This window comes from Neoaquamicrobium sediminum, from assembly GCF_013240295.1.
GTDB classification, from domain to species: Bacteria; Pseudomonadota; Alphaproteobacteria; order Rhizobiales; family Rhizobiaceae; genus Aerobium; species Aerobium sediminum.
The window spans coordinates 169,376-225,032 of sequence record NZ_JABETK010000006.1 but is presented as its reverse complement, the minus strand read 5'-3'; the positions used below and the strand labels follow the sequence as shown (position 1 = coordinate 225,032).

Below are 55,657 nucleotides of genomic sequence, written 5' to 3'. Positions count from 1 at the left end.
CATCCAGCTCGGGCGCGACCTCGATCGTCACCTGTCGGACGGGATCGGCAAGTTCGGTGGCCAGCGACCGCAGCACGAACGACGGACGGACCACCTTGCGCTTCTCGGACTGATCGAGGGCTTCGACCGCCGACATATCGAGTAATTGCCGCACCAGCCGCCCGGTGCGGTCGACGCCGACGACGATCTGGCGCAATGCCTGGTCGCGGATGGTGCGGTCGTCGCTGGCGAGCGCCACCTGGGCCTGGGTCTTGAGACCGGCCAGTGGCGTGCGCAGCTCATGCGCCGCGAACGCGGTGAAGTTTCGCTCGCGCTCGCGCAGGCCGGCGACACGCGCGAACAGCCCGTTCAGCGATTGCAGCACCGGCACGATCTCCTTCGCGGTCTCGACATCCTCGATCGGACTCAGATCGGCAGCGTGGCGCGCTTCGAGATCGCCGGCGATCTTGCGTAGCGGTTCGAGGCCGCGCCGCACGCTGAGCCAAATCAACAGGGCAAGGACGGGCAGGATGAGCAGGGCCGGAAGGAGAAGGCCCCGGATGACGTCGTTCACCAGATGATCGCGCATGCTGAGATTGTCGCCGACGAGGATGCGGACGCCGAGGTCCGGATTGGTGATCGCATAGACGCGCCACCGCTCGCCGTTGATCACCGTGTCGGAAATCCCGTCCGCCTGCTCCGACATCTTTTCATCAGGCGCGGCATCCGAGCGACTGAGAAGCGTGCCTTGCAGGGACCAGATCTGGCATGAGATCTGGCGTTCGTAGGCACTATGTTCACGCAGCGGCACGTCGGTCGTGACGGGCCGCTCGGGATTTGCCTCGATCTCCTGTCGCGACACCAGCGAAGCGACCATCCGGCCGGCTTCCATCAGGCGTGCGTCGAGGACCCGTTCGACCTCGGCGCGTGTCGATAGGAATATCCAGAGCACGGCCGAGAGCCAGACGAGGCCCGTGGTCAGGATGAGGATCAGGAACAGGCGTTTCGAGATCGACGGCATCACGCTTCCTCCCCAAGGCGGTAGCCGAGGCCGCGCACGGTCCGGATCGTCCCCGAGCCCAGCTTGTTTCGGAGATTGTGGATGTGGACTTCGACGGCGTTGCTCTCGACCTCCTCCTGCCAGCCATAGAGCTTCTCTTCGATCTGGCTGCGCGAGAGAATTTGCCCAGGGTGGACCATAAGAGCATGGAGGACAGCAAATTCCCGCCTTGAAAGCCGGACGGGCTCTCCGTCCAGTTCCACATTCTGGTTCGCCGGATCAAGGCGCAGTCCGCGCCATTCCAGCAGCGATTGTGGCCGGCCGGAGGCGCGGCGCACCAGCGCCCGCAAGCGCGCAGCCACCTCATCGAGATCGAAGGGTTTGCCCAGGTAATCGTCCGCGCCGGCGTCCAGCCCGGCAATCCGGTCGGGAACCTGATCCCGTGCCGTCAAAAGCAGCACCGGCGTCGTGTCGCGGCGCTCGCGCAGGGCCTTCAGCACGTCGAGGCCGGAGCCGTCCGGCAACATGAGATCGAGGACCAGCGCGTCGAACTCATGGTTCTTGAGCACGGCGTCGGCGTCCTCGCAGCTTTCCACCGCGTCGGCGTTGAATCCACCGATCCCCAGCCCGACTTTCAGGCCGTCGCGCAGGACGGCATCATCCTCGACAATTAGCACACGCATCGACATCACCCGCAGTTTCCAGCCGACATTCTAGGCGAGGCTTAAGGCAGCCTTAAGAATCGCAATGAATGCGCACCCTCGATCAACTGCATCACCGGGGTTCCTTGTTTAAACTGCATCTTACACGCGCAGCGCTTCTCGCGCTCGCTTCAACCGTCGCGCTCTCAGCCTGCTCGACTACACCGCGCGAAGACGCTGCCGTCGCTGCGGCGCTCGCCTACACCCAATCGGAATCCAAACCTGTCGGAGGGAACCCGGCGGAAATGTACGCCGCCAGAAACGATGGCGGTTTCACGATCCCGGCCGTGGATGCAAAGCGAATGAAGCCGGAGCACGTGCGTAAGGTGGTCAACTACCGGACGAGCGAAAAGCCCGGAACCATCGTGGTCGACCAGACCGCGCGCTATCTTTATTTCGTACTGTCGGGCGGCAAGGCGATACGCTACGCCGTGGGAGTTGGGCCTGTGGCGCGCGCGTTTCCCGGCGGTGAGGCCGAGATCGCCTGGAAGGCCAAATGGCCCCGCTGGACGCCGACGCAGAACATGATCGAACGCAACCCGAAGCAGTATGCGCGCAATGCCGGCGGTGTCGACGGGGGCCCCCACAATCCGATGGGCGCACGCGCGCTCTACATGCACCAGAACGGCGTCGACACCTACTACCGCGTCCACGGCACTAACGATCCAACTTCGATCGGCAAGGCCGTCTCCGCTGGCTGCATCCGCCTCCTGAATCAAGACATCATCGACCTTCACGACCGCGTGAGGCCCGGCGCAAAGATCGTGGTCCACTGACGCGACGCCGCACGCCTCACCCTTTTCGGAAACTCAATCCCATGACTGACCAGAGTCTCGCCCGCCGCAACATCGCCGTCCTGACTGCCGCCCAAGCGCTTGGCGCGGCCAGCCCGCCGATCATCGTTTCGCTCGGCGGGCTGGTCGGGCAGCAGCTTTCTCGCGACCCGGCGCTGGTGACGCTGCCGGTCAGCCTGTTCAATCTCGGCCTCGCGCTCGGCACGCTTCCTGCTGCCTTCGTGATGCGGCGCTATGGCCGGCGCTCGGGCTATCTGTTCGGCGCGAGCTTCGGGATCACGGCGGGACTTGTCGCCGCGCTCGGCATCGTGTCCGCCTCGTTTCTCCTCTTCTGCATCGGCACGTTCACGGCGGGATTCTACTCCGCCTATGTGCAGAGTTATCGTTTCGCTGCGGCAGACGGGGCGGAGGGCGCGCTGAAGGCCAAGGCGATATCCTGGGTGATGATCGGCGGGCTCGCGGCCGCAGTTATAGGTCCGCAACTCGTGATCTGGACGCGCGATGCGTTTCCAAGCACACCCTTCGCCGGCAGTTTCCTGTCGCAGGCGGTGCTGGCTACGCTGGCGATCCCGGTTCTGATGCTCTTGCGCACGGAGCGTCCTGTTGCCGGCGGTCCACGACCGGACACCGGGCGTCCGCTTGCGCAAATCCTGATGTCGCCGCGCTATATGCTGGCAGTGGCCGCCGGCGTTGTCTCCTACGGCCTTATGACCTTCGTGATGACGGCGGCCCCGATAGCCATGGTCGGCCATGGACACTCCGTCGATGATGCAGCGCTCGGTATTCAGTGGCATGTCCTGGCCATGTTCGGTCCCAGCTTCGTCACGGGCTATTTGATGGCGCGGTTCGGCAAGGAGCGTGTGACCGCGGTCGGTCTCTTGCTCATTGCTGTATCAGGGGCGGTCGCGTTGAGCGGTCTTCAGATTTTCCACTTCTGGTTGTCGCTCATGCTTCTTGGCGTCGGCTGGAACTTCGGCTTCATCGGTGCAACGGCGATGATTACCGACTGTCACACGCCGGAAGAACGCGGAAAGGCGCAGGGTGCAAACGACTTCCTCGTCTTCGGGACAGTGGCCGCAGCGTCCTTCTTCTCGGGGTCGCTGCTACACGCTTCTGGTTGGCAGACGATCAATTGGCTGATCTTTCCGGCCGTAGCCCTCATCCTTGTGCCGTTGGTGTGGAAGGCGGCGCGCAGAGCGCCGGCAATAGCGTCCTGACCTGAAGGGGATGCGGCGTCGGCTTTCGCTATCGCAGCGGCCGAAATACCGGCAGTTCGTGCCGACGGCGGGCGTCGAAGATCAGCGAGGTTTCGATCCTGGTGACGCCGGGCCGGTTGGTCAGCCGGTCGAGCGCGAGATCCTTCAGGTGCGCAGTGTCCCTGACGACGACATGGACCACCACGTCATAGCGGCCGCTGACCAGATAGGCGGAGCGTACTTCCGGCACGTTTACGAGATCGTCCATGAATGTGTCGACCGCGCCGCGCTTGTGCTTCGCCAGCTCGATCATGAACAGCGCTTCCAGCCCTACGCCCATCGCCTTCGGATCGACCTCGACATGGGCTCCGAGAAGGACGCCGTTCTCCCGCATCCGCCTGATGCGTTCATGCGTGGTTGAGGGCGCCAGGCTGATCTCGGCGGCGATCTCCTTCACCGAGAGCCGAGCATTGTTCTGCAAAAGCCGAAGAATGGCGACATCCGTTCGATCAAGGTCGGCGTGGGCATCCGTATGCCGGAAATCATTCGTTCGATCGTCGCTCATGGCGATGATAATACAGAAACAATTCAAATCAGCCAGTCATTCGACGGGACAAGGGAGCGAACGCATGACTATTCGCAACGCGCCGGAGGGTTTTGCGACCCGAGCCATCCATTTCGGCTATGATCCGCTCGACTATCATGGCGCGCTGAACCCGCCTGTGTTCCTGACCTCGACCTACGCCTTCGACCGCACCGATACCGGCTCGAACCGCTTTACCGGCGACGAGCATGGCTATATCTACGGCCGCGTCGGCAACCCGACGACGAGTATCCTCGAAACGCGCCTCGCCGCCCTCGAGGGAGGGGAAGCGGCGCTCGCCACCTCGTCCGGCATGGGCGCGATCACCTCGGTGATCTGGTCGCTGGTCAAGGCGGGCGACGATGTTCTGGCCGACAAGACGCTCTACGGCTGCACCTTCTCGCTGCTTCTCCATCATCTCGCGCGGTTCGGCGTGACGACGCATTTCGTTGACATGACCGATCCGGCCAACGTCGCGGCCGCGATCGGGCCGAAGACGCGGCTTGTCGTCACCGAAACGCCCTCCAACCCGAACATGCGTATCGTCGACATCGCCGCGATCGCTGAGATCAGCCGCCAGCATGATGCACTGTTCGTCGTCGACAACACCTATTGCACGCCCTATCTGCAACGCCCGCTGACGCTGGGCGCCGACATCGTTGTCCACTCGGCGACCAAATATCTCGGTGGCCATGGCGATCTGCTTGCCGGCGCCGTGGTGTCGCGCAAGGAGTTGGTCGACCAGTTCCGCTTCGTCGGTATCAAGGAGATGAACGGGGCTTGCATCTCGGCCTTCGACGCTTTCCTGATCCTGCGCGGTCTGAAGACGCTGACGCTGCGCATGGACCGGCATTGCGAGACCGCGCTGAAGCTCGCCCATGACCTGCAAGCGCACCCGCGGGTCGATCGCGTCTTCTATCCCGGCCTCGCCGACAATCCGCAGCATGAATTGGCCGCGCGGCAGATGAAGGCTTTCGGCGGCATGATCGCCATGGAGCTGAAGGGCGGGCTCGCAGCAGGCAAGGCGTTCATGGACGCGGCGTCGCTGATCACACGCGCGGTCAGCCTCGGCGACGCCGAGACGCTGGTGCAACACCCGGCGAGCATGACGCATGCGACCTACGCGCCAGAGGAGCGCGCGGCCCACGGCTTCACCGATGGCCTGATCCGCCTGTCGGTCGGGCTGGAAGATTACGACGACCTGCGCGGCGACATCCTCCAGGCGCTGGATCGCGCCGGGCAATAGTCTCGGGGGTCGGCCGCTGGCCCGGCCATGGAACGGGCCTTAAGGTGGAATCGGCATTTCCATCGAGATTCGCGGGGTATGTGGGGAATTGGGACTAACGACGTGGCTTGCGCTGGCGGCATTTGCCAGCGTCGCATCCTATTTGCAGACCGTGACGGGGTTCGCCTTCGGACTCGTGTTCATGAGCGCCGTGGCGATAAGCAATGTCATCGGCATCGAGGATGGCGCTACGATCGTCAGCATCCTCATCATCGTGAACGCCGGCGTCCTCCTCGCGAAGGAATGGCGTTACGTTGCCAGGGGTCCATTCCTGCAGATCGTGCCCATTTCGGTTGCGGCGACCGTGATAGGGACGATGCTGCTGGCGGTCTTCCTGGCGAAGTCCGTCGTCTGGCTGAAATTTATTCTCGGCGTCGTCATCGTCGCGTCGAGCCTGCAACTGCTTTGGCTCCGGCGGGAACCGGGTGGTCATCGTCCAGCCTGGGCCTTTCCCCTTAGCGGTGTGGCCGGTGGATTGATGGGCGGACTGTTTGCGATTCCGGGACCGCCCATCGTCTATGTCTTGCACCGCTACATGTCCTCGCATCGCGAGATCCGCGCGACACTGGTTGCGATCTTCGCCACCATCACCGGCGCTCGCCTTGGCCTGGCCAGCGTCCTGACGGCGCCGGCGGGCAGCATTCTGGTTACGGCCGGCGCGCTGGTGCCTGTGACCGTGGTGGCGACGGCGATCGCGCACCGTTGGCCGCCGCCGCTTTCGGCCGAAATGCTGAAGGCTATTACCGTGTGCCTGCTCGTGTTGACCGGCATCGTTCTCGCCTGGCCCGCGCTTTCCGACATGGCCGAGAGGGTGGTGAGTTTGTCGAGGTGAGCATGCCGAGATAGTGCTCGCCCCGTCGTTTCCTGAACGGCGACAGCGCGCTGACGGCCAGCATCTAGGGCGTAATCCGGCCGGCGATTTCCAGAAAGCCCTTGAGATAGTCGGTTTCGAGATCGTCTTGGCGCAGGCCGACATTGATGCTCTTGTGCAAGCCGGCCTTGCCGACGCGGAGGGTGGCGACGGGCATCCCGGCCGCGACCTCCCGTATGAGCCAGTCCGGCAGCACGGCGACGCCACGGCCGGCGACGACGAACTGAAGCATCAGCTCGATGTTCTCGACGGCGACGCGGTTCCTCGGCCGGCATGCGGCGGGGATCAGGAACCGTGTGTATATGTCCAGCCGCTCGACCGTGACCGGAACCGTAAGCAGGTCCTCGCCGAGGAGATCGGAAGGCTCGATGTGGCCCCGGCCGGCAAGGAGATGGTCACGGCGAACCACAAGCATGAGTTCGTAGCCGAACACCGGCTGGAATTGCAGGTCGGCCGAGTTTACCGGATCTGGCGTGACGAGAACGTCGATCTCGTGGGCTTGCAGTGCGGCCACACCGTCGAAGCGAAAGGCCGAGCGCAGCTCAATGTCGACATCGGGCCACTCGGCCAGAAACGGCCTCGTCGCCCGCATGAGCCATTGTTCGCAAGGATGGCACTCCATCCCGATGCGCATCGTGCCCTTGCGTCCGCGCGCGATGTCGGCAAGCACCCGCTCGGCATGGTCGAACTCGGGAACCATCCGCTCTGCCAGGTCGAGAAGATATTTGCCGGCCTGGGTCAGTTCGAGGCTGCGCCCCTTCTTGCGCCAGATGCGAACCTTGTGGCGGGCTTCAAGTTTTGCGATCGCGTGGCTGATCGCGGATTGGCTAAGGTTCAGCCGATCCGATGCGGCGGTGACACTGCCGGCGCGGTTGACCTCGCGGAGAATGGCAAGATGCTGGCGATCGAGCATTATGCAAATCCTGCATTGATCTGTGAACTATTGCCATTTTTATTCATGGTGCGTCTCTGGTATCGGAAGATCAACTGACGACATCCGCAAGAGGCTCGACATGAACATTGCCGCATCCGCTTCCCGTTTCGACGAGGTGGTCGATCGCCGCGCGTCCAATTCCATGAAGTGGCGCGGGGTGCAGACGATGCTCGCTCTCCAGGAGGCGGCGGCCGACCCGTTGCCGATGTGGGTGGCCGACATGGACTTCCGCGCGCCGCAGCCGGTGATCGACGCGCTGGTCGAGGCGTCGCGGGAAGGAGTCTTCGGCTACCCGAACGGGGCCGCCGAAAGCTATGTCGCATCGGTCATCGACTGGCAGCGGCGGCGGTTCGGCTGGGAGGTTGCCCCGGAGTGGGTAGTGCAGACGTCCGGCATCATCACCTCGATCAAGACCATTGTGCAGGCTTTCTCCGCGCCGGGCGACAGCGTGCTGATCCAGCCTCCGGTCTATGCGCATTTCCGTGATGACGTGCTGCTGAACGGACGCTTTCCGGTCGATGCGCCGCTGGTGCGGACGGAAGACGGCTACCGTTATGACGAAAAGACCTTCGAGGCGGCGATCCGCCCGAACACGAAAATCTTCATCCTGAGCCACCCACACAACCCGACCGGGAATGTCTGGAGCGAAGCGGAGCTGCGCAGCATGGGCGAGATCTGCGCCCGCCACAGCATTCTCGTCGTGGCCGACGAGATCCATCAGGACCTCATCATGAATCCGGCTGCAAAGCACATTCCCTTCGCCAGCCTCGGTGAAGCGTTCGCGCAGAACAGCATCACCTGCACGGCGCCGTCGAAGACCTTCAACCTGCCGGGCCTGCAAAGCGCCAACCTGTTCATCCCGAATTCGCGGCTGCGCGCGGAGTTTCTACGCCAATACGACCGGAATATGTTCCCGCTGGTGAACGTCATGGGCATGGTCGCGGCTGAGGCCGCCTACAGGCATGGCGAGCCGTGGCTTGAGGAGTTGCTGGTCTATGTCCAGGCAAATCACACACATTTCGCCGACGCCATCAATAGCCTGAACCACGGCCTGCGCGTGTTGCCGGCGGATTCGCTCTATCTGGCATGGATGGACTGCCGCGACCTTGGCATGGACGCCGAGGCGCTGAACACATTCATGCTGACCAAGGCCCGCGTCTGGTTCGACAAGGGGCAGAAGTTCGGCGCGGAGGGACATGGATATATGCGTGTCAATCTCGGCTGCCCGCGCGCGACCGTCGACGAGGCCATCACGCGGCTGACGCATGCCGTCGCGTCGAGAACGGCGGCCTAAGTTCTTGTCGTGTCACCGGACGTCGCGGTCTTAAGCCTGACTTAAGCTCAGCAAGGAAGTGGGAGAGCCTTCAAGACCGACACGAACGCCTCGAATGGTTCGATCAATATGAAGAAGCTCCTCCTTGCCCTTGCATGTGCAACGGCGCTTTCGGCCTGCAACGACAGTGGCGACGCAACGTCGTCGGATGCGGTCGCCAATGACGAAGCGATCCTGCAATCGCTCAAGAACCAGGGCCTCTCTATTCATAGTCCGATGGAGGTTCCGGGCGGATTGAAAGCATACGCCGCCAGCATGGGAACGCAGGCGCTGGCGGTCTATATCATGCCCGACGCGAACTACGCTCTGGTCGGCACGCTGATCGACGCCAAGGGCACCTCGGTCGCCGATGCTGAGTTGCAGCGGCTGGTCAGCGCGCCGATGGATCAGCAATCCTGGGCCAGCCTTGAGAAGTCGGCCTGGGTCCAGGACGGAGATGCGAACGCGCAGCGTGTGGTTTACGTGTTTACCGATGCCAACTGCCCGTTCTGCCATGAGCTGTGGCGTTCGGCGCGGCCATGGGTTGAGGCCGGCAAGGTGCAGCTTCGGCACGTTATGGTCGGGGTCATCCGCGAGGATTCACCCGCCAAGGCCGCTGCCATCCTTGAATCGGCCGACCCGCAAGCAGCCTTGACGCAAAACGAGATGAACCATGCGGCGGGAGGGATTGAGCCTGCCGCCTCGATCTCGGCTGAGACGAGCGCCAAGCTCACCGCCAATGTCGAACTGATGCGGCGTTTGGGTTTCGGCGGAACGCCGGGGCTCGTCGCACAAAACAGCGACGGCAAGCTGACCTACAAAAGCGGCGTGCCGAGGGGGATGACCTAAGCTCGTTGTTTGGGTCTCTTCAGGCACAAGAGTAAGCGCGCTTGCGGCTCGTTCGACAGAAACTCGCTCGAAAGCCAAACGCGACACGACAACCATGAAAGACGGGCAGTTCCTGAACGGCCACGCCGTTGAAGAAGAATGAGCCGTTTCATACCGTAGCGAGGGCGTTGAGCATCGCCCATTCGCGCTGGCATGGGTTAGAATGTTAGTGAAGACTGAGACATTCCATTCCTCCGGATAGGGCGGGCAATTTGCCCGTCTACAAGGAATGCAGCCTCACCTGCCGCCAACGGCTAAGGGCTTTCATCGGCGCGTTGCGCGAGCCGGGTTACGACATCGAGCAGGATGTTGGCGCCCGCAAGCAGATCAGCATCCAGCGTGTGCTCGCGCGGATTGTGGCTTATGCCGCCAATGCTCGGCACGAAAATCATCGCGGCGGGCGCGATCCTGGCGATCATCTGCGCGTCGTGACCGGCTCCGGACGTCATGCGCTGCGAAGTAAGTCCGCGATCCCGCGCCGCGCTCTCAACGAGTTCCACGATCGTCCTGTCAAACTGAACAGGTTCGAAGCGGGCAAGACGTTCGATCTGTACAGTCACTCGTTCTTCCGCCGCGACCCTTTCGAGGAAGGTGGAGAGTGCCTCCTCCTCATCTTTCAACCGCTCTTCGAAGGGGTCGCGAAGGTCGACGGTGAAGATGGCGCGAGAGGGGATGACGTTGATTGCATTTGGCTCGAAGCTGATGCAGCCTACCGTAGCTACAGTCGGCGTGTTCGAGGCCTTTGCTCGCTCGCGCAGGAAGGTGATCACCCGTGCTGCGGCGTGACCGGCGTCCTGCCGCATCGATATGGGCGTCGTGCCGGCATGATTGGCGTCGCCGCCAATGGTCACTCTCTGCCAGGAAATACCTTGCAAATTCTCGACCGCGCCGATAGGAACACGCTCCCGCTCCAGAACTGGTCCCTGCTCTATATGCAGTTCAATATAGGCATGCGGCGTCAGGAAGCCCGGGGCGTAAGGGCCTGCATAGCCGATCCGTTGCAATTCGTCGCCGATTATCGTGCCATCTGTGCCGACCGTGGCGAGAGCCGCCTCAGCGTCAAGCCCGCCTGCATAGACCAGCGATCCCATCATGTCGGGGGCATAGCGAACGCCCTCCTCATTGGTGAAGGCTGCGACGACGATGGGTCGAGAGGGCTGAAAACCCTCCTCCTTCAGCGTCTCGATCACTTCAAGCCCGGAAAGCACACCATAGCACCCATCGTAGATACCGGCATTGATCACGGTATCGATATGAGAGCCGAGCATGAGCGGTTGCCGGTCCGCAACAGCCTCGGGAGCCCATATCCCGAAGACATTGCCGATCCGGTCGATGGCCACCTGAAGCCCTGCTTGCTTGAGCCATGCGACGAACTGGTCACGGCCGAGCCTGTCAGTGTCGGAAGCCGCCAGACGCACGAGCCGCCCCTCGTCATCAAGGCCGATGGAACCGAGGGTACGTAGACGTCCGAGCAGGCGCGCGGCGTTAATCGTCTGTTTGCTCATATCTCGGCCTCCGGCCAATTCTTTGCCGCGACTGCCGTCGGTGATGCGCCAACGATCTGTTCGTACTTGTATGGATCGGTCGCCCCTTCCGTATTGATCAGGAAGATGCGCGAATCCGCCCCTATGCCCAGCGCCGATTTCAGAACGGGCTCGGAAATTGCCCTTATCAACCCCGCCAGACCAACGCCGCCGCTTTCGCCAGCGACGATAGCCGGATCATCGCCAACCGGATTGGCAAGCTGCCTCATGACGGAGACCGCGTCATCCTCATCGACGGTCATGAAGGCGTCGGCGGCACGCGACAGGATGCGCCAGGCAACCAGCGAAGGCTCGTAACACTCGAGCATCGCCATTACCGTTGGTTCGCCCTGGGGAACTGTCACTGGATGTCCGGCGCGGGCCGTCTCGAAGATGCAAGCGGCGCGCGCCGGATCGACGACTGTGAAGATAGGACGGTGTTCGCCAAGCTCGATAGCGAGGTGACCGGCCACAGCCGCTGCAATTCCGCCGACGCCTGACTGGACGAACACGTGCGTCGGCGGCTCCGGCATTTGCCGCAACGCTTCGCGAACGAGAGCAATATAGCCCTGCATGACCAGGCCCGGGACGCGCTCGTATCCCGGCCAGGACGTGTCCGAAACGATCGTCCAGCCGTTCTCTTCGGCGACCCTTGAAGCCTCGCGGACGGAATCGTCATAGGAGCCCGCCACACGGATCATCCGCGCTCCGAACCGGGCAATGGCTGCGATGCGCTCCTCGCTGACGCCCTCGTGAACGAAGACGGCAGCTCCGGCGCCGACCAGTTCCGCGCCTTGTGCGACAGAACGACCGTGATTGCCATCCGTCGCGCAAGCTACCGTCATGGTTTGCGCGACCTGCCGGATCTCGGGCGAATGAAGTTCGCTGATATCGACAATACGGCCGCGCTTCCTTTCCGCCTCTTCGAGAAGCAGCCGGATTACCGCATAGGCGCCGCCCAGCGCCTTGAAGCTCCCGAGCCCGAGACGATGGCCTTCGTCCTTAATATGGATGGCGCCCACGCCAATCTGCGCCGCCAGTCGAGGCAGCGATACGAGCGGCGTCTCAGCGTGATTTTGGCGGAACGTAAGAAAGCGCTCGACCTCACCGGCGGCCGCCATGCCAAGTGTCTCGGCATCGACCGGATCGAGTGGTTTCCTGTAGTCGGAATGCTGACTGAGCAGAAACATGATGGCCTCGTTCTCCAGATAGTTGAATAATATTGCCATCGCGATGAAATTGGCGCTGAATTCTCGTCCATCATTTGCAAGTTTGTTTCACCGGAGGCAGGGATTGCGCAAGCCGGTTCGGGCTCAGCAACTGGACGCGTTCGATCGGAAGATCCTGGCCATCCTTCAGCGGGACAATAATACGTCGCAACGGACGATCGGCGAGAGGGTCAACCTTTCCGCGCCCGCCGTCCAGCGCCGGATCAAGCGCATGACGGAAGACGGCGTGATCCAGGCCAATGTGGCGGTCGTTGATCCCACAGCCGTCGGCCAGTCCGTCACCATCTTCGCGGAGGTGGAGGTCATCAGTGAAACGGCAGAGCAGATCGAGGCGGCGAAGCGGGCTTTTGCGTCCGCACCTGAAGTTCAGCAATGCTACTATGTTACCGGGGAAGCCGATTTCATCCTCGTCATCGTAGTGCCAGCGATGACTGACTACGAGGCTCTGACGCGACGGCTTTTCTTCGGCAACAATAACGTCAGGCGCTTCAGGACTTTCGTCGCCATGGATCGCGTGAAGGTCGGACTGAGCGTCACGACCGAAAGCTGAGTCAAGGCGCGCAGACATAGCGTCGACGGAATTCGGTCAGAGTGAGAAGCCCTCGGCAAAGCTTCGCCCGGCGCCGCAACGACAGGCTTGATTTAAAGAGACATTTGGTCTAATAAATATCCATGTCCGAATCCGCAACCGTTGTGCGCAAGCGCGGCCGTCCTCGCAAGGATCCCTCTTTGCCTGGATCGGCGCGTAGCCAGCTTTTGCGCACTGGCGTCGCGATCCTGACGGAGAAGGGCTTCAGTGCCGTCGGGATCGAGGAAATGCTGTCGGCGGCCTCGGTGCCAAAGGGCTCCTTCTACCACTACTTCGACAGCAAGGACGATTTCGGCCTCGCGCTGATCGACGCCTATGCGGACTATTTCGCGCGCAAGCTCGACCGCTGGCTCGAGGCATCGGAGCGGCCGCCGTTGCAGCGGCTCGAGGATTTCGTGGCGGACGCCCGCGAGGGCATGGCGCGCCATCATTTCCGGCGCGGCTGCCTTGTCGGCAATCTCGGTCAGGAGATGGGCGTGCTGCCCGAACGGTTCCGGCAGCGGATTGCGGCCGTGTTCGCGGATTGGGAGGCGCGGACGGAAAAGTGCCTACGCGCGGCGCAAGCGGCCGGGCAGATTCCCCGAGAGGCCGATTGCGAGCAACTGGCCTCATTCTTCTGGATCGGCTGGGAAGGCGCGGTCCTGCGCGCCAAGCTCGAACGGAACGCGGATGCGCTCGATGCCTTCTCGGACGGCTTTTTCAAACTGCTCGGGACACGGCCCGACACAATCGACGGGTGATCTTATGTTCAAGGCGATCATGATCTCCAAGGACGAGGCGGGGCAGCATGTCGCGCTGACCGACATCGGTAAGGATCGACTGCCCGAGGGCGATGTGAACGTGCGCGTCCAGTGCTCGACGCTGAACTACAAGGATGCGCTGGCGATCACCGGCAAGGCGCCGGTGGTCCGCAAGTTCCCGATGGTGCCGGGCATCGACCTTGCCGGGGTCGTCGAGCAGTCCGATCATCCCGAGTTCCGCGCAGGCGATCAGGTCGTGCTGAACGGCTGGGGTGTGGGCGAGGTCCATTGGGGCGGTCTTGCCGAATATGCCCGGCTCAAGGGCGACTGGCTGATCCCGCTCGATCCCGCCTTCAGTCCGGAACAGGCGATGAGCATCGGCACGGCCGGCTATACGTCCATGTTGTGTGTGATGGCGCTCGAAAAGCACGGCGTCACGCCGGAGAGTGGCGAGGTTCTCGTGACCGGAGCGGCGGGCGGCGTCGGCAGCGTGGCCGTCGCAATCCTTGCGAAGCTCGGCTACACCGTCGTCGCCATGACCGGGCGACCCGCCGAGGCCGATTACCTGAAATCGCTCGGCGCATCGCGCATCGTCGATCGTGGTGATTACAGCGCGCCGGGCAAGCCGCTCGCCAAAGAGCAGTGGGCGGGAGCCATCGACGTGGCGGGCGGACAGGTGCTCGCCAATGTCTGCGCCGCCATGACATACCGGGGCGTCGTCGCGGCCTGCGGGCTGGCCGGCGGCATGGGCTTTCCGGCCACCGTCGCTCCTTTCATTCTGCGCGGGGTCACGCTGGCGGGCATCGACAGCGTGATGTGCCCGAAGCCCGAACGGATCGAGGCGTGGCGGCGGCTGGCCAGCGACCTCGACCCCGCATTGCTCTCATCCATGACGCAGCGCGTTGCGCTCGACGACGTCGTTACCGCCGCCGAACAGCTGATCGCCGGAGCGGTTCGCGGCCGCATCATCGTTCCGATCTCCGCCAACTGACCATCCTCACAGGAGCTTCCGTATGACCACCGCTCAACCGCCCGTCAGCCGTTTTCCCGTTCCGGCGCTTGCCGAGATGCCCGACGATATCCGCGAGCGCGTCGAGGCCGTTCAGGAAAAATCCGGCTTCGTCCCGAACGTCTTCCTCGTTCTCGCGCACCGTCCCGACGAGTTCCGGGCCTTCTTCGCCTATCACGACGCGCTGATGGACAAGCCCGGCAATCTCATCTCACCAAGGCCGAGCGCGAGATGATCGTGGTCGCCACCAGCAATCTCAACCAGTGCCAGTATTGCGTCGTGGCGCACGGAGCGATCCTGCGCATCCGGGCGAAGAACAAGCTGATCGCCGATCAGGTGGCTGTCAACTATCGCAAGGCCGACATCAGCGACAGCCAGAAGGCCATGATCGACTTCGCGGTCAAGGTATCGAGCGAAGCCTACAAAGTCGGCGACAGCGATCTTCAAACTTTGAACTCACACGGCTTCACAGAAGAGGACGCCTGGGACATTGCCGCGATCTCGGCCTTCTTCGGCCTGTCGAACCGGCTCGCCAATGTCACCAGCATGCGACCCAACGACGAATTCTACGCACTTGGGCGTTGAGTGAACTGGAGACAAAAGACAATGATCGAGAACTGGAAAGAGCTTCTGGGCAATGGCCGCTCGGCGGGGGCTGCCCTTGCGAAGGCAAATCCCAAGATGGTTGCCGGGTTCCAGGCGCTCGCCGCGGGTCAAAACGGCAACGGGGCACTTGACGCGAAGACCCGGGAATTGATTGCGCTGGCGGTTGCCGTCACGACACGGTGCGAAAGCTGTATAGCAGCCCATGCCAGTGCCGCCCGCGCAGCCGGCGTGTCCGAGGCCGAACTGGCCGATGCTCTCGGTACTGCCATCGCCCTCAATGCCGGTGCATCTTATGCTTTTTCGTTCCGAGCGCTTGAGGCCTTCAACCAGTTTGAGCCGAAGCCGTAATCAGGCAATCACGGCGGTAAAACACCCGGCCAGTAAGCAGGCGATATGAAAAATTGGGCCTCGCCGCTTGAATCGGCTCGGGACCCCGGGTTGACTGCACGAGCATTCAAGCTAGGAAGAAAATCTTTGTCGCCATGAAGTCGCCGACCCATCTCAACGCATTGCGCGCCTTCGAGGCCAGTGCCCGTCACGGCAGCTTCTCAGGCGCGGCCGGGGAGCTGAACGTGACCGCCGCCGCCGTGGGCCAGCTCGTGCGAGGACTTGAGGAATGGTTGGGGGCTCCGCTGTTTCATCGCAGCCAGTCCGGTCAGGCGCGTCTGGTGCCGACGGATGTGGCGGAGCGCGCCTTGCCAGAGATTCGCGCCGGCTTCGATCGCCTGACGCTTGGCGTGGAACGTCTCAAGGAGGCCAGGGCGAGCGGCGTTCTGACCGTGACCGTCAGCCCCGCCTTCGCCGCCAAATGGCTGCTGCCACGCATCGAGCGATTCCAGGCGACATGCCCCTACATCGACGTGCGGCTCGATACCAGCCTGAAACTCGTCGACTATGCGGCCCAGGGCATCGATGTCGGCGTTCGCTACGGTGGCGGCAACTGGCCGGGCCTTACCGCCGAAAAGCTGATGGACGAAGAGGTCTTCCCGGTGTGCTCCCCGGCGCTGCATGCCGCCCTTCAAGTCGCCGCGCCCGCCGATCTGACCCGGTACACACTCATCCATGATATGTCCGTTGAACCCGGCGCGGGTTTTACGACCTGGGATATGTGGCTGAGAAAGGCCGGCGCCGACGTCACGACGCAACGCGGCATGCGCATCAATAACTCGGCGGCCGTGCTTCAGGCGGCGATCGACGGCCAGGGTATCGCGCTGGCGCGCAGCATCATGGCGCGTGACGATGTTGCCGCAGGCCGGCTGGTCAGGCTTTTCCCGGAGATTCGCGTGCCGTCGGCGCTCTCATACTACGTGGTCTATCGGTCGGAGTGCTCGTCGCTTTCCCGATCCGAAGCCTTTCGGAACTGGCTGTTTGAGGAAGCAGCGCAGGTCTGAAACGGCGGCGACAAAGGTTTTCTTTGTCGCCGGTGAAGAACTTCCCATTTGTGGAACGGGTCAGGGGCGGCCAATGTCCCGCACAGGAGCCGTTGTCCTTCGCATGATCCGCATTGGATCGTCAGGGGCTTGCCCGAAGCCCTCGTAGCGGCAGGCATCCCCTCCCAGGGGCGGCGCGCACCCCAGTCAAAAATTGCAAGGGATGATTTCCATGGCCTACCTGCAAATCACGCTCCAGATCACGCCTGAGAACCGTGCCGATGCCGCGGGTATCTACACGAAATACAAGGCGCCGTTCCTTGACCAGATCACCGGGGCGAAGTCGAAGGAATTGCTGATCCGCGACGAAGACGTTCAGGTCCTGCATGGCTTCGACAGCGTTGCGAGCGCCAAAGCCTATCTGGAAAGCTCGCTGTTCAACGATGATGTCGTCACGGGGTTGAAGCCGCTTCTCGCCGCCAATCCGGAAATCCGCATTTACGACGTTGCGTAAGCGTCGCTGACCCGTCCGGGGGACGTGTTCGGGAGGATTCGGCGTGCCGATCCTCCCGCCGTCTATTGGTACATTTGGGTTCCATGCGCCGGCTTTCGGACTGCCGGGGAGACAGGTTTCGGGAGCTATCGCGAGAATGGGAGAGCCAGGGATGACGCAGACATACCGAGCGATGCAGGTGACGGCGCCGGGCGTCCTCGACCTCGTTGAACGCGAGACGCCCAAGCCTGGGAATGGCGAGGTGTTGATCGCGGTCGAAGCGTGCGGCATCTGCGGGGCTGACGCCAGCGACATCGAGAACGCCGACCCCGCGTTGCAGCCGCCGCGCGTTCCCGGGCATGAGGTGGTCGGCCGCATCGTCGCCATCGGGGAGAACGTGCCCGCGATCTGGGGGATCGGGCAGCGGGTGGGCGTCGGCCGCAAGGGCGGACATTGCCTCGAATGTCCGCAATGCCGCGCCGGCCGTTTCCACCTGTGCCCCAATCAGCCTATCGTCGGGGCGAGCTGCGACGGCGGTTACGCCGAGATGATGATCGCCCGCGCGACCGGGCTGGTCTCGATCCCCGAGGAATTGTCGTCGGAAGAGGCCGCGCCGATCCTCTGCGCGGGCATCGCCACCTTCAACGCGCTGAAGAAGTCGGGAGCCGAGGCGGGCGATACCGTCGCCGTTCTCGGCATTGGCGGGCTCGGCCATATGGCCGTGCAATATGCACGCAAGATGGGGTTCCGCGTTATAGCCATCGGTCGCGGGCAGGACATTGCCGCCGATGCGCTCGCCCTTGGGGCGCATCACTACATCGACACGCAGCACGAGGATGCAGCCGAGGCGCTGAAGGCGCTCGGCGGCGCGAAGGCGATCCTGTCGACGCCGGTTCATACCGCGCCGGTCGCCGCCCTGATGCCGGGCCTCGCCCCTGAGGGCCGCATGGTTCTTCTCGGCGTCGGCAAGGACCCGCTGCCGGTGGCGACGGGGCCGTTGATCGGCGGCGAGCGCGGGGTGATCGGCTCGATCACGGGCTCGCCTTACGAGAATGAGCGCACGCTGGACTTCAGCGTGCTGACCGATGTGCGCCCGAGGATCGAGACGATGCCGCTGGAGCGGGCGGTGGATGCCTACCAGCGGATGCGATCCGGCGACGTCAAGTTCCGGATGGTCCTGACCATGAAAGGAAGAACCGATGCGTATCAATCATGACCTGTCGAAGCCCGTCATCGTCCATGCGGCGAAGCTCGATTGGGTGAAGAGCCCGGCCGCCGGCGTGGATCGGCGGATGCTTTACCGTGAAGGGGATGAAGTCGCGCGCGCCACCTCGATCGTGCGTTACGCGCCGGGCAGCGCCTTTCCGCGCCATGTCCATAGCGGCGGAGAGGAAATCCTCGTGCTGGAAGGGACGTTTCAGGACGAGCACGGCGACTATCCGGCCGGCAGCTATTTCCGCAATCCGCCCGGCACCTCGCACGAGCCGGCTGCGGCCGAGGGCTGCACGATCTTCGTGCGTCTCTGGCAATTCCGCGACGGTGACCAGACCCAGATCGTGCGCCAGCCCGGCGAAGGCGCGCCGGCCTCCTTGCGCGACGGTGCGATCGCCGCGCGCACTCTGTTCGATGACGGCGCCGAACGGGTGGCGATCGAGGACTGGCGCTCAGATGCGACGGTAACGGTCGAGAACCAGCGCGGCCTGGAGTTCATCCTGCTGTCGGGTCGTGCGAGCGTCAAAGGCGGAGCTGGCGGCGCAGAGCTGGGGCCGGCTTCCGGCAGGGCAGACGCTCACGGCAAAGGTCGGGCCGGGGGCGCGCTGATCTGGTTCAAGGACGCGCCGCTCCAGCACATCGACATCCTGCAGATGCCCGAATGATCGCCGGAGACCTGAAATGACGGACGCACAGGTCGCCATCCTCGGCGCGGGCCTGGCCGGTCTGAACGCCGCGCGCCTGTTACATCGTTCCGGCACCGTCTTCATGCTGTTCGAGGCCCGGGATCGGCCGGGCGGCCGCATCCTGACCGCTGGCGAGACCGGAAACCCCGACGAGGACGGATTCGACCTCGGCCCGTCATGGTTCTGGCCGGGCATGCAGCCGGCGATCTTGTCGCCGAACTCGACCTTCCGGCGTTCGGCCAGCACAGCGAGGGCGACGTGGTGTTCGAGCGCATGTCGCGCGAGGCGCCGCACCGTTTTCCCGGCATGCGCCAGGAACCGCAGTCGATGCGGCTGGCCGGCGGCACCGCCGCCCTGATCCGCGCCCTCATGCGCGATTTGCCGGCCGGGAGCCTTCACTTCGAGGCGCGTGTCGCGAGGATGCGGCTAACAGGAAACGGCGTCGAACTGTCGGTTCACCGCACCGACGGTCGCCGGGAGACCGTGCGTGCGACTCAGGTCATAGCCGCCGCGCCGCCGCGCATCCTTGCGGCGGCGGTGCAGTTCGATCCCGCGCCAGAGCCACAGACCCTACGCCGCTGGCAGGACACCCCGACATGGATGGCGCCACACGCCAAGGTGTTCGCGATCTACGACCGGCCGTTCTGGCGCGAAGCCGGATTGTCGGGCACGGCGCAGAGCATGGTCGGCCCGCTGGTCGAGATCCACGACGCCACGACGGCTTCGGGCCGCGCGGCCTTGTTCGGCTTCGTCGGCATCGGTGCGCAGCAGCGGGCGCGCCTCGGCCAGGATGAACTGCTCGCGGCCTGCGTGGAGCAACTCGCCCGCATCTTCGGACCGGAGGCCGCGCATCCGCGCGCGACGCTGTACAAGGATTGGGCGGCCGATCCGCTGACCGCGACGACACATGACTTGTTCTCGGCCGGTCATCCGGACGGTAGTGGCGGAGAATGGACGCCGGGACCTTGGCAGGAGAGGTTGACGCTCGCGGGCAGCGAGACCAGCCCGCGTGAGGCGGGCTATCTGGCCGGCGCGGTCGAGGCATCGCGGCGTGCCGCCGATGTCGTGGCGAAACGGCTGGCGGCCGTTCCCGCCGAGATGTCGCGCGGATAGTGCCAGGGCCGGCGGTAGCTGGCAGCATCAGGTGGGCCAGCCCGACGAGAGATGAATTGCCAGTTTCCAACCACCGTATTGACCACCTCGTCCTTGCCGTCCGCGATCTCGACGCGGCCGCCGATTTCTACAGGCGGCTCGGCTTTCAGGTGGGGCAGCGCAACCGTCATCCTTGGGGAACCGAGAACCTGCTGATCCAGTTCGAGATGTCGTTTCTGGAACTGATCACCGTCGGCGACGATCCCGATGCGATCCCCCGCACGGCCTGGAGCATTTCAGTTTCGGCGCCTTCGTTCGGGACTATCTCGACAAGCGGGAAGGTTGCGCCATGTTCGTGCTCGATAGCGCGGACGCCAAGGCCGACGCCGCTTCGTTCGCGTCAAAGGGCATCGGCCGGTTCGATCCCGTTCTTCTTCGAGCGCAAGGGACGGCGACCGGACGGAAGCGATATAGGCGTTGCCTTCACGCTGGCTTTCGCCATGGGCGGATTCAACCGGTCGTCGCAACACTTTCGATCATATCGTGTTTGAGTAGCCGGTCGAGTGCTTCCGCGGGTGTTCGCCATTCGAGTGTCTTGCGTGGCCTCGTGTTCAGAGCATGTGCAACAGCGTTCAGTGCCTCGATGCCGTGCTGGCTGAGATCGGTGCCCTTCGGAAAGTATTGGCGAATGGCCACAAGCTTCAGGCTGCGAGCAGCCGAGCGCGCGATGTGGCAGCTGGAAGGCGAAGACGCACCATGTGGAACGCCGCAGCATTTCTGAGTCAGCAGTCGGCAAGCAATTCCGGTTCGGTTTCATGTCTAGCCGCCTCAGCCTGACCAGCCACAAGGCTCTTTCCATGAGTGAGCTTCATGTTCACTATGACGACTTTTAACTTGCCTCACAATCGTTCCCAGTGGAGCATCTAACTGCGTGGCGGTGGCTTGCTCGTCAGCATGCCACGCCTGCTGCAACGCAGGCGGGATTGCGATGAAACTAGATGGCTACCTTGCAGTCCGTATCGACGGCCGTGCGCTACAGCACGAAGAATTTCCGGAAGCGCCCGGTCTGATCAGGCTAGATCTGAACGAGGGGCCCTTCCCGCCTGCAAAGGCGGTGGCAGAGGCAATGGGTGAGGCCGCGCGGCGCGCGCACCGATATCCAGAAAATTCTGCGGTGGCGCTGCTTGGCAAGATCGCCGCCAAGCTGCAGGTGCCCGTCGAAAATCTCGTTGTCGCCGGCGGAACCAATGAGTTGATCGCCATCTCCGCAACGCTCTTCCTTGATCAGGACTCGAAGTCGTCGTACCCCGTCCGACTTTTGTCGGCCACGTGAAGACCAGTCGCCTTCAAGGCGCGAAACTTGTTGAAGTCGATGTCAACCCTGATGGCTCGTTAGATATCGATGCGATGCTTCGGAAAGTGACGACGAAGACTAAACTCCTCTACGTAACCTCTCCCCATAATCCTACCGGCCACATCCTTTCCGAGGAACATTTTGTTCGATTGGTGAATGAGCTCCCAGCACATGTGGTGCTTTATTTGGATGAAGCCTATTTCGAATTTGGAATGCGTGCCGGCGCGCCAGATTATCTCGCAATTATTCGAACGCGCCTGCAACCGTGGATCTCCACGCGCACTTTTTCGAAGGCGTATGGGCTGGCGGGAGCGAGGGTGGGGTATGGCATCGCTTCATCTGCCCAGCTCGCAGCCGCATATCGCGCGGCACGTCCGAACTTCACTACTAACGTGATCGGGATGGCAGGGGCGATCGCGGCTCTTGACGAGCCAGGGTTCGTATCGGAATCGCTCTCGGTCATTGAGGTAGAGCGTACGCGTGTTGGTGATGCTCTCGCCCAAAAAGGCTACCGCGTTCTCACGACCGGCGCAAATTTCGTCATGGCCGTCATGCAACCGGCCGAAGCGGATACTCTGGCGCGCCGCCTTGCTGAAGCCGGCATTGTCGTGCGTGTAATCGGAATGCCGAGAGGCGAGGCTGGGCTCCGTGTTACGATCGGTTCCACCGACGACAACGACCAGCTTCTCCTGAAATTATCGCAAGCTTGACCGCCACGTGAGATCCTGAGGAATACCTTTTCTCTCCGGATTACCGTCGGCCAGGCATCGCAGCCGGATCGATCGCGCTTGATCGTTCTCATCATCACGATAATCGCAACGATTAAATGCTACGGCGACAATTATGACGCGTCAGCCAAGGCTTATCCGGCTGCGACGACCATGATCATTGTTCATACTGTGAATGACGAATTCCAATTTGCTTCACGAGACGTCTGAGAAGACTATGGCCAGGCCACTAAGGAATATGCGCGGCCTGAGATCGGAACAGTCTGAACACAAGAATCATAGAAGCGCGTCTGCGGTGTAAATACAATCTAAATATAAGCGCGCATACAAGGTGAGAAAGTATGACTTCCTCGGTAGCAAGAAGAATAGAATCAAGAATGACACTCGACGAAATTGAAGAAATCGTGCGGAGATTGCCGCGAGAGCCGATCGGCTTCTATCCAACGCCATTTCATAAGGCGAAGAATATTTCCCGCAAGTACGGTGTCGATATCTATCTCAAGAGAGAGGACCTCTCCGGTCCTTCAGCCTTCAGCGGCAGCAAGATCAGGTTGGCCGAATTTGTCATCGGAGAGGCGTTGCGTGACGGTGTCACGCATATTCTAACCGTTGGGGCCTACCTCTCAAACTCGGCAGGGCAGTTGGCCACGGCCGCGATCCAAGCGGGGCTTACGCCAATTCTCTTTTTGTATGACTCAATTGGCGAAGGCTACCCGTCCAGCTGGCGAGCCAATCTACTACTCGATAAGATTCTAGGTGTCGAAACTTATCTGTTCCCGCGCGAGCCCGACCAACCACAGGAAAAGATCTGGAAAGATACCCTCTACCCCGCCGTGGAGAAGAAGGCCGCGGAACTCGAGGCGCTGGGACATAAAGTCCTCTTTGCGCCGGCCGGCGCCACTCATCCCTCAAGCTTCCCAGCGCACGTGCTCACTTACAAAGAGATCATGGACCAGAGCCGTGAGCTCAACTTCAAGCCCGACTATATTTATCACACGACCGGGACCGGCAGCGTGCTGCCTGCGTTTGCGGCGGCGCGGATGTTGACTGACGATACCTGCGCGATCAGATCGATTGCCATCAACTCATACCGTCCCGATAACTTCGTAAACACTGACATCATCGCGGAGCGGGTTCGCGAGATTTTTGCGACGGTAGGCCGGGCGCCGCCGCCCAGTGCCAACGAGATCCTCGCCGAGTTTGATATCGATCAGCGCTTCATCGGTCCCGACTACGCGGTCCCATCTGCGGAGGGCATCGCTGCGACCCGGGAACTGGCGTCCCTAGACGGTATCTTTCTTGGGCCGGTTTACACGGCGAAGGGCTTTGCCGGCCTGCTCAGCCATATCCACGAAGGAAGAATTGCGCCCGGAAGCAAAGTTGTCTTCGTACACACGGGCGACACCAACAATCTTTTCGAGGATTCGAGGATTACAGGTCAGCTCGTCGAATAACGGCGTGATCGTCGCAAGAACAACGACGCGAGGTGCTGATATATGGAGCTGTGAGGTAACGTAGGCAGACGAATTGATAGCCGATTTTCTGGTGGTCCGCTCAGCGCGGGAGGAGCCTGTTTGGAAATGAGGAGTTCACCGGCGCAAGCGCGTGGTCCCATACTTGATGTACGGGGATTACATAAGTCTTATCACACGCAAGCCGGTGATACCGTTCTCGCTCTTACAGACACTTCGTTCCAGATCGGTGACGGAGAGTTCGTTGCAGTCGTCGGACCCAGCGGTTGCGGGAAAAGTACGCTCCTAAAGATATTCGCCGGGCTCCTGCCGCGCAGCGGCGGTGACCTATTCCTCCATGGCGAGCCGATAACAGGACCTCGGAGCGATGTCGGTGTCGTCTTCCAGGATTCCGTTCTTCTCCCGTGGCTGACGATTGTTGAAAACGTCATGCTGCCGGTACGCATCCAGAAGCTCGACGTTGCACACTACAAAGAACGGGCCAGCGATCTGCTTGGCCGAATAAGCGGCCTCTCGGGGTTTGAGGAACGATACCCCAATGAGCTGTCCGGCGGCATGAAGCAGCGCGCGGCCATCTGCCGCGGCCTTATCCACGACCCCGCCATTTTGCTGATGGACGAGCCATTTGGCGCCCTCGATGCGATGACGCGGGAGCGCATGAATGCCGAGCTGCAGCGCATCTGGATGGAGAGCAAAAAGACAATCTTCCTGATTACCCACTCGATCGGCGAAGCCGTGTTCCTGGCAGATCGCGTGCTGGTCATGAGCGATCGCCCGGGGCGGATCGTGGAGGATTTGCGGATCGACCTCCCGCGGCCCAGATCGCTGGACGACATGGGGTCGGACAAATTCGGCGTTTACGCGAACCACATCCGCTCGCTGCTCAATGCAAAAGGAGGCGTAGACTGATGCGCGCACGTCGCTGGTCTTGGATCGATCTCTGTACTCCTGCAGCGTTCGTTATCTTCGTCGCAAGTTGGGAGCTTATATGCGATTTCTGGAACGTATCGGCCCTTTTGGTACCGCCACCCTCCCAGATCGCTTTGGCGTTGTGGCAGGAGACGGTGCATGGCGCTCTGCTTTACAACCTTGGTGTGACGCTGTTTGAGACAGCCGTGGGATTTGCCATCGCGGCAGCGCTTGGAATTGGCCTCGGTGCAATTATCGCCGAAGTGGACTGGTTCAAGAGGGCCGTTTACCCATACCTGATTGCCTTCCAGACAGTACCAAAGATTGCGATAGCTCCCCTGCTGGTTCTCTGGTTCGGCTTCGGCATGACGAGCAAAATCGTCATCGCGGTAACCATTGCCGTCTTTCCGATCCTCATTAACACAATCGAGGGCATCTGGGGCACAGACCGCGATCGCATTGACATGGTCCGCGCCATGCGCGGATCGCGCTGGCAGGTTTTCTGGGTCGTCAAGTTTCCAACGGCGCTGCCTTTCATATTCGCCGGATTGAACGTCGGAATTGTCTTTTCGCTGCTTGGCGCGGTCGTCGGCGAATTTATCGGTGCGCAGGCCGGGATCGGCAACCTGCTGATCGTCGCGAACTTCCGAATGGACATCGCAACGGTCTTTGCCGTGCTCGTCACACTGGGCGTCACCGGCTACGCCCTCCACCTCCTCATGGCTTTGATCCAGCGGAAGGTTGTCTTCTGGGGATCGACTGCGCGCGGCCAGGACTACGTCTGAGTGAAGGTCAACAAGTAAATAGGAGAGGGTGGAATGAGCATTAATCGACGACTGTTCTGCGGCGCCATGCTGGCGGCGCCATTTGTTTCCCGCGCTCATGCCCAATCGGGAGGCAAGCGCAAACTGATCTATGCCGCCGGTCAACCGACACCAGGCGTTCACGATGAGTTGTGGCGGTATGCGGTGCCCAATCAGATGGGCTACTTTGCCGAAGAAGGTCTGGATGTCGAAATCCAGTTTACCGCCGGCTCGTCGGCTGTCGTCCAGCTGGTGGTGGGCGGAGGGGCAAATCTGGGCCAGGCAAATACAGCCCCGATATTCGGCGCGATCCAGAAAGGGGCATCGATCCGAATGTACTGTAACTCGTCGCCCCGCTATGCGAGCGGACTTGCCGTTCTGGCAGATGGCCCCATCAAGGAAGCGAAAGACATTTCCGGCAAGCTGATCGGGGTATCGAGCCTCGCGTCAGGACGGTTCCCGGAAGCTGTGGCGATGGTAAAAGCAGCCGGGCTCGTTCCTGACAAGGACGTAGGTTTTGTGGCGGTGGGCGTGGGAGCGCAGGCCAGTACGGCGCTGTCAAGCAACCAGGTGCAAGGCCTCTACCTTTGGAACTCGGCTTACGCGATTATCCAAGGGCAGGGACTGAAGCTCAATATCATCCGCGACGTTTTTCCGAATTACCAGAATCTGCTCGACGGCGGCCTCCTGGTCAGCAACGACCTTCTGGAGAAGAAGCCCGAGACGATTGCGAAGTACAACCGGGCGATCGCCAAAGGGATGGTTTTCGCGGCGGCGAATCCGGAAGCCGCATTGGACCTGTGCTATAAGAACTGGCCCGACGTAGCCGCTCGCAGCGATAAAGCGCGTGCCGTGGATATCGCAATCCTCAAGGCAATCATGCCTGACTACGAATATCGCAATCTACCGGTCCCGAAGTTTGGATATTTCCCGCCGGAGAAGGTGGCGTTCACAACCGATTTCGTCACAAAGGCAGGGCAGATTGCGCCCGGTCTCGATCCGGAAACAACCTACACGAACGGCCCGGTTGATTTGGCCAACGACTTTGATATCGCCGCTGTCGAAGACGCCGCTAAGAACTTCAAGCCCTGAGGGCCAATAACACTCACCAGGGACCCCGGTGAGCTATCCGCGTCGCAAAAGACCGAACTCTCCCGAGGATCATCGGCCGTCACCCTACGGTGGCGGCCTCCTTTTTGGCCAAGCCATAATTCGAGATCAGCGCCTCCTCTCTTGTGGCGCTGATTGACGCATCGCCCGCTGAAGCAGTTGCTGCCAGCGGCTTTGCTCAGCGTCGTGCGCCATTCACGTGACCCATCTAGTTTCAACCGAACGGGCACACATTCGAACCATCCGCTGCCGGGGGATCTCTCCTATAATAAACGGTTATGGCGATGCCTCTAATTGGCATTTGACTACGCAATCCAGACTGCAAATATTATAGCCAAGATCAGGCGTCGCCGAGCGACGAGGACGCCCGATTGAACTGCCGGGGCCGGCGTCAGTTGCGAGGCCGGCTGCTAGAAATCAGGAATGAGGTCGATGATCGTCCGCTACGAACAAACTCCGATCATGCACCGGATTGTTGAGTCCAATGGCATTCTCCATGTTGGCGGCGTGCTCGCCGACGATCTGAACGGCGCGTCAATGGGGGCTCAGACGCGGCAAATTTGCACCAAGCTCGACACGCTTCTCGCCGGGGCAGGGAGCGACAAGAGCAAGCTCATTTCCGCGACCATATTCATCACAGACATGGGCCTGAAGGCAGAGATGAATGAAGCCTGGACCTCTTGGCTTGACCCGCAGGACTTGCCTGCACGCGCGACCATCGGGGTATCCGATCTGGGCAAGGATGTTCTGATCGAAATTGTGGTGACTGCGGCCCGCTAAAGCCGGGACTTCAACCTGGATTTGCCGCGATCAGCGACCGGGCAACGGTATGCCCGGTTCCGCAGGAGAACCATATGAATAAGGACCGCAAAACCGTCGGGGTCGCCGGCGCAGGCATCGTGGGTGTGTGCACCGCGTTGATGCTGCAGCGCGAGGGCTTCAAAGTCACAATCATCGACCCGAATCCACCTGGAGACGGTGCGTCGTTCGGCAATGCCGGATGCTTCAATGCATCCTCGATCGTGCCGATGTCCATGCCTGGAATGATGTCCAGCCTGCCGAAGTGGCTGCTCGATCCGATGGGGCCGCTCTCGATTCGGCTCAGCTACCTGCCGAGAATTGCGCCATGGCTCGTGCAATTCCTTCTCGCCGGGCGGCCGGAAAAGGTGAAAGGACAAGCAAGGGCATTGCGCAGTCTCCTGAAAAGCACGGTGCCGCTGATAAGCTCGCTGGCAGATGAAGCCGGGGCCGGCCACCTGATCCGGCACGAAGGCCACCTCACGGTCTACCGGACGGAGCCGGAATTTGAGAAGGATCGCGGTGGCTGGGAGCTGCGACGTCTCAACGGCGTCAAGACACAGGTCCTGGATGCAGCGGCCCTGCGGGATTTTGATCCGAACCTCTCGCCCCGCATCACCAAGGCCATTCTCGTCGAAGAGAACGGCCACACCGTCAATCCCCGGGAGCTCGTCGTTCACCTGTTCCGCAAGATCATCGCGAACGGAGGAGACTATGTGCCGGCGAGGGTCACCGGTTTCGAAACCGACGGCAATTCCCTAAAAGTATAGAGACCACCAACGGCTCTATCGTCGTCGACGCCGCAGTCGTTGCAACCGGCGCGCACTCGAGATCACTTGCGGCCTCGCTGGGCGATCATGTGCCGCTCGACACCGAACGCGGTTATCACATCGTCATCAAGCATCCGGAAGTGACGCCGCGGATTCCAACCACCGACGCAACGGGCAAATTCATCGCCACGCCAATGGAAATGGGCCTGCGCGTGGCCGGCACGGTCGAGTTCGCCGGCCTCGCAGCCGCGCCGAACTGGAAGCGGGCACATATTCTCTACACCCAGATCCAAAGCCTCCTCCCCGGTCTCGGGCCGTTGGGCTCAGAAGATCGCTACACCAAGTGGATGGGCTTTCGACCAAGTGTCCCCGATTCACTGCCAGTGATCGGGTTCGCGCACCGCACACCTGACGTAGTTTATGCGTTCGGTCATGGCCATCTCGGGATGACGGGCGCGCCAATGACCGCGACCATCGTTTCCGAGCTTCTCTCCGGCAAGAAGACGTCGATCGATATCACGCCTTTTGCACCCGGCCGCTTTTCGGGCAGCGAAGCTCACTCCTACGGTGTGACTGCCCCGTTTGCCTAGTGTCCTTCCCACAAGCCGGTGCCTCACCAATGCGCACTCAACCCTGCGGGGAGCATATGACGATCGTAGAGCGAATTTCGACAAACAGCGCCCCGAGACCGCTTGGGCATTATAGCCAAGCGATACGGGCCGCCGGCTTCATCTATGTCTCGGGTCAGCTTCCTCTTGAACCTGAGAAAATGCACGGACAGGACGGCAACCCGTTCGAAGAACAGGCGCGGATCGCGCTGCACAATCTTCTCGCCGTACTCGACGCCGCCGGTGCAAAGCCATCGCACGTCTTGCGCGTTACAGCCTATATCGTCGGCGCAGAGCACTGGGCTATTTTCAACAAGGCCTACGCGGAGGCATTCGGTGATGCCCGCCCCGCCCGGTCAGTTGTCCCCGTGCCGGCACTTCACGACGGCCACCTCATCGAACTCGATGCCATTGCCCTGGATTCGCCTGACAGCGCCGCAGGCCCCGCCAGAGCTGCCAGCTGATTGACAGAAAGATCACCGTATGAAAATCCCCGAATTTTCGGACGTCGAAGCCGCAGAGGCCCGGATCCGGCCCCACATCCACCGTACCCCGGTCATGTCATCGACGTTCATCAACGAGCTCGCCGGGGCACAGTTATTCTTCAAGTGCGAGAACTTTCAAAAAGCCGGAGCCTTCAAGGCACGCGGCGCGTCGAACGCCGTATTCGGCCTGAGCGATGATGAAGCGGGGCGGGGTGTTGCGACCCACTCATCGGGAAATCACGGTACCTGCCTGTCCTACGCCGCGGGCCGGCGAAGAATCCCCTGTACCGTTGTCATGCCGCATACGGCACCGCAGGCGAAAAAGGACGCAGTGAAAGGCTACGGCGGGCGCGTTGTCGAATGCGAGCCATCTACTTCCTCCCGCGAAGCCGTGTTCGCTGAAGTTGTCGCACAGACGGGTGCGGAGTTTGTGCATCCTTATAACGACCCCCGAGTGATCGCCGGCCAGGCAACCTGCGCCGCCGAGCTGGTTAGCCAGGTAGCAGAGCTTGATGCTATCGTTGCGCCGATCGGTGGTGGCGGCATGGTTTCGGGAAGTTGCCTCGCACTGTCGACGCTCGCGCCGCACGTGAAAATTTACGCGGCCGAACCAGAACAGGCGGATGACGCCTTCCGTAGTTTCAAAGCCGGTCACATCATTGCCGACGATGCGCCTCAGACGGTGGCCGACGGTCTGAAGGTTCCCCTGAAGGACCTTACCTGGCACTTCGTCAAGAATAACGTCACCGACATCCTCACTGCGTCGGAAGACGAGATCGTCGGCGCTATGAAGCTAATCTGGAAGCGCATGAAACTGGTGATGGAGCCGTCAAGCGCCGTGCCGCTGGCCGCCATCCTGAAGAGCCCCGAAGTGTTCGCCGGAAAACGCGTCGGCGTGATCGTCACCGGCGGCAATGTCGATCTCGACAAGCTGCCCTGGAATTAAGGAGAAAGACATGAACGCTATGACCCAGCTAAATCAGCTCGACGTTGGCTTTGACGTGCCGGCCGTTCCAGGCATGGATGAATCCCAGATCCAGACACCTTGTCTGATTCTCGATCTGGATGCTCTGGAGCGCAATATCAAGAAGATGGGCGACTATGCAAAGGCTCACGGCATGCGCCATCGCAGCCACGGCAAGATGCATAAGTCAGTCGACGTGCAGAAGTTGCAGGAGAAGCTCGGCGGATCCGTTGGCGTGTGCTGCCAGAAGGTCAGCGAAGCCGAAGTCTTTGTCCATGGCGGCATCAAGGACGTTCTGGTGTCGAACCAGGTGCGCGATCCCGCCAAGATCGACCGGCTCGCCCGCCTGCCGGCGCTCGGTTCGCGCATCATCGTTTGTGTCGACGACCTTGCCAATATCGCCGAATTGTCCGAGGCAACCCAGAAGCACGGCACCCAGCTCGACATCTTTGTCGAAATCGATTGCGGCGCAGGCCGCTGCGGCGTGACCTCGAGCGAAGCCGTTGTGAAAATCGCTCAGGCCGCCGAGGCAGCGCCCGGTCTGTCATTCGCGGGTATCCAGGCTTACCAGGGCGCGATGCAGCACATCGACAGTTATGCGGCCCGCCGGGAAAAGCTCGACATCGCCATTGCCATCGTCAAGGACGCCGTGGAGGCGTTGGACGCAGCCGGGCTCAAGCCTGGACTGGTTTCCGGCGGTGGGACGGGCTCGTACTATTTCGAGGCCAATTCCGGCGTTTACAACGAACTGCAATGCGGCTCCTACGCTTTCATGGACGCCGACTATGGACGCATTCTCGATCAGGACGGGAAGCGTATTGACAAGGGCGAATGGGAAAATGCCCTGTTCATCCTGACGAGCGTCATGAGCCATGCCAAAGCCGACCGAGCAATCTGCGATGCTGGCCTGAAGGCACAATCCGTTGATAGCGGATTGCCGTTTATCTACGGACGAGACGACGTGAAATACATCAAATGCAGCGACGAGCACGGCGTGATCGAGGATGCGGACGGCGCCCTTAAGATCAACGACAAGCTCCGTCTGGTACCGGGCCATTGCGATCCGACCTGCAATATCCACGACTGGTATGTCGGCGTGCGCAACGGCAAAGTCGAAACAGTATGGCCTGTTTCCGCCCGTGGAAAGGCCTATTGAAGCCGGTACCAAGCGTTCACCGATCTCTCTGACGCGCGGCAGAATCGTGAGAGTTAGAGACGGGCACCGTGCGCTCGGAGAAGGTGGCAGCGAGCATCTTCCCTCTCTTCCGCCGCGCCAGGAGAGAGGCTCGAAAGGGTACAAGCGCGTCAAAGAAAACCAGCAACCGGTGCGAGTACCTGATGATCATTGTGCCTGAGCGCCTTATCGCCGGCCTGGTAAGCGAAACGGATGTCTTCAACGCCGTAGAAAAAGTCTTCGTCGCCATGGCGCGTGGTCAGGCCCGCAATTTCCCTGTTGTTCGGGAGGCTATCGGCTGTGCAGACGCGCTCTACGGCATAAAGGCCGGTTTCGATCAGGCCGGCCTCGCGCTCGGCCTCAAAGCAGGCGGCTACTGGCCCTCGAACATCACCCGAGGCATCACCAATCATCAATCGATAATCTTGCTGTTCGACCCGGAGACCGGCCAAGTCAAAGCGGCGGTGGGGGCAATCTTCTGACGGCATTGCGGACTGCGGCAGCTTCAGCTGTATCGATAAATCACCTGGCGCGGCGTGACGCACGTGTTCTTGGGATCGTCGGCGCGGGCCATCAATCGGTTTTTCAAATGCGCGGCGCCGCACGAGTCCGGACATTCGATAAGGTCATTGCCTGGAACCGGCAAGCAGAGAAGCTCTCAAAGCTGGCCGATGCGGCTGCAGCCTTGGGCCTGCCGTTCGAGGCAGCGGACTTAGCTAGGCTCGGGGCCGAAGCCGATGTGATCATCACCGTGACCTCAAGCTATGCGCCGGTCCTGCTGCGAGACCACGTCCGCCCCGGTACCCATCTTGCGTGCATGGGCACGGATACAAAGGGTAAGCAGGAGGTGGAAGCGCGCCTGTTGCAGGACGCACGCGTCTTCACCGATGAAGTCGCCCAGTCTTGCACGATCGGCGAAGCACAACATGCCATCGCCGAGAAGTTAATCGAACCAGCCAATATTACACCGCTTGGCGCTGTCGTCTCAGGACTGGCAGTGGGCAGGACCTCATCCAATGAGATCACGGTCTTCGATGGAACCGGTGTGGCGCTTCAGGATCTCGCCGTAGCCTCGATTGCGGCAGAGGCCGCGATAGTTCGGGGCTTAGGGCAGGAGGTGTCCATTTAAATTCGCTCTGTTGAGCGAGCGAAACCGGATCGCACCTTACGCTGCCGCCTCCGATCTGGATGATCGGCTCGCCAGAAAGTCACAAAAGCTCCGTCTGAATTCGGAGACAAATTCGTTTGTGATTGACGATGCTTTGATATGCGTCGGGAGCACGATTGTCCAATGTATCGAAATCGGCGGATCGATCGGGCGAACGACAAGAGCCGAAGAGTAACGATCGGCCGTGAACGGATCGACGATCGACACGCCGAACCCGGCCGACACCATACCGCATACAATCATGGAGAGCGGGGTTTCAGCTTTGATCCGCCGCACGATGCCGCGCTCGCGCATGATTGCGTCCACCATCGCGTGCATTACGGATGGCTGAATGAGAGAAATGAAATCCTCGTTCTCGAAATCTTCCGGAACGATTTGCTCACGCTCCACAAGCCGGTGCTCTTTCGGAAGAACAGCGACAAGATGGCTAGGAGGCAATTCCTCGATTGTGACGTTTGTGAGCTGAGTGTTCTCGACGATACCGAGATCGCACTGGCCACTGGCGATCCATTCGAGGATGTAGTGCGAGTTCATGCCGTGCAGGGACAAGTTCAGCGAGGGCCTTTTTGCCAGAAAGTTTGCAGCAAATGCTGGCAGGAAGCCGTTCGCGAGCCCAGGCAAAGCAGCTACCCGCAGCGCGCCGCCGCGCCTCTCTCTCAAGTCGCGCGCCAGTCCGGCAATGCGCTCGAGGCCGACAAATGAGCGATCCACTTCCCTGTAGAGAGCCATTGCATCGCCCGTCGCAATCAGGCGGCCCCGGAACGTTCGAACAGACCAAGCCGGGTTTCGTACTCCAGATCCTTGATCAATCGGCTGACAGCCGGTTGCGTAATCCCAAGCATGTCCGCTGCAGCCGACATCGATCCGTTGATGACAACTGCCCGGAACGCTTCGACCTGCCTGTGTTTCAACATCAAGCGCCTCCTCTCAAGCCCATTTGCCAACGTAAGCGCTTTTCAAGCGGGTTGGATATAACAATCCGTCATGGCCATGGCTCTATAATGCATTTGACCGTCGCGTCGCCATCGCATTTATTATACCCAGGCTGGCGTTTGCACAGCTGATTGCAATTCCACGTGAGCGCAATTCCGGACGGCGAGACAGGTAGACATTTTCATGGCCGAGGTCGACCTCATCCTTGTGAATGGGCAGGTGCTGAGTTCAGGCGCGCTGGTCGAAGCGAATATCCTTGTCAACCACGGCAAGGTCGCAGGAATAGTCGATCCCTCCCACTGTGCTGCGGCTGGCCAGACGGTGGACTGCACGGGCCTGGTCGTTCTGCCCGGCATGGTCGATTGCCACATTCATCTGGGACACGGCACAAGCATTGCCGCGCCGCAAGTGCCGGGCGACGCCGATGCTGAATCCGCCGCAGCAGCTGCCGGGGAATAACAACCTTCATCCCGTTCGTTCTGGACACCCGTGACTACGCGGATGCATTCCCCGAGATACGCGATCTGATTGAAGCCGGTGCCAGAGTTGACTTCGGAATGCACTTCATTGTCGCAAACGAGGTGCACATCAGCCAAATCTCTCGCTACGTGCGCGAACTCGGCGTTCCAACGATCAAGTTCTTTATGACCAGCCGCGGCCGGAAGCGGAGCGGCTGGGCATGGAAAATCAGGATGATGGCCGCCTGTTCCGGGTCATCGAGGAACTCGGCAAAGCGGGTGGCATGCTTTGCCCCCATCCGGAAAATGTCGAGATCGTCTGGGCCCTGCAGGAGCGTGCGAAAGCGCGCGATCCAGACGGGCAAAAGGGACTCGTATCCTGGAACGAAGCGCGCCCGCCATTTGTCGAGGCGGAGGCCGTCAACCGTGTCCTCTATCTGGCGCGGCAGGAAAAGGTCGCCGTGTATCTGGTGCACATATCCTCAAAGGTAGCGCTTGATGCGGCATTGGCTGCGCGCCGGGCGGGCGACCGCATCTTTATCGAAACCTGCGCCCACTATCTGCTTTTTGACGTCGACTCCGGGCTTGACGGTCTCGGGAAAGTCAATCCGCCGCTAAGGACGGCGGACGACCGCGAGGCTCTTTGGAGCGCGATCGAACGAGGCGATATCGACACGGTCACAACCGATCATGTGCACAGGCCGAAGCAGGCCAAGCTCGGCGGGATTTGGGCGGCGGCTCCGGGATTTCCGGGGATGCAAACTGCATTGTGCTCGTTGCTCGACGAGGCAAGGAAGCGCTCGATCCCAATCGAGACGATTTCGCGGCTGGTCAGCGAAAACCCTGCGCGCATTATGGGTCTCCCGCAAAAGGGATCCATTTGCGTCGGAGCCGACGCCGACTTTGCCGTGGTCGACATGCACCGTCCCACGGCGGTTTCCCGTGAGAGCATACAATCAACCGCCGGCTACTCCCTGCTCGAAGGGAAGTCGATAGCCTGTTCGGTCGTCCACACCTTCGTGCGCGGTAAGCCAGTGCTGCAAGATGGAGTACTGGTACCGCAGGCCGTTGGCACAGGACGTTTCGTCCCCCGGCAGCTTACCCACATTCACCCTAAGGACCGGGTATGAACACGAAGACGACGCTGGTCGCCGACAACGTCTCCTTGCGCTATGGCTCCAAAGGCTCCGGCGTAACGGCAATCGAGAACATTTCTCTCGACGTCAACGAGGGCGAATTCGTTACCATCGTTGGCCCATCGGGATGCGGCAAGTCGTCTTTCCTATCCATGGTCGCCGGCTTCGTTCCGGTGAGCGGCGGCCGGATCACGCTGGATGGCAAGCCGCTGAGCGGGCCGGGCTCCGATCGCGGAGTGGTGTTTCAGGAACACGCGCTTTTCCCCTGGATGAGCGTTCGCCAAAACATCGCGTTCGGTCCGCGCGTCAATAAGGTGCCGGCCCGCGAGATCGAGAAGCGTGTCGATGAACTTCTCGAACTGATCGGGCTTACCCGCTTTCGGGATTCATGGCCAAAAGAGCTCTCCGGAGGAATGAAACAGCGCGTCGCTATTGCGCGCGCGCTCGCTAACCGTCCGAAAATGTTGCTGATGGACGAACCCTTTGCTGCGCTCGATGCGCAGACGAGGCGCTTTCTGCAGGACGAGCTGCTGCGCATCTGGCAGACGACGAAGACAACGATCCTTTTCATCACCCACGGTATCGACGAGTCGGTCCTTCTGGCTGACCGTGTCGTCGTCATGACCGCGCGGCCGGGACGGATCAAGACCATTATTCCGGTCCCGCTACCGCGACCGCGCGACGAGAACACGCCGGAATTCACCAGAGTCCGAAAGCAAGTGTCGGATGCTCTGCTGAGTGAACTGAAGATGGTCTAGCCAACAAAACAGGAGGAAGGAACATGTTTTCCAGGAAGTACTTCACGGCGGTGGCGACCGCTGCCTTGACCGCACTGGCGGCTACTGCTGCCTATGCGGACACCATCGAAATCTGGACCAGTCGAGACGCTCAGCAGGGCGGCGTGGCCGTGGTTGCCCAGGAAAAGGGCTTCTTCAAGGACGCAGGCGCCGACGTCAATGTACGCTTCGTCTCGTCAGGCTCCGAAATTCCGGCGGGCATGGCCGGGCAGAGCATCAATGTCGCGATCGCGGGCTGGACGAATCCCATGAGCATGGTCGCGAACGGCCTACCGGTAAAGATTCTGGCACGGACGGCGGATACCTCCGGAGCCTTCCAGATCGTGGCGCGAAAGGCCGATCAGGTTAAGAGCGTCAAGGACCTCGAAGGTAAGAAGATCGGCATGATGCGCATTCCGCTCGTAATGCCGATGCTAACCAAGGCCTGCGCCGCGGCGGGATGCGACTTTGAGAAGCTAACGTTGGTCAACATGCAGCCCGAAGATATCGTCCTCGCTTTCCAGCGCGGCAATGTTGACGCTGTTCTTATCTGGGAACCCTGGGCGACGTACTCGCGTCAGCTGGATGGCGATACGGTCATCTCCGCCTCAGATGAAGTCACTCTCGACGGTCAGAAGAAGAAACTTGAAGGCCTCTACGCCGCAGTCTTCGCCCGTTCGGATTTCATCGAAGGACACCCTAATGAAACGAAGGCGATACTCAAGGGGCTCAACGAGGCCGCGAAATGGATGAAAGCCAATACGGACGAGGCTGCATCTATCATCAGCAAGAAAATCAACATCCCTCAGGACGTTGTGAGCAGCACTCTCGGCAGTATCGAAACGTCCCTGCAGCTAAGCAGTGCCTGGAGCGCCGAATATGACGCGAAGGCCCAGGCTCTCTACGAAGCCAAGGAGCTGAAGCAGTCGACGACGGCCGAGGCATCAATCCTCTCTGGCCCGCTCTCCGAAGTTTGCGCAGAGTGCGTCAAGCAGTAGCCACGCACTGACTACCACGTCGGTAATAGCGACAGGATGATCTGATATGCGTGACATGATTATACGGACATTGTCGTTGCTGGCGTTCTTGGCGACGTGGTGGTTACTGGCCCTGGTCAATGCATCGGTACAGTGGGTGCCGGCGGTTATGATCCCGACACCCCCGCAGGTGCTGGAGGCCGGGTGGGATATTCGCGAGCTTGTTCCCGGGGATATCGCCATAAGCCTGATGCGGGTCTTTGAGGGCTTTCTGATCGCGGCAGTCCTCGGCGTACTTCTTGGATGCCTTTCCGGGTCAAGCCGGTTTGCCGAGAACATTATCGATCCCGTCCTTGAAGTTTTGCGGCCTATCCCTCCGCTAGCCTTTTTGCCGATCTTCATTATCTGGTTTGGCCTCGGTGAGGCATCAAAGGTGCTGATGATCGCCTTCTCTGCCTTCTTCATCATCTATGTGAACACTTATCAGGGCGTTCGGTATGCGGATCCGCTCCTTATGCGAGCCGCATTGTCGCTCGGCGCAAGCAAGCGCCAAGCGTTCTTTGGCATAGGCCTGCCATCCGCCATGCCCGAGATTTTCACCGGCCTGCGGCTCGGCATCGGCATGGCGTTTTTCGTGCTTGTCGCTGCCGAACTCATCGCCGCCGACAGTGGGATGGGCTTTCGTATTCAGGAAGCTCGCTGGCAGTTCCGCGTCGACCGAATGTTCTTCGGCGCCGCGCTGATCGGCATGATCGGCTTCATTCTGTTCGCGGTGCTGAAGTTCGCAGAGTCCAAGCTGCTCGCCTGGAAGCCTCGCCGAGAGGCACACTGACCCCACCGTGCATCATCACGTATCTGAACTGGAGAACGAAGTGTCTAGAACCCTAACTGTGGCCGCTGCGCAAACCGGCCCCGTCCTATCGGATGACATCGGCGCAGAGATTGAGAAGGCGCTAACACTCGTCGAAGAAGCCGGCGCAAAAGGTGTCGACATCATCGGCTTCTGCGAGTTGTTCCTTACGCCGTTTTTCCCGAACAGGCTGGAATCTGACTTCGCGAAATGGTTTCTCGACCTGTCCGACGCACGGCTCAAGCCGTTGCTTGATGCCGCGAAAAAGCACAACATGGCTCTTGTTCTGCCCTTTGGTGAGAAGAACAATGGCCGCTTCTACAACTCAACAGCTGTCATCGACGAACGCGGATCGCTCGTCGGCATCTACCGCAAGATCCATATCCCGGCGATCTTCCCCAGCCAGCTGAAGGGCGGTACAGGCTCCTATGAGAAGTTCTACTTTACGCCCGGTGACGATCTCAATGTCTTTGACGTGAAAGGAGCAAAGATCGGCATCCAGATCTGTTATGACCGGAAATTTCCCGAGGGCTCCCGCGTCCTTGCTGCGAAAGGCGCGGAAATCCTCTTCATGCCGATTTGCGCCGCTTCCTATGGTGAGACGAAACTTCGTGACAACACGTGGGATCTTCCGATGCGTGCCCGGGCCTACGAGAATGGCGCATACGTCGTTGCCATCAACCGTGCCGGGGACGAGCATGGCAGGATGCATCTCGGTCAGAGCATGATTATTTCGCCAGTCGGGGCGGAAATCCTCGCGATCGGCGACAATGAAAACGCGCAGCTGCTCGTCTCCGAGATTGATCTCGATGCGGTTCGTGTTGCCAGAACCAGCCTTCCCTGGTGGCGCGATCGCCGGCCCGACCTGTACGGCGCCCTGACCAAAATCTGAACATGGCGAAGGTGGCGGGGCTTTCGGCTCACACGCCCGGGTCCTGCCGCCGCCGTCATCAGACGTTCTGTTGGAGTTCCGCAGCTGCCGAAAAATCTTGCCCCGCTGAGAGAACAGATTTCGGACGCTCTCATCGAGGCGATGCGCAGCCGAACACAAATTCCCGTCGCCCAATGGCCCGGGGCCGGCGTCCTCGATCAGGCCTATGCCGTGCAGCGGCGCACGATCGAGAAACTCGGACTCGAGCCCATCGGTTGGAAGGTCGGATCCACCAACCCCTTATCTCAGATGCGCCGCGGGATCACGGAGCCTGTCTATGGTCGGCTGTTAAGCCGTTGGGCCTTCCAGGCGGGCGACAAACTTACTCTGAACGACTTCATTGATCCCTGCCTTGAGGTTGAATTTGCCTTTCGCATCGGAGCAGACCTCGACGCTCGAACCCGCCCTCTCAGTGCTCGCCGGATCACAGACGCAATTGAATCAATTGTTCTCGCCGTAGAGATTGCAGACGGACGGATCACGAACTGGCGAGACTGCGATGGTCCGTCCTCGGTGGCCGACAACGTCGCCCATGGCGCATTCGTGCTAGGACAAGAAATCGATCGAACTTTTCGCGACAAGCTCGCAGCCGTGGAAACCAGTCTGCTGGTCGATTCTCTCCCCGTTGCAAGCGGTGCAGGCGCGGCCGTCCTCGGCGACCCACTGCGTTCAATCGTCTGGCTGGCAAATGCGGTAGCATCGCACGGCGAGTTCCTGCGCGCGGGCGACGTCGTACTGAGCGGCACGACAACAGGTGTAACGCAACTGCTGGGCGGCAGTACCGTAACAGCCCGGTTTGGCGTGCTTGGCGAATTCAGCTTCGTTGTTGGGCTGTAAAATCCTGCTCAACCGCTTCACGATGGAGGCCGGGCACGATGACCTCCGCGACAGTGACCTCCGCAACAGCCGTCATCCATGATGAGGCATCTTTCGCGCGGCGTACATTCATCGGCCGGCTATGCTGCCGACCAGTGCTAAAGGATTTTTCCAGGATTGAGTGTTGCCATCGGATCCAGAGCCTGCTTAATCGCCCGCATCAGTGCGATTTCCGCTTCGCTCCGGCTAATGGGAAGCCACGATTTTTGTCGAGCCCGATGCCGTGCTCTGCCGAGACAGAGCCGCCGATCGCCTTGAGCTTGCCATAGACGAGCTGCTCGACTTTCGCCTTTGCCTCCGGATACACACCAAGCGAGACCCCGACGACCACATGTAGATTTCCATCTCCCAGGTGTCCAAAAATATAGAGCTGGTGGTCCCCTATAAGGTCCGGCAGTTCCTGCGCCACCTCCTGCGTGTAGCGCTCCATATCTGCAGCAGGCAAAGAGATGTCGAACGTGATGTGCACCCCGTGCCGATTCAGCTGGCTCATGTCATCGCGAAGCGACCACAAGCCAGTGCATTCGGTTTGCGATTGCGCAATGACAGCGTCGTTGATCAGCTCAAGGCCCAGCGCACCCTCAAGCGCGGCGTTGAACTGATCGGTCCCCGCGCCCAGGGCCTCAATGAGCATATAAAACGGATAATCCTGGGACAGGGGCGGGCGTCCGATGGCGGGGGGCGACGTGACGAGCCGGTAGAATGAATTCCACATCACTTCGAACGCCGACAGTGTCCCGCCGAGCGCCCGGTCCATGTGGCGGAGCATGCCGACCATACCGGCGAAGGAATCGCTTGCCACAAAGGCAACGTTGCTTTCGGCGGGCCTTTCGCGAAGCCTCAACATGAGCCGGGTGATCACGCCAAGCGTTCCTTCCGAGCCGATGAAGAGGTGCTTCAGGTCGTATCCCGTGTTGTTCTTGATAAAGGGCCGAAGAGAGGAGACGATTGTGCCGTCCGCGAGAACGGCCTCTACCCCAAGTGTCATATCCCGCATCATGCCGAACCGGATGACACGGTTGCCTCCCGCGTTGGTTGAGGCGTTACCGCCAACCGTCGCGCTGCCACGTCCTCCCAGGTCCAGCGGAAAAATGAGACCATGCTCTGAAACCGCATCATTCAAATGCTGCAGGACAACACCAGCCTGGACGAGCGCCGAGCGCTGCGCTCCATCTATGTTTTCGATGCGGTTCATCAGTTCGAGTGACAACACGACATCGTCGGCACGAGACAGCGTTCCGCGGACGAGGCCACTGTTGCCCCCGTAAGGAACAACCTTCACACCGTTGCTGTTGCACCACCGGAGAATTGCCGACACCTGCTCGGTGGTCTTGGGCCGGGCCATAGCCGCTGCAACCATCTTTTCGGGCCGGCCGATACCCGCTGCACGCGTTCCCAGGCTTTCCGGATCGAGTACCAGATCTTCGCCGATCAGGCTGCGCAGATCACCGAGTATGCCCATCCTGCCTTCTCCCCTTTTCAGAATGACTGACCAATCAATCCCGGCCGGCCCGGCCTGCGAGGAGGAAACCCGCCCCCTCGCAAATGGCGCCCGGGCGGACTACCCGGCATTGGTCGCGGAGGCTCGCACACCTGCCGCTGCCCTGATGCATTGCCAAAGAAGGGCAGGCTCTGCCCTGATCTCCGTCCGGCGAGTCTTAGACGCCGCTCGGAATATTTTGCGGGTCGCGCCTGATGAAACGGGGGAGTTCAGATCCTTCCACACCGACAGCGCGCGGTTCGCGGACGGGAAGGCGGGGCGCGGCACATAGATGCCATGTCCGGCGCTTGGTCTTGCATTGCGCCCGTGCGACCACACCGCCTTGCCGCGCGACAGCGTGTACCGGGCCTGCGCCGAGACCTCGAAGCCTTCGAACACATTGTAATCGATGATCGACATTTGCTCCGCCGCGCGGATCGTTTTCGGCAGCTTGGGATCCCACACAACGATGTCGGCATCGGCGCCCGGTACCAAAGCACCTTTGCGCGGGTATATGTTGAGGATCTTCGCGATATTGGTCGACGTGACGGCGACGAACTCTTCTTTTGTCAGTCGGCCTGTCTCAACACCGCGCGTCCACAGCACAGAGAGCCGGTCCTCAAGCCCGCCGGTGCCGTTGGGTATCGACGGGAAGCCCTTCAGGCCCATCCGCTTCTGCGCTGTTGTGAACGCGCAGTGATCAGTTGCTACGACCTGTAAGCTGCCGGACGACAGTCCCGCCCATAGGCTGTCTTGATGCTTTTTGTCGCGAAAAGGCGGGCTCATGACGCGCCGCGCCGCATGATCCCAGTCGCTGTTGAAATATTCACTCTCGTCCAGCGTCAGGTGCTGGACCAGCGGCTCGCCATAGACGCGCATGCCCTTCTGACGGGCACGCCGGATCGCCTCGTGTGCTTCCTCGCAGGAGACATGAACGACATAGAGCGGGACGCCCGCGGCATCGGCGATCATGATCGCCCGATTCGCTGCCTCGCCCTCGACTTCGGGCGGGCGGGAATGGGCATGTCCTTCCGGGCCGATCTGCCCAGCGGCCATGAATTTCTTCTGCAGTTCATCGATAATGTCGCCGTTCTCGGCGTGCACCAGCGGCAGCGCGCCGAGTTCGGCGCAGCGCGAGAACGACGCGTACATCTCGTCGTCCTCGACCATCAGCGCGCCCTTGTAGGCCATGAAGTGCTTGAAAGTGTTCACCCCCATCTTCACGACCTCGGCCATCTCGCGCCAGATCTGCTCGCTCCAGCCAGTCACCGCGACATGCCAGCCGACATCGATGCAAATCTTGCCATCGGCCTTGCGATGCCAGTCCTTCACAGCATTCACCAAGGAGCCGTCGGCACCCGGGAGAACGAAATCGACAATCATCGTCGTCCCGCCGGAGGCAGCCGCGCCGTGCCGCTCTCGAAGGTTTCGGCTGTCGTCGTTCCCATGAATGGCATCTCAAGATGCGTATGTGGATCGATACCGCCAGGGATGACAAATGCTCCCTCGGCGTCAATCACCCTCTCGCCTCTGAGGTCCGGCCCGACGGCGGCAATCTTCTCGCCGTCGATAAGGATGTCAGCTTCCCAGGTTCGATCCGCAGTGACCAGTGTTCCATTCTTGACGACTGTGAGCATTTCGAACCTCCGTGCCAGATCGTTTACCGAGAGCTTCCTCGCGCCGAGCGAGCGTCATCCTTGTGCGGGCGGCCTCCCGGAGCCACGAGAGGAGTGAGCCTGGCGTATCGGCTAGTCATGCGCTGCATCTGCTACATTAGTGGCAGTACAAGCCTGGGAAACGATCGCCTGCGCGAGAGCTTCACAGGCCGCCGCCACATGGGCCGGTTCAGACCATTCGTCCGGATTGTGGCTGATCCCATCACGCGATTGCACGAAGATCATTGCCGACGGAATTCCGGCCGCGAGGCTGCTCGCATCGTGCATGGCACCGCTGGGGAGGCGGATTGGTTCGACACCAATTGTCCGTGCGCCTGCCATGAGGCGATCCTGTAACGACTCATTGAAAAGAACAGGAGGCACGGACATGGTCCGTCGAAACTTTCCGCTCGTGCCCTCGATCAAGGCAACCTCCGAGACAGCGTTCGCCATCACATGCTCGAACCGCTCCAGAACCTGCGTGCTGGCATGCCGCACGTCGATGAAGAGGGTCGTCAGGCCCGGAATCGTATTTTGTGAATTGGGTTCGACTTCGACGCGCCCAACCGTGAAGCGAAGATCTTGGTCGAGGGTTAGTGCTTCTTCGCGAAGCCGCAAAGAGAGGCGGGCCGCAGCCATGAAGCTGTCGCGCCTCGCTCCCGACGGCGTCGTCCCCGCGTGCGCGTCGCGGCCATGCAACTGGATTGCATACCACCGCACGCCCTGTATGCTGGTCACGACGCCGATCGGCACCCCAGCCGTTTCGAGGACAGGCCCTTGCTCGATATGCAGCTCATAGTAGGCTGCCGCCGTGAAATCCGGCTCGAACGCACCCGCATAGCCAATGCGCTTCAGCTCCTGAAAAAGTCCGATCCATCGCTGCCGGTGATCCCGGCCTCTTCCAGTGTGCCCGCGAACCCGCTTGAGCCGGTCAGACCAGGCTTGAAGCGAACACCTTCCTCATTGGACCAGTTGACAACGACGATCGGGCCGTCGGTCTCAATCGCATGGTCATTGAATGACCTGACGATTTCTAGTCCTGCCAGGACGCCCAGAATGCCATCGAAACGGCCTCCGTGGGGCTGGGTGTCGAGATGACTTCCGATCAGGATACAGGGAGCGCCTGCTCGCCGGCCGGGCCGGATGGCAAACATGTTGCCGAACCTGTCGGTCTGAACGCTGCATCCGGCGTCGCGGCACCAGGAGGCGAACCGGTCTCTTGCATCCCTGTCTCCATCCGACAGGGATAACCGGCAGGAGCCTGACTCCGCGATCGCACCGATCTTCGCTATCTCCATCAGAGTCGACCACAGCCTTGATCCATCGGTCAGCGTGGCACCCTCGCTCGCTGGCGTCATCGACATCTGCGTCGCCGGCTCAGGGTCAAAGCTTGCTCTGCCTCGATCAATAGCAGCCGGGCAGGGCTGTTCGGATCTCGATGTCACAGCACGCGCGCCAGGAATTCTTTGGTCCGGCGCGACTGCGGGCTTGCAATCATCTCGCGCGGACTACCGCGTTCCACCACCACGCCTTCATCCATGAAAATCAACTGGTCAGCCACCTCACGCGCGAAGCCGATCTCATGAGTCACGACGACCATCGTCATCCCGCTTTGCGCGAGATCCTTCATAACCGTCAGCACCTCTCCAACGAGCTCCGGATCGAGCGCTGACGTCGGCTCGTCAAAGAGAAGCACCTTGGGCTTCATTGCGAGGGCGCGGGCTATTGCAACGCGCTGCTGTTGTCCGCCCGAAAGGCTCCTGGGATAGGCATCGTGCTTCTGTGCCAGTCCCACCCGCTCGAGAAGCGTCATGGCGCGCTCTCGTGCGGCAGCAGGCCGCTCACCGCGGACCCGAACCGGAGCCTCGATCAGGTTTCCCATGACGGTCATGTGGGGGAAGAGGTTGAATTGCTGGAAAACCATGCCGATCTCGGCACGCCGCGCGCAAATCGCTGCTGGAGGCAGTTCGTAGAGCTTGTTGCCGTTCAGCCGATAGCCGACGAAGTCGCCATCGACGAGAAGCACACCGCCGTTGATCTCTTCCAGATGGTTTATGCAGCGCAGGAATGTGCTCTTGCCTGATCCGGATGGGCCGATAATACAGGCGACGTTTCCCTCAGGCACTTCGAGGTCGACGCCTTTGAGTACCTCGAAGTGTCCGTAGGATTTTCGGATACCGGCGGCGAAGACCATCGCGTTTTCAGGCGCGCCGAACCGGGCATTGTGTGACGTGCGCGAAGTCATGCGACCGCAGCCCTCTGGCGAAAGGAGAAGATCCGGCGAAGTATCCCGCGCGAGCGGCCGCGTCCCGTCTTCCGGTCGTCTTTGGAAAAGTACCGCTCGAGGTGGTACTGGCCGAATGACATGACGGATACGGTGATCAGATACCAGATGGTGACGACAATGAGCAGCGGAAGCGTCTCAAAAGTACGCGCGTAGATTGCTTGCGCAGAGTAGAGAAGATCGCCCACCGCGATAATGCTCACGAGGGAGGTCGTCTTAAGCAGATTGATTGCCTCGTTCCCGGTTGGGGGAATGATCAGCCGCATTGCCTGAGGTAATACGATCCGTCTAATCGACAGGGCGGGCCGCATCCCAAGTGAGAGAGCGGCTTCCGTCTGACCGCGAACCACAGAATTGAGCCCGCTCCTTACGATCTCCGCCATGTAGCCCGCTTCGTGAAGCGACAGCGCCACAATTGCGGCCGTCATGGGGGTCATTACATCGTTCGTCTGAACGGAAAAAATCGTGCCTACGCCCGGAAGCCACAAAGTGATCGTCTTGAAGACGATCGAAAGATTATACCAGAGGATAAGCTGCACCAGCGCCGGCGCGCCGCGAAACAGCCAGACAAACACCCTCGCCGGAACAGAGAGCAACCGGCTTGGGGATAGCATCATCAGAGCAGCGATAGTTCCGATGATCACCGCTATGATCATTACAGCAACGGTCAGCGTGATCGTCGTGGCCAGTCCGCGCAATATGATTGGATTCAGCATGTAATGGCCGACGATCGGCCACTGGAATTCCTTGTTGGTGAACACCGAATAGAGAATTGCAGCGACCGATATGACGACCATTGTGATAGCCGCGATCCGAAATGGGTGCCTGAGCGGCACAACGACCAGCGCCGTCGTATCGGTGGCATTCGCGGGTGCCTTGTAAGCGCTGTCGGCCATGTGCGATTCCAAGCAGCTAGACGGCGGGTACACCCGTGCCCCGAAGCCGGGAGAGTGTACCCGCTGGGTCAATCAAACTGGGAGAGTTTACTGACCCGTGATCTGAGACGGATCGGTGATGATGATCGACTTGTCGGTCGCCGATGTGCTCATGTTATACTTGTCGACGATACCCTTGTAGGTGCCGTCGTCCATGAGTTGCTGCAGCGTCGCGCGCATCATTTCGGCAGTCTCCTTGTCACCTTTGGCGACCGCGAGTCCGAGAGGCGTCGGGAAATAGGACCCGGGAACGACAACAAACTTGCCCTTGCTCTCGGTTTCAAGATAACCTGCGGCGGTGGAATCATCGAAGCGGCCGATAGCCCGCCCGGTCGACACGGCCTGAATCGTGTCCTGCTGCTCGGGATAGATCGATTTTTCGATCTTTGCTTTCCCGGCGGCTTCGCATTCCGCGCTCAGCTTGTCGGCAGCGAAATCGGCAATCGAGCCTGTCTGAACGGCGATGGATGCCCCACACAGATCGTCCTTCGATTTGAAGCGACCAGCGTTCTCCGCAGTTGTCATCAACACCGTGGCGGAACTCAGAAACGTGACGAAATCGACCTGCTTCAACCGCTCTTCTGTTACAGAAAACGTGGACCATGCAATCGACACGCGTCCTGAAGCCAGGGCGGTAATCTGCGACGAGAACGGGATGGTGGTGATATCCAGTTCGACGCCGAGGGCCTTTGCACTTGCCTCGGCCAACTCGATATCAAGCCCGGCCGGCTTCCCTGCCGTGTCGACGAACTCGAACGGCGCATAGGCAAGCCCATTTGCGATCGAGAGCTTACCGGTGTCGCGCACGCTCTGGGTCTTTGGCAGGTCGCCGGCGAAAGTCGGTGCCGTCAGGGCGACTGCGGAAGACATCACGGCAGCAAAGCTGACGAAAGTGAGTTTCATGGAGTTCCCCTTTTTGAGTACTTGCAACCGGGGCAATTGTGACTATTTGCGTGTATTAGGCAAATCGATTTTTGTCATACTAAAAATGAAGGTGTTTCATGCGGCCCTCGGGTTTCTTGGGACCAGCTGGAACTGGGCGCTGGAGTGTCTTGCGTCTGGTTCACACCGATGCGACAAGCCGATTTCGGCGCGTTTCGCATATCGTTAACGGATAATCGCAGCCCTACCGGCCCAACCTAGTGACAATTTCATCCGCATGATGCAGAGTAATATTGTGTGCGAGAACATGAGCGAGTTTTGTGGCGCCGGCATGAACGTCGATAACGTTGACTTAAATTTGCTACGCGTGTTCGACGTGCTCATGCGTGAGACAAGCGTGACAAAGGCTGCCGTACGCCTCGGAAAAACGCAGTCGGCGATCAGTCACTCGCTGAGCAAACTAAGGCACCTCTTCAAGGACGAACTCTTCTCGCGCGATGGCGGCTTGATGCGCCCAACCCCGCGAGCCATAGAACTGGCGAGTGATATCGCCGGCGCCCTGTCGACGATCCGCGCCACCATTGACCGTCATCAGACATTCGATCCACTGGAAACGAGACGTAACTTTCGAATAGGTCTGACCGATTATCACTCGATCGCCTTTATCCAGGGCATGATACAGGAGTTTGCGAAACGGGCGCCCAAAGCTACGCTCAACGTTATTCCCATCAGCGCATCGGAAGTACACACACTGATCCACAGCCGGCATCTCGACTGTGCACTGATTGGTACGTCGGTCAGCGACGGGCCAAACCTGCTGCGCATCGAATTGGGTCAGGACAGACTCCTTTGCGCGGTCTGGAGCGGGAGCAAGCTCGCGAGAGAGCCTATTTCCCTCGATGCATACCTGGCCGCCAAACATATTCAGATCTCCGCCGACGGGCACTCTGAAGGGCTGGCAGATCTTGCCCTGAGAGAGCGCGGGCTTAGCCGGACGGTCACAGCGACGATCTCGAACTATCTTGTTATCCCTTGGGTGTTGCGCGGAACCGAGTTCATCACTCATTGTGGCGATGGGTTGCTGCCGTTGCTCGATGAGAAAAGCGGCGTCACTTTGGTTATGCCACCGCTTCCGTTACCGAACGTGCGCGTGTCTCTGATACTTCACCAGCAATTGGTCGCAGATCCAACGGTAAATTGGCTACGTGAGCAGATCACAAATATCTACAGCCGGTGGGAGATCGAAAAGAAGGACATGCTGTTCAAAAGTAACTTTATGAAATGGCATTCAGCCCCATACGCCACGGAATAGTTGGCGTTTAGCAGGGCTGGCGTAGAATAAGGTTCGTGCAGTACGCAAGTTGATTACCGGACGAAACGCTCGTAGGTGTCCTGGAGTTAATTGAAATCTTCCGGCACGAACCGCGGCGGCGCATCGTAGATTTCATTTCCCCCGACAACGGGGACAAGGATGTTATCCGAGCCGACATCCCGCGAAAATCGATGTAGCGAGTCGACCTGATATGAGGTCGCTCCGGCGCCGTAACTCGAGTTTGCTTCTGTGCACCACATCCCGGTCCCCGACCTGAAGGCCTTCGCCGCCGCATTCTCTGCTCGGTCCGGCGAGCGCTATCCGCTCGCCGCGTGATGGCCGACCACGATGGCCGGCGCAAGTTCGAATGGCGGCGGCCTTTCGGCATAGCCGTCCGCGTGATCGACCAGCTTCGAGAGAATGCACAATGCTCTACGTGCTTTTCCGGAGCAGGTTCCAAAACCATGGAGCGGTTAGAAAAGCTGGACCCGGAGCTTCTCGACCGGGCCGTGGCGCCACTGATGACACCGTGCTGGCTGTGCTCAATGAAGTGCTGTCGCAGGCCAAGTCGACCTTACCCCTTGTCATCGACGATCGAACGCGGTGAGGAGAAAGCGTTTACCTATAATCCCGATGCTTTCGTGAGATTTACGCGAAACCGATCGCGCCGGCGTTGGTATTTCCGCGTCATTTCTGCGGAGGCATGTCCGAGCTGCTTTTGCACATACCGTTCGTCGACTTCGGCAGAAGAGGCGAGGCCAGACCGCAACGAGTGTCCGGCAAATAGCTTGCCACGCAGGCCCTCCGGCAGATCACCACGTACGCCGGCGGCGAGCGCCGTCCGCTTCACGAGACGCGCGACCTCCTGGTCGTTAAGCCGCTCCGATCCGACTGACTTGCCCTCGCCCGTCACACGGCGGAACAGAGGGCCGTGGATGATCCGCGCGAACTTCAGCCAGGTCTGGAGTGCCACGACAGGGCAGGTTGCATCGGATGAGCCGCGTCCGACCTCCACCTCGCGCCAGCCGGTCTTGCCGCGCAACGTCACCAGCATGCCCTTGTCCAGGATTTCGACCCAGCCGGACGAATCCTCGGTTTGGTCGCGGCCGACGTCGAGACCGACGATCTCCGAACGGCGCAGGCCGCCGGCGAAGCCGAGCAGCAGCATTGCGCGGTCGCGCAGGCCGCGCAGGGTGCCGCGGTCGAGCGTTTCCAGCATGGCGATCAGGTCTTCCGGCAACACCGCTTCCTTCTGCCGGGGCGGCGCGGCGTGCTTGTTCCGGATGCCGGCCATGACGGTGGCGATATGCCGGTCCTTGCGATCGAGTGGCTGGCCGCGCTGTGCAAAATTCCAGGAAAGAGACGAAAGGCGGCGCTCGATCGTCGAGACGGAACTCGGCCTTTTGTCTCCAGTCGCTTTTCCGGACGCACAGGCGGTGATGTAGAGCCCCACCACCTGCGGGTCTGGTGGCAACATTTCTACCCCTTGCCGTCGGCACCAACTGGCGAAGTGACGCCAATCGGAAGCGTAGGCGCGGCGCGTGTTCGCCGAACTAGCTGCTTCGACATAGTCCCGGGCACGGCCGGCCAGGTCTACAAGATGGCCGGGCAAACGCGCGCCCCCGCGAGAGTCAGTGTCGGGTAGGGCAGGGGAGGGGGCTTTCCTCTCACTCCTCGGCATTGCCTCGTCAGGCGCGGGCACGGCCTCGTCAGGCGTAGGCATGCCCATGGCGCGAACCAACTCAACGATGTCGGGGAGGTCTTCTTCAGTCCCGTCCATGGCAATTTCTTTGCGTTCGCGCGATTCACCGACGCCTATGATATTCGTTCGGGGAGACATGTCTATTGGAGCGACTGGCCCGCGCCCTTGATTACCCTAGCACCAAGTGCTATGTTTTGGCATGCCTGATCGCGTATTCAAAACGGCCTGGTTCGCCAAGGCGGCGCGGAAGGCACGGCTTCCAGACGCCGCGCTTCTGCGAGCGGCGAGGGAGGCGGCGCAGGGCAAGGCTGACGATCTAGGTGGAGGCGTTTTCAAGAAGCGGCTCGGCGACAATCGGTTTCGATCGATCCTGCTCACCAGGAGCGGCGAGTTCTGGGTTTACGTCTATCTGTTCGCCAAGCAGGACCGCGCGAACATCGATGAGGACGAATTGCGCGCATTCCGCGAGCTGGCAGCGCTCTATAGGCGCAAATCCGCGGTCGATATCGATGCGGAACTGAATGCCGGGGCGTTGATGGAGATTGGTGATGGCCACTAAAGGAAAATTCAAGAGCGATGCCTTCGAGGCGATCCACAGCGCGGTACAGGGCATGGTGCGTGCCGGCACGGTCGACAAGCAGACCTTGCGCTCCTTTGACGAGGCCTGCCTGTCACGGCCGACGACATTTGACGCCAAGAAGATCAAGGCGCTGCGTGAGCGCAATCACGTCAGCCAGCCGGTGTTCGCGCGCCATTTGAACACATCGGAATCGACGGTTCAGAAATGGGAGACCGGCGCGAAGCGGCCGAGCGGAATGGCGCTGAAGCTGCTGACGGTGGTCGAAAAGCACGGCCTCGACGTCCTCAGATAATAACGACCGATAATGCAATTACCATTCGTTATCGCTCTTCGACAAGCGCGGCGGATATCGAAACACCGGCATCGGTTGTTGACGCTGTCTCAATTGCAGTGAGCAAGGCGGCCCGCCGATCCTCGGCGGTTGCGTTTCGCTTTTGCAGATAGCCCTGAAGATGCGAAATGTGATTGCTACGGGTTTCTTCGCGACGCGCATGCAACCTGAATGCCACCGAGCTGACGCCTACCTGCTCGGCGACATAGTCAAGCATGGCCTTTGGCGGAACCTCGTTGGCCAATAGCTGGCGGCCAGGATAGCGCATCAAGCAGAGTTGGACCGCGAAACCGAGTCGATTGTGTTCTCGCCGGCGAAGCTGAATTTCCAAGAGGTCGGGCAGAGTAAGAGTATAGTAGCGAACCAGACTGTCTTCGTCGACCGGAATGTCGAGCAATGTCATTCGCTCGTGTTGGTAGCGTCCGTCAACGTGGTGTAATTTCGGGTGTGGTTCCGGGCCGTCATGATCAGGCGGCTCTCGGTGTAATCTGAATCGTCTTTTCCTCCTCGATTACTGGTGTGTTGAGGTCTGCCATGGCCTCGACCTGCATGTATCGGTGCTGGAGCTGCCACTCGTCATTGGCTTCGAGCAGGACGGCCCCGATCAGACGCACGATGCTATCCTCGTTCGGGAAGATGCCGACAACATCGGCCCGGCGCTTCACTTCCTTGTTCAGCCGTTCCAGCGGATTCGTGCTGTGCAACTTCGTTCGGTGCTGAGCGGGGAACGCCATGTAGGCGAGCACGTCGGCTTCGGCGTCGTCCATGAAGGTTCCCAGCTTCGGCCATCTGGCGCGCAGCTGATCGGCGACATGGCGCCAGGTCTGCACGGCGCTGTCGTGGTCGGGCTGGATGAAGGCCTGCCGGATCGCGGCCGCGACCATGGTGTGCTGGCCCTTGGCCACGTAGGCGAGCGCGTTGCCCATGGCGTGAACACGGCACCGTTGCCATGTCGCGCCGAGCACGCGGGTGATGGCGGCCTTCAGCCCCTCATGGGCGTCGGAGACGACCAGCTTCACGCCGGTGAGACCGCGGCGCACCAGATCGCGCAGGAAGCTCGTCCAGAATGGCTCGGCTTCGGACGGGCCGATGTGCAGGCCGACGATCTCGCGCTTTCCATCCGTGTTGACGGCGACCGCGATTATCGCCGCCACCGAGACGATGCGCCCGCCCTCGCGCACCTTCAGGTAGGTGGCGTCGAGCCACAGATAGGGCCAGTCGCCGGCAAGGGGGCGCTTGAGGAAGGCATTCACCCGCTCGTCGATATCCTTGCACAGCTTCGACACCGACGACTTCGAGATGCCGGTCATACCCATCCCTGCACCAGTTCATCGACCTTGCGCGTCGACACGCCGTTAATCCACGCTTCCTGGATGACGGCCACCAGCGCCTTCTCCACCGTCTTGCGCGGCTCCAGGAAGCCGGGAAAGTAGGCCCCGGAGCGCATCTTCGGGATCTTCAGGTTCAGCGTGCCAAGCCGCGTGTCGAGAGTGCGATCGCGATAGCCGTTGCGCCAGGTCTGGCGACCATCGCCATCCTGCATGCCGAAACCGCGCAATATGCCGGATCCATACGGGCATCTCGATGAGATCAGGGTGAAGACGCGGGATTTCCGCTAGGGCATCCGTTCGAGGCGGGGACCATCACGACACTCCCGCAAAGAAGGTCCTGCGTCGGGATTGGTTACGCGATCCAAAATAGCTTCTCCACCACTCACCGGTGCTCAGGTGCTTGAGCGGCGGATGGGCGTCGCCCGCCGCGCGGCAAATTCCCTGAACGCATGGTGGGTGTAAAGGCGCATGAACTCACCGAGATAAATGTCCGCAACCCGCCTGTCTCCACGGATGACAAGCATGTTCTCATCGTTCGAATCCGTCGACTTCTTGGAAAAGTTGGCCGAGCCGCCAATGACGATCGGGTCATCGGAAAGCGGATCGAGGACCATAAACTTGTTGTGGACGTACCGGACGTTCGAATTGAGGCCGGTCAGCTTCTCGGCGAGCCAGGCGTCGAATCTGTTGGTCCGCAGATGTGAGCCGATGGCAAACAAGTTCTCATCCATGAGGCGAAGCTGCCTGATCGCTTCGAGCTCTGCCTCCCGTTCGGGTCCCGCCTTCATCGGGCGCGTTGGCTTCTCCATGAGTGCGAAACGCAGGGGCGCGCGACCTTCACGGAACACGCGCTTGAACACGTCGCCCATGCCGAAGGCGAATGTCATGAAGACGGCCTCGTTAGCGTCCTTCGCCAGATCGGCATACCAATCCAGTATGTCCAATGGCTTTCGCGGCGAGAAGATTGCACTTGTCGCCCCATCGGGACGGCCGGTGGGCGTTGGCGTGAGCTTCATCACCTCAGGGTGAAGCTTGGCCACGGTCGGATCCGCCGCCAGCAGATCCCAATAGCGCGCATATTTGCGCGCTAGATCCTCGTTCCCGAAAACGGCATCACCGACATTGGACTGGCCAAAGATCCCGCCGGCCGAGAAATTCGCACCCCCGTCAAAACGGCATCTGGCGTATCGCCCTCGAAGCGGATGATGAACTTGTTATGGCTGATGGCGGACTTGGCCGAAGACCGCTCGATGCAGTGCGCTGCGATACCCGCCTCCACGGCCGCCTTGCGGTTCTCGTCGCGCGGGAAGACAATGCCAGTTTCCTTGTCCGGCTTGTTCTTGGCGTCGTAGATCACCTTGAGATCGACCCCCGATCAATCGCCGCCTTCAGCACCTTGAGGAATGGCAGGTAGCGGAACTCATAGGCACAGACGCGCAGTTTGTCGCCTGCTCCCGCTTCTTCGACGAAGGAAACCATGCCTTCATAGAGACCCCTCGAAAGCCATTCCCATTTGGGGTCATCGGGGTCGCTTTCGTCGGGACGAACATTGCCGAAGCGGCGCGCGAACTCCTGGCTCGCGGCAACACCACGGTTGAAGTAGACGTGGTTGAGGCCGCCCTCCGGTGCCTCAGTGGTGACGGTCACCGCCGTCTCGGCGACGATCTCGAGATCGTCGGGAGGACCCCTTCAAGGCCGCAACCCTGAACGTGTAGCTGCGTCCCGGCTTTGCCGAGTAGTCCGACCACATGAAGGTCTGAAACGGATGCCGGCGGCTCGAGTGAAGGCTGCCCCACGGCACGCCAGGATCGGTAGCCTCGAAGGTCTTCATCCCGCGCAGCCAGATGGCATCGTCCTCCTCGTGATCTGTTCGGTGGATGGCAAACCCGGCCAGGCCGCCGCACTCGGCTTCCGGCAAACTCCACCCCAAAAGAACGACGTACGTACCGGCTATCGCCTGTACCGTCAGGTGGCCAGAAGTCTCCTGAATACGCATCGACGTTCCCCCGAACCTCGCGCCGCGACAGTCTACCTCAATGATACATGATGTCTTTGCATCACAACATAAGCGTGACAGTTGGCTTTCTTCGGACCACGTCAATCGACTGAGAAGATTATGTCGTCTCCGGCCAGAAACATCCGTAGCAGCGGACATGCGGTGACAACTAGAGACGGGAGCGACCTGATTAACCGTCTGCCCGCAGGGAAACACGGCGACCAACCGACCGCGCTCGAGTTGCGACGGCAGCCGTGACGGGATCGCTCAAGTCGGGCTCGACGACGTGCATCTCGTCAGACGTCACGACCGAAAACCGGGGTCCGCCCGCCTTCGCGATGGCCGTCCTCAGCCGTGCGACGAAGGCTTCCTGCTCTTCCGGCGTCGAAAACGCCACGGGGTGGATCGGCCGCTGCATATCGTCGACCTCGACAAAGGCGCGATAAGTGCCAAACCGTGCATAGTCTTGCCAGCGCAGCGAACGCACGCGGGTAACGGGATAGGTGTCGCCCGCGGCAGCCTGATCGTGCCGGCGCGAAAATCGACGTGAACGCCGGACTGCCGGAACCCGTCGGATGCGATGACTGGCCTCTCGGCATGAGCCCGGAGCACCCGGACCAGCCATCTGCTGCCGACCACAGCAACGCAAATCCCGACGAGCCAGACCCACCACGGCTGGCTCATGTAAACCGCAACGATGTCGTTCCACGAAAAGCTCATCGTCATGCTTCCCAACGTTCAGCCTTCATAGGACCAGGGATCGACGATGCTCAGCCCGATCCCGCTAAAGTCCGCGATGTTGCGCGTGGCAATAGCTGCGCCGCGCGACAATGCGATCCCTGCGATCTGTGCATCGAACTGGCTGATCGGACGCCCGCTATGCCGGCGCTCGACAGCGATCGTGGCGTAGGCGTCCGCGGCATCGCGGTCGAAGAGGAGCACGCGGCCGGCGAAATCCTCAAAGAAGATCGGCTCGATCGCGGCCAGAAGGTTCCGCCTGCGCTTTCCATCGGGGAGCAGGCGGACGCCAGAGAGGATTTCCGCCTCGGTGACGCTGGTCGTGAACAAAGACGCCGGCGGCTGGTCTGCCACCCAGGATTCGACCGCATGGTTCGGCCTTGGCGTCAGAAGCTCGAAAATGACGTTGGTGTCGAGGACGATCATTGCCCGAGATCGACCGGCTCGCGGATCGGCTCGCGAGGCGGCAGCTCCAGCTCGACGCCGCCGACCTTTGTCATCCGGTTGCGAATCCGCGTCGCAAGGTTGCCCTGCTGGGGGCGCGGCTCGGCCGACAGCGCCGCGCGAAGGATTTCGCGAGCCTCATCCTCCATGGACCGGCCGCGCGACGCAGCGCGCGTGCGCAGGCGCTTCTTGAGCTGCTCATCGAGATTTCGGATCGTCATGCTTGCCATTGTGGGCCTCGCACATCAATGATTGCATATTAAGCATTGATTGCATCATGTTCAAGGTGGTAAACCGGCCGTTTGACCCAGTCGTGGGGCATTCCGTGCGGGAGAAGGATAAACGCGATGCTGAAAAGCGTCCTGCACTGGATCGAAAAGCGAAAAGCCCAGCGCCGGCAGCGCCAGGCCGATGCGCAGCTTCTGATCATGGCTGAGGAGGCTAACGCATATTACGAGGCGCAACGGCGGGCGACACGTGCCCGTGTCGATGGCGATCGGCAGGAATTCTTCCGATGGGCGAGTGTGGCTGCCGAAATCGCGCGCATCTCCCCGCACGCCGAAATGGACATGGATGTCCTCAAGCGCATCGTCGACGCGGAGGAGCGGCGTCGGG

Annotated in this window: 58 protein-coding genes and 9 pseudogenes (2 of these 67 cut by a window edge); 41 read left to right on the top strand and 26 right to left on the bottom strand. The window is 60.8% G+C overall.

Annotated features, from left to right (window positions below; genetic code table 11):
- Positions 1 to 1,000: the 5' portion of a histidine kinase dimerization/phospho-acceptor domain-containing protein gene (locus HK436_RS30060; protein WP_312860807.1), read on the bottom strand. Its footprint begins 191 nt before the window's first position; only the first 1,000 of its 1,191 coding nucleotides appear in the window; the start codon lies at positions 998 to 1,000; its stop codon lies off the left edge, out of view.
- A complete protein-coding gene (locus HK436_RS30055; protein WP_173195209.1) occupies positions 1,000 to 1,662 on the bottom strand; it encodes a response regulator in 663 nt (220 codons plus the stop codon). Before HK436_RS30055 ends, HK436_RS30060 begins: the two co-directional genes overlap by 1 nt.
- 104 nt (positions 1,663 to 1,766) lie before the next feature.
- Between HK436_RS30055 and HK436_RS30050 the strand changes: the two genes are divergently transcribed.
- Together HK436_RS30050 and HK436_RS30045 are read left to right on the top strand one after the other, a co-directional pair.
- The gene (locus HK436_RS30050) at positions 1,767 to 2,456 is read left to right on the top strand and encodes a L,D-transpeptidase (RefSeq protein WP_244649555.1); all 690 of its coding nucleotides are present in this window, start codon (positions 1,767 to 1,769) and stop codon (positions 2,454 to 2,456) included.
- Positions 2,457 to 2,497: 41 nt separating this feature from the next.
- On the top strand, positions 2,498 to 3,691 hold the full coding sequence (locus tag HK436_RS30045) for an MFS transporter (protein WP_173195207.1): 1,194 nt from the start codon (positions 2,498 to 2,500) through the stop codon (positions 3,689 to 3,691).
- 28 nt (positions 3,692 to 3,719) lie between these two features.
- Here the strand turns inward: HK436_RS30045 and HK436_RS30040 are convergent, their stop codons facing one another.
- On the bottom strand, positions 3,720 to 4,235 hold the full coding sequence (locus tag HK436_RS30040; RefSeq protein ID WP_173195206.1) for an Lrp/AsnC family transcriptional regulator: 516 nt from the start codon (positions 4,233 to 4,235) through the stop codon (positions 3,720 to 3,722).
- A gap of 64 nt (positions 4,236 to 4,299) precedes the next feature.
- On the opposite strand from HK436_RS30040, the gene megL reads away from it, so the two are divergent.
- Together megL and HK436_RS30030 are read left to right on the top strand one after the other, a co-directional pair.
- Positions 4,300 to 5,499 carry a methionine gamma-lyase gene (gene megL / locus HK436_RS30035; protein WP_173195205.1) on the top strand — a complete coding sequence of 400 codons (1,200 nt, stop codon included), beginning with the start codon at positions 4,300 to 4,302 and terminating at the stop codon, positions 5,497 to 5,499.
- A gap of 88 nt (positions 5,500 to 5,587) precedes the next feature.
- Positions 5,588 to 6,370, top strand: coding sequence for a sulfite exporter TauE/SafE family protein (locus tag HK436_RS30030; protein ID WP_173195204.1), 783 nt, complete (start codon positions 5,588 to 5,590; stop codon positions 6,368 to 6,370).
- Positions 6,371 to 6,434: 64 nt separating this feature from the next.
- Here HK436_RS30030 and HK436_RS30025 read toward each other — a convergent pair whose 3' ends face one another.
- Positions 6,435 to 7,322 carry a LysR family transcriptional regulator gene (locus tag HK436_RS30025; protein WP_173195203.1) on the bottom strand — a complete coding sequence of 296 codons (888 nt, stop codon included), beginning with the start codon at positions 7,320 to 7,322 and terminating at the stop codon, positions 6,435 to 6,437.
- A gap of 100 nt (positions 7,323 to 7,422) precedes the next feature.
- On the opposite strand from HK436_RS30025, the gene HK436_RS30020 reads away from it, so the two are divergent.
- Complete coding sequence (locus HK436_RS30020) at positions 7,423 to 8,637, top strand: MalY/PatB family protein (RefSeq protein WP_173195202.1); 1,215 nt, start codon at positions 7,423 to 7,425, stop codon at positions 8,635 to 8,637.
- A 108-nt stretch (positions 8,638 to 8,745) separates the two neighbouring features.
- Entirely contained in the window at positions 8,746 to 9,504 is a 759-nt protein-coding gene (gene dsbG, locus HK436_RS30015) for a thiol:disulfide interchange protein DsbG (RefSeq protein WP_173195201.1), read from the top strand.
- Positions 9,505 to 9,797: 293 nt separating this feature from the next.
- Here dsbG and HK436_RS30010 read toward each other — a convergent pair whose 3' ends face one another.
- Together HK436_RS30010 and HK436_RS30005 are read right to left on the bottom strand one after the other, a co-directional pair.
- On the bottom strand, positions 9,798 to 11,048 hold the full coding sequence (locus HK436_RS30010) for a Zn-dependent hydrolase (protein WP_173195200.1): 1,251 nt from the start codon (positions 11,046 to 11,048) through the stop codon (positions 9,798 to 9,800).
- The gene (locus tag HK436_RS30005; protein ID WP_173195199.1) at positions 11,045 to 12,256 is read right to left on the bottom strand and encodes a diaminopropionate ammonia-lyase; all 1,212 of its coding nucleotides are present in this window, start codon (positions 12,254 to 12,256) and stop codon (positions 11,045 to 11,047) included. The genes HK436_RS30010 and HK436_RS30005 overlap by 4 nt, the downstream gene beginning before the upstream one ends.
- Positions 12,257 to 12,299: 43 nt before the next feature.
- On the opposite strand from HK436_RS30005, the gene HK436_RS30000 reads away from it, so the two are divergent.
- From HK436_RS30000 to HK436_RS29950, 11 genes and pseudogenes are all read left to right on the top strand, one after another.
- Complete coding sequence (locus tag HK436_RS30000; RefSeq protein WP_376769233.1) at positions 12,300 to 12,845, top strand: Lrp/AsnC family transcriptional regulator; 546 nt, start codon at positions 12,300 to 12,302, stop codon at positions 12,843 to 12,845.
- 122 nt (positions 12,846 to 12,967) lie between these two features.
- On the top strand, positions 12,968 to 13,624 hold the full coding sequence (acuR, locus tag HK436_RS29995; RefSeq protein ID WP_173195198.1) for an acrylate utilization transcriptional regulator AcuR: 657 nt from the start codon (positions 12,968 to 12,970) through the stop codon (positions 13,622 to 13,624).
- Positions 13,625 to 13,628: 4 nt separating this feature from the next.
- On the top strand, positions 13,629 to 14,615 hold the full coding sequence (gene acuI / locus HK436_RS29990; protein WP_173195197.1) for an acrylyl-CoA reductase (NADPH): 987 nt from the start codon (positions 13,629 to 13,631) through the stop codon (positions 14,613 to 14,615).
- 22 nt (positions 14,616 to 14,637) lie between these two features.
- Positions 14,638 to 15,218, top strand: a pseudogene (locus HK436_RS29985) (peroxidase-related enzyme).
- 21 nt (positions 15,219 to 15,239) lie between these two features.
- On the top strand, positions 15,240 to 15,587 hold the full coding sequence (locus HK436_RS29980; RefSeq protein ID WP_173195196.1) for a carboxymuconolactone decarboxylase family protein: 348 nt from the start codon (positions 15,240 to 15,242) through the stop codon (positions 15,585 to 15,587).
- A 134-nt stretch (positions 15,588 to 15,721) separates the two neighbouring features.
- Positions 15,722 to 16,630, top strand: coding sequence for a transcriptional regulator GcvA (gene gcvA, locus HK436_RS29975; protein ID WP_173195195.1), 909 nt, complete (start codon positions 15,722 to 15,724; stop codon positions 16,628 to 16,630).
- Positions 16,631 to 16,841: 211 nt separating this feature from the next.
- Complete coding sequence (locus HK436_RS29970; protein ID WP_173195194.1) at positions 16,842 to 17,123, top strand: hypothetical protein; 282 nt, start codon at positions 16,842 to 16,844, stop codon at positions 17,121 to 17,123.
- A gap of 151 nt (positions 17,124 to 17,274) precedes the next feature.
- The gene (locus HK436_RS29965; protein ID WP_173195193.1) at positions 17,275 to 18,318 is read left to right on the top strand and encodes an alcohol dehydrogenase; all 1,044 of its coding nucleotides are present in this window, start codon (positions 17,275 to 17,277) and stop codon (positions 18,316 to 18,318) included.
- Positions 18,302 to 18,979: pseudogene (locus HK436_RS29960) on the top strand (cupin domain-containing protein). Before HK436_RS29965 ends, HK436_RS29960 begins: the two are co-directional and overlap by 17 nt.
- A gap of 16 nt (positions 18,980 to 18,995) precedes the next feature.
- Positions 18,996 to 20,113 (top strand): annotated as a pseudogene (locus HK436_RS29955) (flavin monoamine oxidase family protein).
- Positions 20,114 to 20,169: 56 nt separating this feature from the next.
- On the top strand, positions 20,170 to 20,643 hold the full coding sequence (locus HK436_RS29950) for a VOC family protein (protein WP_206680665.1): 474 nt from the start codon (positions 20,170 to 20,172) through the stop codon (positions 20,641 to 20,643).
- Here HK436_RS29950 and HK436_RS29945 read toward each other — a convergent pair.
- Positions 20,603 to 20,782, bottom strand: a pseudogene (locus tag HK436_RS29945) (IS30 family transposase); the annotation flags it as partial. The gene HK436_RS29950 and the pseudogene HK436_RS29945 sit on opposite strands and share 41 nt — an antisense overlap.
- Before the next feature lie 298 nt (positions 20,783 to 21,080).
- On the opposite strand from HK436_RS29945, the gene HK436_RS29940 reads away from it, so the two are divergent.
- The 13 genes and pseudogenes from HK436_RS29940 to bhcD all read left to right on the top strand — a co-directional run bounded on the left by HK436_RS29940 (position 21,081) and on the right by bhcD (position 32,396).
- Positions 21,081 to 21,425, top strand: coding sequence for a hypothetical protein (locus HK436_RS29940; RefSeq protein WP_173195192.1), 345 nt, complete (start codon positions 21,081 to 21,083; stop codon positions 21,423 to 21,425).
- Positions 21,422 to 22,156 carry a pyridoxal phosphate-dependent aminotransferase gene (locus tag HK436_RS29935; protein WP_173195191.1) on the top strand — a complete coding sequence of 245 codons (735 nt, stop codon included), beginning with the start codon at positions 21,422 to 21,424 and terminating at the stop codon, positions 22,154 to 22,156. Before HK436_RS29940 ends, HK436_RS29935 begins: the two co-directional genes overlap by 4 nt.
- Before the next feature lie 395 nt (positions 22,157 to 22,551).
- Positions 22,552 to 23,628, top strand: a complete 1,077-nt coding sequence (locus HK436_RS29930; RefSeq protein WP_173195190.1) for a 1-aminocyclopropane-1-carboxylate deaminase/D-cysteine desulfhydrase — start codon at positions 22,552 to 22,554, stop codon at positions 23,626 to 23,628.
- A 126-nt stretch (positions 23,629 to 23,754) separates the two neighbouring features.
- Positions 23,755 to 24,555 carry an ABC transporter ATP-binding protein gene (locus HK436_RS29925; RefSeq protein WP_173195189.1) on the top strand — a complete coding sequence of 267 codons (801 nt, stop codon included), beginning with the start codon at positions 23,755 to 23,757 and terminating at the stop codon, positions 24,553 to 24,555.
- Positions 24,555 to 25,340 (top strand): ABC transporter permease, encoded by a 786-nt coding sequence (locus HK436_RS29920; RefSeq protein ID WP_173195188.1) that lies wholly within the window; start codon positions 24,555 to 24,557, stop codon positions 25,338 to 25,340. Before HK436_RS29925 ends, HK436_RS29920 begins: the two co-directional genes overlap by 1 nt.
- Positions 25,341 to 25,373: 33 nt before the next feature.
- The gene (locus tag HK436_RS29915) at positions 25,374 to 26,450 is read left to right on the top strand and encodes an ABC transporter substrate-binding protein (protein ID WP_173195187.1); all 1,077 of its coding nucleotides are present in this window, start codon (positions 25,374 to 25,376) and stop codon (positions 26,448 to 26,450) included.
- Positions 26,451 to 26,900: 450 nt separating this feature from the next.
- Positions 26,901 to 27,248: a RidA family protein gene (locus HK436_RS29910; protein WP_173195186.1), complete on the top strand. Its 348-nt coding sequence runs from the start codon at positions 26,901 to 26,903 to the stop codon at positions 27,246 to 27,248.
- A gap of 74 nt (positions 27,249 to 27,322) precedes the next feature.
- Positions 27,323 to 28,036, top strand: coding sequence for an NAD(P)/FAD-dependent oxidoreductase (locus HK436_RS32715; protein WP_280515905.1), 714 nt, complete (start codon positions 27,323 to 27,325; stop codon positions 28,034 to 28,036).
- Positions 28,033 to 28,626, top strand: a complete 594-nt coding sequence (locus tag HK436_RS32710) for an NAD(P)/FAD-dependent oxidoreductase (RefSeq protein WP_312860811.1) — start codon at positions 28,033 to 28,035, stop codon at positions 28,624 to 28,626. The genes HK436_RS32715 and HK436_RS32710 overlap by 4 nt, the downstream gene beginning before the upstream one ends.
- A 56-nt stretch (positions 28,627 to 28,682) precedes the next feature.
- Positions 28,683 to 29,108: a RidA family protein gene (locus HK436_RS29900; RefSeq protein ID WP_173195185.1), complete on the top strand. Its 426-nt coding sequence runs from the start codon at positions 28,683 to 28,685 to the stop codon at positions 29,106 to 29,108.
- 19 nt (positions 29,109 to 29,127) lie between these two features.
- Positions 29,128 to 30,075, top strand: coding sequence for a beta-hydroxyaspartate dehydratase BhcB (gene bhcB / locus HK436_RS29895; protein ID WP_173195184.1), 948 nt, complete (start codon positions 29,128 to 29,130; stop codon positions 30,073 to 30,075).
- 10 nt (positions 30,076 to 30,085) lie between these two features.
- Positions 30,086 to 31,249: a 3-hydroxy-D-aspartate aldolase BhcC gene (bhcC, locus tag HK436_RS29890; RefSeq protein WP_173195183.1), complete on the top strand. Its 1,164-nt coding sequence runs from the start codon at positions 30,086 to 30,088 to the stop codon at positions 31,247 to 31,249.
- Positions 31,250 to 31,431: 182 nt separating this feature from the next.
- Positions 31,432 to 32,396, top strand: a pseudogene (bhcD, locus tag HK436_RS29885) (iminosuccinate reductase BhcD).
- 36 nt (positions 32,397 to 32,432) lie between these two features.
- On the opposite strand, the gene HK436_RS29880 reads toward bhcD, so the two are convergent.
- Both HK436_RS29880 and HK436_RS32160 read right to left on the bottom strand, forming a co-directional pair.
- Positions 32,433 to 33,164 (bottom strand): LysR substrate-binding domain-containing protein, encoded by a 732-nt coding sequence (locus tag HK436_RS29880; RefSeq protein ID WP_244649554.1) that lies wholly within the window; start codon positions 33,162 to 33,164, stop codon positions 32,433 to 32,435.
- Between the two features lie 17 nt (positions 33,165 to 33,181).
- A complete protein-coding gene (locus tag HK436_RS32160; RefSeq protein WP_244649553.1) occupies positions 33,182 to 33,349 on the bottom strand; it encodes a helix-turn-helix domain-containing protein in 168 nt (55 codons plus the stop codon).
- A gap of 202 nt (positions 33,350 to 33,551) precedes the next feature.
- Between HK436_RS32160 and HK436_RS29875 the strand changes: the two genes are divergently transcribed.
- From HK436_RS29875 to HK436_RS29845, 7 genes are all read left to right on the top strand, one after another.
- Positions 33,552 to 33,827: a hypothetical protein gene (locus HK436_RS29875; protein WP_173195182.1), complete on the top strand. Its 276-nt coding sequence runs from the start codon at positions 33,552 to 33,554 to the stop codon at positions 33,825 to 33,827.
- Between the two features lie 220 nt (positions 33,828 to 34,047).
- Positions 34,048 to 34,956, top strand: coding sequence for a dihydroorotase (locus HK436_RS29870; RefSeq protein WP_173195181.1), 909 nt, complete (start codon positions 34,048 to 34,050; stop codon positions 34,954 to 34,956).
- The gene (locus HK436_RS29865; protein WP_173195180.1) at positions 34,953 to 35,720 is read left to right on the top strand and encodes an ABC transporter ATP-binding protein; all 768 of its coding nucleotides are present in this window, start codon (positions 34,953 to 34,955) and stop codon (positions 35,718 to 35,720) included. Before HK436_RS29870 ends, HK436_RS29865 begins: the two co-directional genes overlap by 4 nt.
- A gap of 23 nt (positions 35,721 to 35,743) precedes the next feature.
- Complete coding sequence (locus HK436_RS29860) at positions 35,744 to 36,736, top strand: ABC transporter substrate-binding protein (protein ID WP_173195179.1); 993 nt, start codon at positions 35,744 to 35,746, stop codon at positions 36,734 to 36,736.
- Between the two features lie 46 nt (positions 36,737 to 36,782).
- On the top strand, positions 36,783 to 37,547 hold the full coding sequence (locus tag HK436_RS29855; protein WP_173195178.1) for an ABC transporter permease: 765 nt from the start codon (positions 36,783 to 36,785) through the stop codon (positions 37,545 to 37,547).
- Between the two features lie 40 nt (positions 37,548 to 37,587).
- Positions 37,588 to 38,457 (top strand): carbon-nitrogen hydrolase family protein, encoded by an 870-nt coding sequence (locus HK436_RS29850; RefSeq protein ID WP_173195177.1) that lies wholly within the window; start codon positions 37,588 to 37,590, stop codon positions 38,455 to 38,457.
- Between the two features lie 141 nt (positions 38,458 to 38,598).
- Positions 38,599 to 39,333 (top strand): 2-keto-4-pentenoate hydratase, encoded by a 735-nt coding sequence (locus tag HK436_RS29845; RefSeq protein ID WP_173195176.1) that lies wholly within the window; start codon positions 38,599 to 38,601, stop codon positions 39,331 to 39,333.
- A gap of 137 nt (positions 39,334 to 39,470) precedes the next feature.
- Here the strand turns inward: HK436_RS29845 and HK436_RS29840 are convergent.
- From HK436_RS29840 to HK436_RS29810, 7 genes and pseudogenes are all read right to left on the bottom strand, one after another.
- Positions 39,471 to 40,717, bottom strand: a pseudogene (locus HK436_RS29840) (FAD-binding oxidoreductase).
- Between the two features lie 357 nt (positions 40,718 to 41,074).
- Positions 41,075 to 42,489: pseudogene (gene hydA / locus HK436_RS29835) on the bottom strand (dihydropyrimidinase); the annotation flags it as partial.
- A 111-nt stretch (positions 42,490 to 42,600) separates the two neighbouring features.
- On the bottom strand, positions 42,601 to 43,353 hold the full coding sequence (locus HK436_RS29830; RefSeq protein ID WP_312860810.1) for a hydantoinase/carbamoylase family amidase: 753 nt from the start codon (positions 43,351 to 43,353) through the stop codon (positions 42,601 to 42,603).
- Positions 43,354 to 43,358: 5 nt separating this feature from the next.
- Positions 43,359 to 43,661 carry a M20/M25/M40 family metallo-hydrolase gene (locus HK436_RS32705; RefSeq protein ID WP_173195175.1) on the bottom strand — a complete coding sequence of 101 codons (303 nt, stop codon included), beginning with the start codon at positions 43,659 to 43,661 and terminating at the stop codon, positions 43,359 to 43,361.
- A gap of 287 nt (positions 43,662 to 43,948) precedes the next feature.
- Entirely contained in the window at positions 43,949 to 44,752 is an 804-nt protein-coding gene (locus tag HK436_RS29820) for an amino acid ABC transporter ATP-binding protein (protein ID WP_280515904.1), read from the bottom strand.
- A complete protein-coding gene (locus tag HK436_RS29815; protein ID WP_173195174.1) occupies positions 44,749 to 45,687 on the bottom strand; it encodes an amino acid ABC transporter permease in 939 nt (312 codons plus the stop codon). The genes HK436_RS29820 and HK436_RS29815 overlap by 4 nt, the downstream gene beginning before the upstream one ends.
- A gap of 87 nt (positions 45,688 to 45,774) precedes the next feature.
- Positions 45,775 to 46,656 (bottom strand): ABC transporter substrate-binding protein, encoded by an 882-nt coding sequence (locus tag HK436_RS29810; protein WP_244649552.1) that lies wholly within the window; start codon positions 46,654 to 46,656, stop codon positions 45,775 to 45,777.
- 259 nt (positions 46,657 to 46,915) lie between these two features.
- Here HK436_RS29810 and HK436_RS29805 point away from each other — a divergent pair, with 259 nt between their 5' ends.
- Positions 46,916 to 47,920, top strand: coding sequence for a LysR family transcriptional regulator (locus HK436_RS29805; protein WP_173195173.1), 1,005 nt, complete (start codon positions 46,916 to 46,918; stop codon positions 47,918 to 47,920).
- A 622-nt stretch (positions 47,921 to 48,542) separates the two neighbouring features.
- On the opposite strand, the gene HK436_RS29800 is transcribed toward HK436_RS29805, so the two are convergent.
- A complete protein-coding gene (locus HK436_RS29800; RefSeq protein ID WP_173195172.1) occupies positions 48,543 to 49,700 on the bottom strand; it encodes a site-specific integrase in 1,158 nt (385 codons plus the stop codon).
- A 121-nt stretch (positions 49,701 to 49,821) separates the two neighbouring features.
- Here HK436_RS29800 and HK436_RS29795 point away from each other — a divergent pair, with 121 nt between their 5' ends.
- Positions 49,822 to 50,181, top strand: coding sequence for a type II toxin-antitoxin system RelE/ParE family toxin (locus tag HK436_RS29795; protein WP_173195171.1), 360 nt, complete (start codon positions 49,822 to 49,824; stop codon positions 50,179 to 50,181).
- Positions 50,171 to 50,494, top strand: coding sequence for a type II toxin-antitoxin system RelB family anti-toxin transcriptional regulator (gene relB / locus HK436_RS29790; protein ID WP_173195170.1), 324 nt, complete (start codon positions 50,171 to 50,173; stop codon positions 50,492 to 50,494). Before HK436_RS29795 ends, relB begins: the two co-directional genes overlap by 11 nt.
- A gap of 40 nt (positions 50,495 to 50,534) precedes the next feature.
- On the opposite strand, the pseudogene HK436_RS29785 reads toward relB, so the two are convergent.
- The 9 genes and pseudogenes from HK436_RS29785 to HK436_RS29760 form a co-directional block, all read right to left on the bottom strand.
- A pseudogene (locus tag HK436_RS29785) lies at positions 50,535 to 50,936 on the bottom strand (DUF4158 domain-containing protein); the annotation flags it as partial.
- Between the two features lie 64 nt (positions 50,937 to 51,000).
- Positions 51,001 to 52,058 (bottom strand): annotated as a pseudogene (locus tag HK436_RS29780) (IS256 family transposase); the annotation flags it as partial.
- A gap of 198 nt (positions 52,059 to 52,256) precedes the next feature.
- Positions 52,257 to 52,904 carry a phospholipase D-like domain-containing protein gene (locus HK436_RS33315; protein ID WP_206680664.1) on the bottom strand — a complete coding sequence of 216 codons (648 nt, stop codon included), beginning with the start codon at positions 52,902 to 52,904 and terminating at the stop codon, positions 52,257 to 52,259.
- A gap of 47 nt (positions 52,905 to 52,951) precedes the next feature.
- Positions 52,952 to 53,221, bottom strand: coding sequence for a hypothetical protein (locus HK436_RS30865; RefSeq protein ID WP_206680663.1), 270 nt, complete (start codon positions 53,219 to 53,221; stop codon positions 52,952 to 52,954).
- Positions 53,218 to 53,511: a phospholipase D-like domain-containing protein gene (locus tag HK436_RS30860; RefSeq protein ID WP_206680662.1), complete on the bottom strand. Its 294-nt coding sequence runs from the start codon at positions 53,509 to 53,511 to the stop codon at positions 53,218 to 53,220. Before HK436_RS30860 ends, HK436_RS30865 begins: the two co-directional genes overlap by 4 nt.
- On the bottom strand, positions 53,495 to 53,860 hold the full coding sequence (locus HK436_RS30855; RefSeq protein WP_206680661.1) for a hypothetical protein: 366 nt from the start codon (positions 53,858 to 53,860) through the stop codon (positions 53,495 to 53,497). Before HK436_RS30855 ends, HK436_RS30860 begins: the two co-directional genes overlap by 17 nt.
- A 190-nt stretch (positions 53,861 to 54,050) precedes the next feature.
- Positions 54,051 to 54,347, bottom strand: coding sequence for a hypothetical protein (locus tag HK436_RS29770; protein WP_173195169.1), 297 nt, complete (start codon positions 54,345 to 54,347; stop codon positions 54,051 to 54,053).
- A 251-nt stretch (positions 54,348 to 54,598) separates the two neighbouring features.
- Positions 54,599 to 55,024 (bottom strand): type II toxin-antitoxin system VapC family toxin, encoded by a 426-nt coding sequence (locus tag HK436_RS29765; protein WP_173195168.1) that lies wholly within the window; start codon positions 55,022 to 55,024, stop codon positions 54,599 to 54,601.
- The gene (locus HK436_RS29760; protein WP_173195167.1) at positions 55,021 to 55,272 is read right to left on the bottom strand and encodes a FitA-like ribbon-helix-helix domain-containing protein; all 252 of its coding nucleotides are present in this window, start codon (positions 55,270 to 55,272) and stop codon (positions 55,021 to 55,023) included. Before HK436_RS29760 ends, HK436_RS29765 begins: the two co-directional genes overlap by 4 nt.
- A gap of 117 nt (positions 55,273 to 55,389) precedes the next feature.
- Between HK436_RS29760 and HK436_RS29755 the strand changes: the two genes are divergently transcribed.
- On the top strand, positions 55,390 to 55,657 hold the 5' portion of the coding sequence (locus HK436_RS29755; RefSeq protein ID WP_173195166.1) for a hypothetical protein. It continues 5 nt past the right edge of the window; only the first 268 of its 273 coding nucleotides appear in the window; it begins with the start codon at positions 55,390 to 55,392; its stop codon lies off the right edge, out of view.

Coding starts and splice junctions, on each gene's coding strand:
- HK436_RS30055 (WP_173195209.1), bottom strand. CDS start 1,662: ATGCGTGTGCTAATTGTCGAGGATGATGCCGTCCTGCGCGACGGCCTG.
- HK436_RS30045 (WP_173195207.1), top strand. CDS start 2,498: ATGACTGACCAGAGTCTCGCCCGCCGCAACATCGCCGTCCTGACTGCC.
- HK436_RS30040 (WP_173195206.1), bottom strand. CDS start 4,235: ATGAGCGACGATCGAACGAATGATTTCCGGCATACGGATGCCCACGCC.
- megL (WP_173195205.1), top strand. CDS start 4,300: ATGACTATTCGCAACGCGCCGGAGGGTTTTGCGACCCGAGCCATCCAT.
- HK436_RS30025 (WP_173195203.1), bottom strand. CDS start 7,322: ATGCTCGATCGCCAGCATCTTGCCATTCTCCGCGAGGTCAACCGCGCC.
- HK436_RS30020 (WP_173195202.1), top strand. CDS start 7,423: ATGAACATTGCCGCATCCGCTTCCCGTTTCGACGAGGTGGTCGATCGC.
- dsbG (WP_173195201.1), top strand. CDS start 8,746: ATGAAGAAGCTCCTCCTTGCCCTTGCATGTGCAACGGCGCTTTCGGCC.
- HK436_RS30010 (WP_173195200.1), bottom strand. CDS start 11,048: ATGAGCAAACAGACGATTAACGCCGCGCGCCTGCTCGGACGTCTACGT.
- HK436_RS30005 (WP_173195199.1), bottom strand. CDS start 12,256: ATGTTTCTGCTCAGTCAGCATTCCGACTACAGGAAACCACTCGATCCG.
- HK436_RS30000 (WP_376769233.1), top strand. CDS start 12,300: ATGAAATTGGCGCTGAATTCTCGTCCATCATTTGCAAGTTTGTTTCAC.
- acuR (WP_173195198.1), top strand. CDS start 12,968: ATGTCCGAATCCGCAACCGTTGTGCGCAAGCGCGGCCGTCCTCGCAAG.
- acuI (WP_173195197.1), top strand. CDS start 13,629: ATGTTCAAGGCGATCATGATCTCCAAGGACGAGGCGGGGCAGCATGTC.
- HK436_RS29980 (WP_173195196.1), top strand. CDS start 15,240: ATGATCGAGAACTGGAAAGAGCTTCTGGGCAATGGCCGCTCGGCGGGG.
- gcvA (WP_173195195.1), top strand. CDS start 15,722: ATGAAGTCGCCGACCCATCTCAACGCATTGCGCGCCTTCGAGGCCAGT.
- HK436_RS29970 (WP_173195194.1), top strand. CDS start 16,842: ATGGCCTACCTGCAAATCACGCTCCAGATCACGCCTGAGAACCGTGCC.
- HK436_RS29965 (WP_173195193.1), top strand. CDS start 17,275: ATGACGCAGACATACCGAGCGATGCAGGTGACGGCGCCGGGCGTCCTC.
- HK436_RS29940 (WP_173195192.1), top strand. CDS start 21,081: ATGAAACTAGATGGCTACCTTGCAGTCCGTATCGACGGCCGTGCGCTA.
- HK436_RS29930 (WP_173195190.1), top strand. CDS start 22,552: ATGACACTCGACGAAATTGAAGAAATCGTGCGGAGATTGCCGCGAGAG.
- HK436_RS29925 (WP_173195189.1), top strand. CDS start 23,755: ATGAGGAGTTCACCGGCGCAAGCGCGTGGTCCCATACTTGATGTACGG.
- HK436_RS29920 (WP_173195188.1), top strand. CDS start 24,555: ATGCGCGCACGTCGCTGGTCTTGGATCGATCTCTGTACTCCTGCAGCG.
- HK436_RS29915 (WP_173195187.1), top strand. CDS start 25,374: ATGAGCATTAATCGACGACTGTTCTGCGGCGCCATGCTGGCGGCGCCA.
- HK436_RS29910 (WP_173195186.1), top strand. CDS start 26,901: ATGATCGTCCGCTACGAACAAACTCCGATCATGCACCGGATTGTTGAG.
- HK436_RS32715 (WP_280515905.1), top strand. CDS start 27,323: ATGAATAAGGACCGCAAAACCGTCGGGGTCGCCGGCGCAGGCATCGTG.
- HK436_RS29900 (WP_173195185.1), top strand. CDS start 28,683: ATGACGATCGTAGAGCGAATTTCGACAAACAGCGCCCCGAGACCGCTT.
- bhcB (WP_173195184.1), top strand. CDS start 29,128: ATGAAAATCCCCGAATTTTCGGACGTCGAAGCCGCAGAGGCCCGGATC.
- bhcC (WP_173195183.1), top strand. CDS start 30,086: ATGAACGCTATGACCCAGCTAAATCAGCTCGACGTTGGCTTTGACGTG.
- HK436_RS29880 (WP_244649554.1), bottom strand. CDS start 33,164: ATGGCTCTCTACAGGGAAGTGGATCGCTCATTTGTCGGCCTCGAGCGC.
- HK436_RS32160 (WP_244649553.1), bottom strand. CDS start 33,349: ATGTTGAAACACAGGCAGGTCGAAGCGTTCCGGGCAGTTGTCATCAAC.
- HK436_RS29875 (WP_173195182.1), top strand. CDS start 33,552: ATGGCCGAGGTCGACCTCATCCTTGTGAATGGGCAGGTGCTGAGTTCA.
- HK436_RS29870 (WP_173195181.1), top strand. CDS start 34,048: ATGGAAAATCAGGATGATGGCCGCCTGTTCCGGGTCATCGAGGAACTC.
- HK436_RS29865 (WP_173195180.1), top strand. CDS start 34,953: ATGAACACGAAGACGACGCTGGTCGCCGACAACGTCTCCTTGCGCTAT.
- HK436_RS29860 (WP_173195179.1), top strand. CDS start 35,744: ATGTTTTCCAGGAAGTACTTCACGGCGGTGGCGACCGCTGCCTTGACC.
- HK436_RS29855 (WP_173195178.1), top strand. CDS start 36,783: ATGCGTGACATGATTATACGGACATTGTCGTTGCTGGCGTTCTTGGCG.
- HK436_RS29845 (WP_173195176.1), top strand. CDS start 38,599: ATGCGCAGCCGAACACAAATTCCCGTCGCCCAATGGCCCGGGGCCGGC.
- HK436_RS32705 (WP_173195175.1), bottom strand. CDS start 43,661: ATGTTTGCCATCCGGCCCGGCCGGCGAGCAGGCGCTCCCTGTATCCTG.
- HK436_RS29820 (WP_280515904.1), bottom strand. CDS start 44,752: ATGACTTCGCGCACGTCACACAATGCCCGGTTCGGCGCGCCTGAAAAC.
- HK436_RS29815 (WP_173195174.1), bottom strand. CDS start 45,687: ATGGCCGACAGCGCTTACAAGGCACCCGCGAATGCCACCGATACGACG.
- HK436_RS29805 (WP_173195173.1), top strand. CDS start 46,916: ATGAGCGAGTTTTGTGGCGCCGGCATGAACGTCGATAACGTTGACTTA.
- HK436_RS29800 (WP_173195172.1), bottom strand. CDS start 49,700: ATGGACGGGACTGAAGAAGACCTCCCCGACATCGTTGAGTTGGTTCGC.
- HK436_RS29795 (WP_173195171.1), top strand. CDS start 49,822: ATGCCTGATCGCGTATTCAAAACGGCCTGGTTCGCCAAGGCGGCGCGG.
- relB (WP_173195170.1), top strand. CDS start 50,171: ATGGCCACTAAAGGAAAATTCAAGAGCGATGCCTTCGAGGCGATCCAC.
- HK436_RS30855 (WP_206680661.1), bottom strand. CDS start 53,860: ATGCGTATTCAGGAGACTTCTGGCCACCTGACGGTACAGGCGATAGCC.
- HK436_RS29765 (WP_173195168.1), bottom strand. CDS start 55,024: ATGATCGTCCTCGACACCAACGTCATTTTCGAGCTTCTGACGCCAAGG.
- HK436_RS29760 (WP_173195167.1), bottom strand. CDS start 55,272: ATGGCAAGCATGACGATCCGAAATCTCGATGAGCAGCTCAAGAAGCGC.